Source organism: Acinetobacter baylyi DSM 14961 = CIP 107474, assembly GCF_000368685.1.
Lineage (GTDB): Bacteria > Pseudomonadota > Gammaproteobacteria > Pseudomonadales > Moraxellaceae > Acinetobacter > Acinetobacter baylyi.
The window spans coordinates 1-56,783 of record NZ_KB849630.1 but is presented as its reverse complement, the minus strand read 5'-3'; the positions used below and the strand labels follow the sequence as shown (position 1 = coordinate 56,783).

Below are 56,783 nucleotides of genomic sequence, written 5' to 3'. Positions count from 1 at the left end.
GACATCGAGGTGCCAAACACCGCCGTCGATATGAACTCTTGGGCGGTATCAGCCTGTTATCCCCAGAGTACCTTTTATCCGTTGAGCGATGGCCCTTCCATACAGAACCACCGGATCACTAAGACCTACTTTCGTACCTGCTCGACTTGTGGGTCTCGCAGTTAAGCGCGCTTTTGCCTTTATACTCTACGCGTGATTTCCGACCACGCTGAGCGCACCTTCGTACTCCTCCGTTACTCTTTAGGAGGAGACCGCCCCAGTCAAACTACCCACCAGACATGGTCCTCGCCCCGGATTACGGGGCAGAGTTAGAACCTCAACATTACCAGGGTGGTATTTCAAGGATGGCTCCAATGGAACTGGCGTCCCATCTTCATAGCCTCCCACCTATCCTACACAAGTAAGGTCAAAGTTCAATGTCAAGCTGCAGTAAAGGTTCACGGGGTCTTTCCGTCTAGCCGCGGGTACACCGCATCTTCACGGCGAATTCGATTTCACTGAGCCTCTGCTGGAGACAGCGCCGCCATCATTATGCCATTCGTGCAGGTCGGAACTTACCCGACAAGGAATTTCGCTACCTTAGGACCGTTATAGTTACGGCCGCCGTTTACTGGGGCTTCGATCAAGAGCTTCGCTTACGCTAACCCCATCAATTAACCTTCCAGCACCGGGCAGGCATCACACCCTATACGTCCACTTTCGTGTTTGCAGAGTGCTATGTTTTTAATAAACAGTTGCAGCGGCCTGGTTTCTGCGGCTGTCAATCGCTCAGGGAGCAAGTCCCATCACCATCAACAGCGTACCTTCTCCCGAAGTTACGGTACCATTTTGCCTAGTTCCTTCAGCAGAGTTCTCTCAAGCGCCTTGGTCTACTCGACCTGACCACCTGTGTCGGTTTCGGGTACGATTCCTGTGTAACTGTAGCTTAGAGACTTTTCTTGGAAGTATGGTATCAGCCACTTCGCTAGTAAACTAGCTTGCTATCGACTCTCAGCATAGAGCACCCCGGATTTGCCTAAGATGCATGCCTACTGTCTTCCACCTGGACAACCAACGCCAGGCTGACCTAACCTTCTCCGTCCTCTCATCGCATTACACAGAAGTATTGGAATATTAACCAATTTCCCATCGACTACGCCTTTCGGCCTCGCCTTAGGGGTCGACTCACCCAGCCCCGATTAACGTTGGACTGGAACCCTTGGTCTTTCGGCGAACGGGTTTTTCACCCGTTTTGTCGTTACTCACGTCAGCATTCGCACTTCTGATACCTCCAGCAGACTTCTCAATCCACCTTCATCGGCTTACAGAACGCTCCCCTACCACGTAACTTAAAGTTACATCCGCAGCTTCGGCACATAGTTTTAGCCCCGTTACATCTTCCGCGCAGGCCGACTCGACTAGTGAGCTATTACGCTTTCTTTAAAGGGTGGCTGCTTCTAAGCCAACCTCCTAGCTGTCTATGCCTTCCCACATCGTTTCCCACTTAACTATGATTTTGGGGCCTTAGCTGGCGGTCTGGATTGTTTTCCTCTTGACTACGGACGTTAGCACCCGCAGTCTGTCTCCCGGATAGTACTCATAGGTATTCGGAGTTTGCATCGGTTTGGTAAGTCGGGATGACCCCCTAGCCGAAACAGTGCTCTACCCCCTATGGTATTCGTCCGAGGCGCTACCTAAATAGCTTTCGGGGAGAACCAGCTATCACCAGGCTTGATTAGCCTTTCACCCCTATCCACAAGTCATCCCCTGGCTTTTCAACGACAGTGGGTTCGGTCCTCCAGTTAGTGTTACCCAACCTTCAACCTGCTCATGGATAGATCGCCTGGTTTCGGGTCTATACCCAGCAACTATACGCCCTATTAAGACTCGGTTTCCCTACGGCTCCCCTATGCGGTTAACCTTGCTACTGAATATAAGTCGCTGACCCATTATACAAAAGGTACGCAGTCACCGAACAAGTCGGCTCCCACTGCTTGTATGCATGCGGTTTCAGGATCTATTTCACTCCCCTCACAGGGGTTCTTTTCGCCTTTCCCTCACGGTACTGGTTCACTATCGGTCAGTCAGGAGTATTTAGCCTTGGAGGATGGTCCCCCCATATTCAGACAAGGTTTCACGTGCCTCGCCCTACTCGTCATCATTGTGTGTGCCCTTTCGTGTACGGGAATATCACCCTCTACGTTCGCACTTCCCAGAGCGTTCCACTAGAACACACACAACTTAATGGGCTGTTCCCCTTTCGCTCGCCGCTACTAAGGGAATCTCAATTGATTTCTTTTCCTAAGGGTACTGAGATGTTTCACTTCCCCTCGTTCGCCTTGCATGACTATGTATTCATCATGCAATACCTATCTTATGATAAGTGGGTTTCCCCATTCAGACATCTCCGGATCAAAGGATATTTGCCGCCTCCCCGGAGCTTTTCGCAGGCTATCACGTCTTTCATCGCCTCTGACTGCCAAGGCATCCACCACATGCACTTAATTACTTGACTATACAACCCCAAACAGTCGCTAATGCCTACAAGTAGCATTATCAACATTACAGTTTGAAGTACTGTGAATTGAATCACCGTACAGCTTCAATCTAAATTCATATACCAAAACGCTTGATTCAGTTAATTTGCTAGTTCTCATTCACATTCAAATTGCTTTGTTTGTGTTTGAGTGAACAATTTATTTCAGACTCAATATTTTCCAATCTGTTAATGAATTAATGTGTCTTCGTCAGATCACACTAAACTGTGATAAATCACAGAACTTAATAAAACAAGATCTCATGATCTTCTTTTTACTAAGTTCTATAATCTACACCTTAGCCGTACTCTTTAAAGTACGTGGTGGAGACTAGGAGAGTCGAACTCCTGACCTCCTGCGTGCAAAGCAGGCGCTCTACCAACTAAGCTAAGTCCCCAGCTTATATCATTTATGTATCTTTCAGTCGTAGACTTGGTGGGTCTGACAAGACTTGAACTTGTGACCCCACGCTTATCAAGCGTGTGCTCTAACCAACTGAGCTACAGACCCTCAGATACATCTTAGAAGAACAACTTGTTGTGGATTCTTACCAATCAATCAATCTTTCGTTAAGGAGGTGATCCAGCCGCAGGTTCCCCTACGGCTACCTTGTTACGACTTCACCCCAGTCATCGGCCACACCGTGGTAACCGCCCTCTTTGCAGTTAGGCTAGCTACTTCTGGTGCAACAAACTCCCATGGTGTGACGGGCGGTGTGTACAAGGCCCGGGAACGTATTCACCGCGGCATTCTGATCCGCGATTACTAGCGATTCCGACTTCATGGAGTCGAGTTGCAGACTCCAATCCGGACTACGATCGGCTTTTTGAGATTAGCATCCTATCGCTAGGTAGCAACCCTTTGTACCGACCATTGTAGCACGTGTGTAGCCCTGGCCGTAAGGGCCATGATGACTTGACGTCGTCCCCGCCTTCCTCCAGTTTGTCACTGGCAGTATCCTTAAAGTTCCCATCCGAAATGCTGGCAAGTAAGGAAAAGGGTTGCGCTCGTTGCGGGACTTAACCCAACATCTCACGACACGAGCTGACGACAGCCATGCAGCACCTGTATGTAGATTCCCGAAGGCACCAATCCATCTCTGGAAAGTTTCTACTATGTCAAGGCCAGGTAAGGTTCTTCGCGTTGCATCGAATTAAACCACATGCTCCACCGCTTGTGCGGGCCCCCGTCAATTCATTTGAGTTTTAGTCTTGCGACCGTACTCCCCAGGCGGTCTACTTATCGCGTTAGCTGCGCCACTAAAGCCTCAAAGGCCCCAACGGCTAGTAGACATCGTTTACGGCATGGACTACCAGGGTATCTAATCCTGTTTGCTCCCCATGCTTTCGCACCTCAGCGTCAGTGTTAGGCCAGATGGCTGCCTTCGCCATCGGTATTCCTCCAGATCTCTACGCATTTCACCGCTACACCTGGAATTCTACCATCCTCTCCCACACTCTAGCCAAACAGTATCGAATGCAATTCCCAAGTTAAGCTCGGGGATTTCACATTTGACTTAATTGGCCGCCTACGCGCGCTTTACGCCCAGTAAATCCGATTAACGCTTGCACCCTCTGTATTACCGCGGCTGCTGGCACAGAGTTAGCCGGTGCTTATTCTGCGAGTAACGTCCACTTATCCTGGGTATTAACCAGGTAAGCCTCCTCCTCGCTTAAAGTGCTTTACAACCATAAGGCCTTCTTCACACACGCGGCATGGCTGGATCAGGGTTCCCCCCATTGTCCAATATTCCCCACTGCTGCCTCCCGTAGGAGTCTGGGCCGTGTCTCAGTCCCAGTGTGGCGGATCATCCTCTCAGACCCGCTACAGATCGTCGCCTTGGTAGGCCTTTACCCCACCAACTAGCTAATCCGACTTAGGCTCATCTATTAGCGCAAGGTCATAAAGATCCCCTGCTTTCTCCCGTAGGACGTATGCGGTATTAGCATCCCTTTCGAGATGTTGTCCCCCACTAATAGGCAGATTCCTAAGTATTACTCACCCGTCCGCCGCTAAGGTTAGTACCGAAGTACTTTCCCCCGCTCGACTTGCATGTGTTAAGCCTGCCGCCAGCGTTCAATCTGAGCCATGATCAAACTCTTCAGTTAAAATCATTTTGTGCCTTTCTTAAAGAACAAGACACCAATTCTGGCTCATCAATTTTCTGACTTAAATTTCGCTCAAATAAACTTCGAGTAATTTAAACCAATCAATCAATGATAATATATCAATCAATCAACCAGTAAAAATCCACACAAGTTGTTCTTCTATTCTCTTAATGATCGATTTGCTCTTCGTCAGAGACAAATTCAACGCAAAACACTTTCTCCAACCTTAACCCTGTGAGCTAAGATGTTTTCGTGTATCGCGTCGGGATGAGCTCATTATAGGACATTTTTTTTGGCACGCAAGTCTTTTTAACCCGTTGTTTTAACGAGTGTTCTATTTTTGCGCACCAACATGGTGCTTTTTAAGGTAAAAATGATCACAAGGTTCTAATTATAAAAGAAAAATATGTCATTTTTATTTCTTGGTTATTTTGCTGTATTAATGCTCTTAATTTGTACACTTATAATTTTCACAGGTTGTTTAGGTACATTTTGATGCATACCATAGGTACTTGTAGGTACATTCGCAATTTTATCGACGACATCCATGCCTTTAATTACCTTGCCAAATACTGCATAACCTGCATCTGTACGTGAAGCATTTAAGAAGTTGTTATCTGCAACATTGATAAAAAACTGGCTGGTTGCTGAATCGGGATTACTGGTTCTTGCCATTGCCAATGTGCCGCGAGTATTTGCCAAGCCATTTGACGCCTCATTTTTGATAGGTGCAGCAGTCGCCTTCTCTTTCATATTGGTTTCAAAACCACCTCCTTGAATCATGAAATTTGGAATGACGCGATGAAAAATAGTGCCATTGTAGAAATTATTTTTGACATAGCTTTCAAAGTTTTTCGCTGAGATCGGTGCTTTATTGTTGTAAAGCTCAATTTCTATATTTCCCAGATTGGTTTTCATCTCAACCATGGTATTTGCTAAAGCATGTGCACTAATCAATAATCCACCCAGAACTATCGCGACTCGTTTAAGCATTCGTTATCCTGTTAACTTCTTTTATCATAAGTGACTTAACATAGCATAAACTGTCTACTCTCTTGTTTTAATTGTGTATTTGATACTATTTCTTCAAATAGTATCAAATTTCAACTGATCTTAATATCAGGCGTATTTATTCCAAAATTTACGGAATGATTTACTCATCTGAATCAGATTTGCTCTCGCCTTATGTGAAACTGGCGTCAAATTGATAAATCCATGGGTTTGATCAAGGTACTCTTCAAAATGAATTTTAACCCCTGCTTGACGTAGCTTATGGCTATAGATTTCGCCTTCATCATGTAATACATCATGTCCAGCCGTCACAATATATGCAGGCGCCAGTTTTTTGAAATTACCATAGGTAGGCGAAATAATTGGATCATCTAAATGTACAGCATGCTTTGTTGCATAGTAATCAGTCACATAGTCGACGTCATTTCCAGTCAGCACCAATCCATCTTTATATGCATAAAATGAGGGATGACGGCTTTTAAAATCAACTACTGGATAAATCAGGAATTGTGCATCTGGTGCGTAAACTTTTCCAATCGCACGCTGAGCCACAACGGTGCTGATATTTCCACCCGCACTATCACCTGCCACGGCAATCTGATTTTTTAGTATTTTAAAATGACGTTTGTTTTGATAAACCCAAGCTAAGGCATCTTCACAAGACTGAATTAGTCGTTGCGGTGAAACTTCTGGTGCCAATGGATAATCGATACTTAATACTTGAGCATTGGCGTATTTTGCAATGAGTCGACAAGCTTCATCATGTGTATCAACATTGCCCACCACAAATCCTCCACCATGATAGAACACAATCATAGGTAATTTTTTGTTTGGAGCAGGATGATAATGACGTGCAAAGATAGTTCCGCTTTGTAATGGTAAGCGGATATCTTCGACAAACGTGATGGCTGTGGGCTTGCGAAGAATGGACTCCATCTGAGTTTCAAAGGCTAAACGTGATTTTTCGACATCTGAGCCGATAAACCCAGTTTGACCTTGCTTGATTTGAACTGCCATCAAGCATTTGATAAAGCTATCTAACTGCGGGTACTGATAGGGATAACCTAAAACTTTCGCAATAGACTCTTGTACGAAGGAAGGAAGCTTATCCAAAGCACGTGCAGCAGGCCCATGACCTTTTTCTAAAACTTCCTGAATGGTTTGAACAAATGCAGTCAATTCTTCTCTCCTTTCATCGTCGTTGTCATTTGATTTCTCGATACAATTTATCTGTTCTTGAATCTATTGTTGTCTAAAGTACGCAATCAAGATGTCACATTATTGTGTTTATTTACGCTAATCGGATCATCCCTAAAAGTCATTGACTAAAAAACATGGATTGGAAGTCGCATTTTGCCATATACCATTATCATATTATTTTGCGAATAATTTGTGACATTGGATGATCCAAGTGTTTCCAATAAAATAAACCCCTAAATCATAAGGTGATTTAGGGGTTTATCCTCTGGTTTGCAAAACAACATCATGTCGTTTAAAAGTCAATCAAACCATTCCAGTACATCCTGTTCTGTATGCAATCATCATACTCTGATCATTTAAGCTAGAGCTAGGGTCATTCTCGACACAGACTGTAAGAGATTTCTTAGGCTCATGTCATCTTGAATAGGCGATTGCTTGAGTAGCAGCTCGAGTCAATCCGTAAAGTGAAGGTGGCATCCTTGATACTTTACCTTGGCTGCACTATTCAAGATGCAGGCGTCACTATTGCTTATTGAACAGTTGCAGTATCAGGGCTTGTCTGTGGTGCTTCAGGAGCTGCCTGTACAGGTTGAGTTTGAGTTGAAGCACCTGCTTCAGCTGCTACACCGCCTTGTACACCTACACCCGTTTGGGACTCAGGTGCAGATGTGGTATGTGCAGAACCAGAAGCATTGAGTCCAGCTTCAGAAGCACATCCAACAGCAGTGAATGCGAAACCAGCACAAACAACAGACATTAGAGCTAACTTTTTCATTGGGTCTTTCCTTTCATTATGACAAATAAAAAAATCACAAAGTCCAACTTTGCGCTGCCTATCATTCACAATTTTTTTTTGTTTCGCTCGCACAATTCGTTGGAGTTTTTAAGTCAAGCGGTACATATTCTGAAATTTTTTATTAATTTGCCTGCGATAGCTTAAAATAAAAGAGAAATGTTCTCATTGAGCCTAATATTTTAATCTTATGTGAGTTTTTATGGTCGAGTTGCTTCAAATCTGACTTTGAAGATTGAAGCTTCATTTATAAAAAGTATACAAAACTGAGAAATCAAGATAATGCCGCAAATTTGCCTGCCAGTATTACCTTTAGACTGACATAGATCACTTTTTACAGTATTAAGGCCATTTCATCTCGCCTTTAACCACTTTCGCACCCAATTCTAGGCTGCTTGTTTCGGCTAAATTAGGATATTGAGTTTGCATCTTTTGAATGAGCGTTGCTGAGTCATTTGTGACTTTAACTGTTTTTTCATATTGCTTTAAATAGTCAATCGAGAAATTAACTGCATCCAATCCTTCGGCTGCACCTGACTTCATATGCGCTGGCACCACAACTTTTGGATTTAAGGATTTGATATTTTCCAAAGTTTGAATAACTTCGTTACGATCTTTAGTGGTTGGTGTATCTGCCATCCATAAATGAATGCCTGATGATACAGGAATTCCACCAACAACAGCTTTAGCACTGGGAATCCATAAATACGTCAGTTCATCTTTGCCTTTAATTTCAATTTTTTCATTTTCAAAGTTTAGAGTTTTGGCAGTATACGCTTGAGGGATAATGATCTGACTTGGCGCATTCGCCCCCATCATAGGTGACCAATATTTTACTTTAAGTGCTTGTGTATCCTGAATGTGCTTTACCGTTTCTGGCGTTGCAATAATTTTGGCATCTGGAAAGTAGTGCTTAAAAACATCCAGACCAAAATAATAATCTGGATCACCATAACTCACAAAAATTGTGTTTAGGGTTTTACCGCTGTCTAAAATATTTGCTGCCAATCTTAACGCTTCTGATTTGGAAAATTGCGCATTTACCAATAGCACGTCTTTCTCACCTTCAATTAAAGTTGAGGTGACCCCAAAGTGATCTGGCTGTGCCAAGAAGCTTGTTACTTTTAAAGGTTGTGCCCAAAGATTCTGGGTGAGAAAGGTGCCAGCAAGAGTAATCAATGCCAAGGATTTTTTTAAGTGGTTCATCATTTTCTCCTATACATGAATGACACTTTAATTTGCATTTTTTGTTAAATAAATCACTTAATTCAAGATAAACTTTTGCATATATTGCAACAATTTCAGATCACAATAATGGATACATTAAAAGCCATTCAGGTTTTTGTGACGATTGCCCAGCAAGGTAGTCTGACCAAAGCAGCCGATCAATTAAATTATTCAAAAGCCATGGTTTCACGCTATCTGGACCATCTTGAACACGTTTACTCAGTGCGCCTGTTTCAGCGTAATACCAGAAAAATTTCCTTAACGCCTTATGGTGAAAAAGCCTTGCACTATTGCGAGAATATTTTACAACAACACAATCTACTTCACGATCTGGCAGCACATGAGCAGCAAAGTGGTGTCATTCGACTGACCTGTGGCTTGTTTTTATATCAACTCGGTTTAAATCGATGCCTGCGTGCGTTTAAAACTGAATATCCAGAAATTCAATTTGATCTATCACTGACAGAAAATGCATTAGATCTGATTGATGGCAACATTGATCTTGCACTGCGCATCACTCAAAAAGTTGCTGACGGACTGATTGCCCGTCCAATTTTTGATATTGCATCCACATTCTGCGCACATCCAGATTATCTTGCACAATACCCTACGCTGTCTCATCCAAGTCAACTGATGCAACACCAGTGTATTACCCATCAAAGTCATAGCCAGTACTGGACCATGACTGATAACGAGCAACAACCGCAGAATTATCCAATTAATAGTAGCTTTAAAAGTAATGACGTCAATGCACTTTATGATATGTGCTTACATGCTCAAGGTATTGCCATGCTACCCACCTTAATGGTTAAAGACGATTTAGCAGCAGGTCGTCTGATTCGAATACTGCCCGATTTTTCAGCCGTTGATTTACCCCTTTCGCTGGTATATGCCTCACGTGAGCACTTACCACAAATGACCCAACTACTGATTGCTTTTCTCATTGAACATTTGGGAAATGATTTAAATCCATCAATTTAAGACTTTTAATACTCAGCATGACTTGAATTTTTTGGGAATGCCCACACTGTTAAGGGTATTCACAAATGAACAAAATTCGTGGCAGTTCAGGATTTTTGCAGTTACAAACACTGACGCCAAAAAAGGACTGTACATGTTTAAAAACCCTTTTAAACGGAGATCATCAATGGCTAATGAGCAAAACGAACAGTCTCAAGACTTATCTTCAGAGCAAACCACGCAGGACCATGAGCAAACTCAAACTGAAGGTGTCGAACAGGGTGCTGAGATTAGCGTTGAAGATTTAAAAGCTCAGATCGGCAAACTCGAAGAAAGTTTGAAGCTTGAAAAAGCACGTACAGCAAATGCTGTCTATGAAGCTGAAAAAGTAAAAGAACGCGCAGAACGCGAAGCAGATACTGCCAAAAAATTTGCACTGGAAAAGTTTGCTAAAAGCTTACTTGACTCAGTCGATAATCTTGAGCGTGCCATTCAGGCCGCAGGTAAAGAAAAAACACCATTGCTTGAAGGTGTTGAGCTGACATTGAAATCACTCACGACCACACTCGAAAAATTTGATGTCGTGTCTGTAGATACGACCAACGGCTTTAATGCTGAGTTGCATCAAGCAGTAGGTATTGATCCAAATGCCAAATCAGGTGAGATCGGAAACGTTTTACAGAAAGGTTATACGCTTTCTGGTCGTTTGCTCCGCCCAGCAATGGTTACAGTCGGTCAATAAATGAATAAATCTGAGAGTTTTTTGAATTTTTTTTTGAAAAATACTTGAAAAAAATCAATTCACTCTCATATCGAATAACAAGCAAAAACATTGCAAAAAAATTTTGAGGAATACAACTAATGGCAAAAATTATCGGTATTGACTTAGGTACAACCAACTCATGTGTTGCAGTACTTGAAGGCGATAAAGTTAAAGTCATCGAAAATGCAGAAGGCACACGTACTACACCATCAATCGTTGCCTACAAAGACAGCGAAATTTTGGTAGGTCAGTCTGCAAAACGTCAGGCAGTAACCAACCCTAAAAATACATTATTCGCAATTAAGCGTTTGATTGGCCGTCGTTATGAAGATCAGGCTGTTCAAAAAGATATCGGTTTGGTGCCATACAAAATCATCAAAGCAGATAATGGTGATGCGTGGGTTGAAGTCAACGACAAAAAACTAGCGCCACAACAGGTTTCTGCTGAAATCTTGAAAAAGATGAAGAAAACAGCAGAAGACTACTTAGGTGAAACTGTTACAGAAGCCGTGATTACTGTACCTGCATACTTTAACGATGCGCAGCGTCAAGCAACTAAAGATGCTGGTCGTATTGCTGGTCTTGATGTTAAACGTATCATTAACGAACCAACTGCTGCGGCACTTGCATTTGGTATGGACAAGAAAGAAGGCGACCGCAAAGTAGCTGTTTATGACTTGGGCGGTGGTACATTTGACGTATCAATCATCGAAATTGCTGACCTTGATGGCGACCAACAAATCGAAGTGTTATCTACCAATGGTGATACTTTCCTAGGTGGTGAAGACTTTGATACTGCATTGATTGATTATTTAGTTGAAGAGTTTAAAAAAGAACAAAGCGTGAATCTGAAAAACGATCCGCTTGCACTTCAACGTTTGAAAGAAGCAGCTGAAAAAGCAAAAATTGAGCTTTCGTCATCTAGCTCAACAGAAATTAACTTGCCGTATATCACAGCAGATGCGACTGGTCCTAAACACTTGGTGATCAACGTTACTCGTGCAAAACTTGAAGGTTTGGTTGCTGATTTAGTTGCTCGTACCATTGAACCTTGCCGTATCGCGCTTAAAGATGCAGGTCTTTCGACTTCTGACATCTCTGACGTGATCTTGGTGGGTGGTCAGTCACGTATGCCAATGGTTCAGCAAAAAGTACAGGAATTCTTTGGTAAAGAGCCACGTAAAGACGTGAACCCTGACGAAGCAGTTGCGATTGGTGCTGCGATTCAAGGTGCAGTCTTGTCGGGTGACAAAACTGACGTACTTTTATTAGATGTCACACCGTTAACTTTAGGTATCGAAACAATGGGCGGCGTATTAACTCCGATCATTGAGAAAAACACCACGATTCCTGCGAAGAAATCACAAGTGTTCTCAACTGCTGCTGATAACCAGCCTGCTGTAGACATTTCGGTTTACCAAGGTGAACGTAAAATGGCTCAACAAAACAAATTGTTGGGTAACTTCCAGTTAGGCGATATTCCACCTGCGCCACGTGGTGTACCGCAAATTGAAGTATCGTTCGACATCAACGCAGATGGTATCTTAAAAGTATCTGCTAAAGATAAGAGCACAGGTAAAGAGCAATCGATCCAGATCAAAGCAAACTCAGGTTTGTCTGATGCTGAAATCGAAGCAATGATCAAAGATGCAGAAGCGAATGCTGAAGAAGATCGTAAGTTTGAAGAGTTAGCGAAAGCACGTAACGAAGCGGATGCGCTTGTTTCTAGCTCAAATAAAGCAGTCAAAGATCTTGGTGACAAAGTAACTGAAGATGAAAAAACTGCAATCACGACTGCGGTGTCTGAGCTTGAAGCAGCCACTAAAGAAAATGATGTTGAAGACATCAAAGCGAAAACTGAAGCTTTACAAAACATCTTGATGCCAATCACGCAACGTGCTTATGAACAAGCACAAGGTGCTGGCGGTGCACAAGGATTTGATCCAAATGCATTCCAAGGTGGTGATGCGGGTCAGCAACAAAAAGCGGACGATGGCGTTGTAGATGCAGAGTTTACCGAAGTAAAAGACGACAAAAAATAATTGATCGTTTTTTGAAAAAGCGTCCGATTTATCGGGCGCTTTTTTATGTACATTGATAATTGTTGCAGCGTTTTTACATGCTAATATCAGGGCATTCTTTCTAAACACTGAATAGCGTACAGCAGATTCATCAGCGATTGACGCTATACATTCTTGTTGAGAATTTTGACCAATCGCCATTAATAGACAACAATAAATGATACTTTGCTGAACCGCATGCTTTTTCATTCGATACAATAGGCCAATATCTGTATGTAGCCAATGTATTTAGCAATAATATTAGTTTATTTCACTTTGACGCCATGCGCGGCACATTAAAGCCTGCTGATGATACAGCCAAGCTATCCACACCGACAGATATAAAATTCTTTGAATAATCATGATCAGAGACAAGACTCTAAAATGGCCAAGAAGAATTCTAATTCTATCCAACACCCTAAGTTTTACACTAATCCACACAAGAAAATCTAACGCGGAGCAAATAGCAATGATTGTATCTAAAATTTTGCCATGCTACGGTATAAACAATATTGAAGGTTAGCGTAAATCAGGAGATATCAGTGAGTTATTATCATATTTTGATTGAAGTGAACGATCACATCAGCACAATTGAGCAAACACGTGATATCGAGATTTTTGATATTATTGAAATCAAGCCCTACCTGCATTCGATTTTACTGCCCTATTTCAACGAACAAATTATTGAATTAGAAGATGAAAATCTAGATTTTGAAGATATTTTACATCTTGAAGTCAAACAAACCCTACTACCAATTGAACACTTAATTGAAGAAGAGCAAAAACTATTGCCAAGTGACACTGATGTGACCATCACGGCTTATGAGATTTTTAATGATCGCGAACTGAGCCAAGATGTCACCACCGTAATCATGGATATCTTGGAAGCAGTCAAACTGGATCAACCTCCTATTGAATAAGCATGAAATCTTGCAGATGAAAAAGGTCTGACCCATGGATCAGACCTTTTCTCTATTATTGCATCATCTGTCTGGCTTGTTCCTGACGAAATGCACGCAAAATTTGTTGACCTGCACGACCTGTGGGATTTAGGCCCAATCGGGTTTGTTCTTGACGTATCGCTTGACGAGTTTTATCACCTATCAAACCATCAACAGCACCAATATCATAACCACGCTTGAGTAAAAATTGCTGGATTTCTCGACGTTCGGCACGTGACGTACCCGGATCATCCGTTGGCCAAGCCGTGACAAATGGGCCTGTTCCTCGCAAACGATCTGATAAATGTGCGATGGCCAAACCATAGCTTTCGGCAGCATTGTAGCTGTAAATAGCATCGAAATTTTTAAAGACCAAAAATGCAGGACCATTGGCACCTGCTGGCATCATTAAACCTGCTGATGTCGTGGCTGATAAATTCCCCTGAACCAGCGACGAACCATCTATACGGGTTATGCCGCTCTGCTCCCACGTGCTCAAAGGTTTTTTATTACGCCGACTTTCACCACTTACTGACATTCCTTGTGGAATTTTGACCTCAAAGCCCCATGGCATTCCTGTCTGCCAACCAGCCTGTTTTAAAAAGTTTGCCGTTGAGGCCAAAGCATCAGGCACACTTGAGACCAAATCACGACGGCCATCACCATCAAAATCTACCGCCAAACGCTCATAAGTCGATGGCATAAATTGTGTATGTCCAAATGCACCCGCCCACGAACCTTTTAATTGATCTTCATGTAAATCGCCACGCTGCAAAATACGCATGGTGGCAAAAAACTCCCCACGGAAATAACTTTGGCGACGACCTTCACAGCTTAGTGTGCCCAAAGCCTGCAATAACGGATACTTTCCAGAAATATCACCATAATTACTTTCTACACCCCATACCGCCACAATGGTTTCTACAGGCACGCCATAAGCTTGAGAAGCACGGTTCAGTACATCACGATATTGTGCCATCTTTTGGCGACCTGCTTGTACCCGTTCTTCATCGACCAGACCCGACAGATAATCCCAGATTGGTGTCGAAAATTCAGGTTGATAATTGAGCTTATCAATCACTGAATAATCTGGTGTCAGGTTTTGGGTATAACGATCGTATGTTGATTCATTTACACCAGAAGAAATTGCCTGTGAACGTAAATTGGCAATACAACGCTGAAAATTATCATTTTGTGGACTTATATTACTGGTGATGGCAGGTGTAGTCATTGGGGTGCCATTAGATGTTTTCTCATTCAGAATAAGCTCTGCGTGAGCAGGTACAATGAAGAAAAAATAAGAACCAAGTAAAAAAGGAACATGTCGCATTATTATCATCACCTAATTTTAAATTCAAAACTCAAGATATCGTTCTACCTTATCATTACGTTTATGAAATCAAAGAAGCAATTCGTAAATATGAATTCATATTTGAAAATTTAAATTCATATTTCTTGTGAATAAAGTTATCCACAGCCCACACAAATATATTTTTTGAATTTAAACAATCCATTTTTTTAAATTCAAAATTGAAATGCATTTAAATTTAAAATCAAACTTTTAAATTTAAACTTTTTGATCGTTAAAAACAGCAATCAAGTGTGGATAAGTTATTTATCACCCATTTAAATTCAAAATTTGTGCATCCATACTTTTAAATTTAAAAACAATTCACGATTTTGAATTTAAATATTCTCCTGCAATTTATTTTGAATTCAAATCCTATCCAATCACAGCAAAACACATACGCTAAAGTTTTTAAATTCAAAACCACATCTGAAAAAACTCTTGGAAAAGAAGGGCGGATATATTAGCGAAAAAAAGACAATAAAAAAGCGACCAGCTTGCTGATCGCCTGATTTATAGACCTTTCTAAAATTAGATGTTCATGTCTTGAGTCAATGCTAGAGGCTCTGGCAAAATGTCAGCCAACTGACGACATAGTGAAGTCAGTTCACTACGGTTCAAAGGCATCAATGTGATATGACCAAGCTTACGACCGTCACGCTCAGTCTTATTGTACAAATGCAAATGTGCACCATTGAGCGCTAAAACATCTTCTGATTTTGGATGCTTGCCTATAATGTTAATCATGACGGTTGGGCGTATAACCTCAGTAGAACCCAAAGGTAAACCGGCCACGGCACGAACATGGTTTTCAAACTGCGAACATACCGCACCCTCAATTGACCAATGTCCTGAGTTATGTACTCTTGGCGCCATTTCATTGGCAAACAAGCCTTGTTCTGTTACAAAAAGCTCTAAGGTCAATACACCCACATAATTCAAATGATTGAGCAGGCGGGTAATATAATCTTGTGCAACAGGTTGCAAATCTTCGCTATGCGGCGCAGGTACAATCGAATGCGATAAAATCCCATGATGATGATGATTTTCTGCCAACGGCCAAGTTTTAACTTCGCCATCTTGACCACGCACTGCAATAATCGAAACCTCTCTTGAGAATTTCACAAAGCTCTCTGCAATCAGCGATTTGGCAGGGCCAAGCTCTTGCCAAGCCTGATCAATTTGCTCCGCTTCACGCAGTACAAACTGACCTTTTCCATCATAACCGCCTGTTGCAGTTTTCAGAACAATTGGAAGACCGAGTATGTGTACAGCCTCTTTCAAGGATTCCAGGCTATCAACTGCCTGAAACGGCGCAACTGGAATATCAAGATGCCGAAAAAGTTCTTTTTCCAGCAAACGATTTTGCGCAGTTGCCAAAGCTTGACGCGGCGGAAAGATCGCTTTTTGCTGTGCAAGGACATCAACATCTGCCAATGGCGTATTTTCAAATTCAAGACTAAAAACCTCAGCACTTTGAATAAATGCCTGAAGCGCTTCTGCATCATTCTGGCCTGAAAATACCTGACCTAAAATAGCCGCAGGACAGTCTGTATTTGCTTCAAAAAAAGTACATTGAATATTCAGTGGCAACGCAGCTTGTGCCATCATGCGTCCAAGCTGACCGCCACCAAAAATTCCAATCTTATTGATTTGTTTCATCATCATATTTTCACTCAGCACCTTTGGCTATCGCCTAGAGTCTTGCGCGTCAGGCAAAAGCTTAAAGCGACGCTTTAAGTCTGCTTATTCTCACGCTTGGCCTGGAATATTATTGCTAGCAACCTTGTCGGTTTGGGCCGCACGAAAATCTACAACATTTTTTGCAATCTCTGGACGGGTCAAGCCAAGAATCTGGGCTGCCATAATCGCAGCATTGGTTGCACCCGCAGGGCCTATCGCCAATGTACCCACTGCAATACCTGCAGGCATTTGTACAATTGAAAGCAAAGAATCCACACCATTTAAAATTGATGATTTCACAGGAACACCTAAAACGGGTAAATCGGTTTTGGCAGCACACATCCCTGGTAAATGCGCGGCACCACCTGCACCTGCAATGATCACCTGAATACCACGGTCACGCGCAGTTTCTGCGTATTCAAATAAACGGTCTGGTGTCCGGTGTGCGGAAACAACTTCAGCTTCAAAAGGTACACCAAGTTGTTTCAACATATTGGCAGTATGTTCTAGAGTTGCCCAATCCGATTGAGAACCCATAATAATTCCGACTAAGGGTTGAGCATCTTTCGCTGCGACCGCGTTCATTGGCATTTCCAAAGAGTAAATAAAAGAAAAGACGGGATATCTCGGCTTACGCCAAGAAGTACATGAATGATTGCAACATTATAGCGTCTTTTTTCGGCGTCTCCAAAATTCTTGGAAAATTCTGACAGCACATTGTCAGCATTTACTGACAAGGTTTCAGGAAATTTTTGACAAGGCATCATCTTAGGCTGGATCTAAGATGCATACATCAGGGAACACGACGTTCTGGAACGCAAAACAATCATCATAAGTTCTCGCATCAGGAGCATGAGGTACGACAGGCGTTATACCTAAACAGCAAGATACAAAAAGCTCGACAGGATGTCGGGCTTTTTTTTGATTTTTATTTACTACTGGCTCCGAAATACAAAATAAACACATCCCATCAAACACGCCATGGCCCATAAATAATCGAGTTTAAAAGGTTGTTTAAACATAAACAGCATAAATGGGGTAAATACCAGTAAAGTCACGACTTCCTGCGTAATCTTCATTTGCCCCAGACTCCAGCCTTGCTGATCCAGATAACGTGTGGCAGGAATCATAAAACTGTATTCAAGTAATGCAATGATCCAGCCAAACAAAATGGCTTGCCATAAAGGGGCATGATGTAAAAACTTAAGATGCCCATACCATGCCATGGTCATAAAGCAATTCGAGATAATTAAACATCCAAGCGCAATAAATGTCGGATTCAAATCAATATCCTTTAAAAGAATAAGCCATAATGAGCATAAAAGTTAGATGCAGAATAGTATAAAGAGGAATTATAGAAAAAATCTGATCCATAAAAAATTAATCTCAAGCATTCACCGAAATGCAACAGCAAAGCCAGTTTCTCGCATGAGTTTTCACTATCTTTTCTAAAAGAGCCTTGTTATCGTTGCTATCAATTTAATTTGATCTGATACCAGCACATACATATAGAAAAGCTGGTGCAGGGTAGTGGAGTAGACAAGTTATGCATCTGCATATTTTAGGTATTTGTGGCACCTTTATGGGCTCTTTGGCACTGTTGGCACGTGATTTAGGGCATAAGGTTACTGGTTCAGATGCGAATGTCTATCCACCGATGTCGACTCAACTCGAAAATGCAGGCATTCAACTGATGCAAGGCTACGACCGAAGCCATTTACAGCCTCATCCAGATCTGGTGATTGTGGGCAATGCCATGAAACGCGGGATTGATGCGGTTGAATATATGCTCAATGAAGGCTTGCCGTATATTTCTGGTCCGCAATTTCTGGCCGATCATGTATTGCAGGGTAAACATGTATTGGGTGTAGCAGGTACACATGGCAAAACTACCACCACCACCATGCTGGCATGGGTGCTGGATCAGGCTGGTCTCAATCCTGGCTTTCTGATTGGTGGTGTACCACTGGGTTTTAGCGAAAGTGCGCGGTTGGGCGACGGAAAATATTTTTGTGTAGAAGCAGACGAATACGATTCTGCATTTTTTGATAAACGCTCCAAATTTGTTCATTATCATCCTAAAACAGCCATCTTAAATAACCTTGAATTTGATCACGCCGATATCTTTGATGATCTGGCCGCCATTCAAAAACAGTTTCACCATTTGGTTCGCACCATTCCGAGTGAAGGCTGCATTATTACGCCAGTGACTGAAACCAATATCGATGATGTGCTGGCAATGGGATGCTGGACACCTGTTGTACGTACCAGTCTTAAAGCCAACGATGCACAAATCAGTGCCGAACAGCTTTGCAGCGATGGCAGTCATTTTAAAGTGCTCGAACACGGTGTAGTTCAGGGTGAAGTCAAATGGAATATGACAGGGCAGCATAGCGTTGCGAATGCCTTGGCGACCATTGCAGCCGCACAGCATGTAGGTGTCACTATCGAACAAGCCTGTGAAGCTTTGTCAAATTTTGGTGGGGTTAAACGTCGTATGGAGCTACTCGATACCGTACGTGGTGTGGAAGTCTATGATGACTTTGCACATCATCCGACTGCGATTGAAACCACACTGGAGGGGGCTCGCAAACGTCTGGGTGAACGTCGTTTATGGGCAATTATCGAACCACGTTCCAATACCATGCGTATGGGCAGTCACAAAGAGGGGCTCGCACATTCAGCACGTTTGGCCGATGAAGTGATCTGGTATCAACCAGAAGGTCTCGACTGGGATTTACAGCCTGTGATTGACGCAGCCACCAATCATGCACAAGTCAGTCGCTCTCTGGAGGATATTATCCACCGAATTACACAAGAAGCAGCTGATGGCGATGCTGTCGTGATTATGTCAAATGGTGGTTTTGGTGGTTTACACCAGAAGTTGCTGACTGCATTACAAGCTTAAAATTAAGCGCAAAACCAAGTTGGAGTACATCTGGTAGATGATCCAGCTTGGTTTTAGCATTCGAAGTGATTACTTTCCATTCAAATATTACAAAACTGTCATAATTTCCAATTCCGCTCAGAACTGATTTCTTTATCATGCTTGCTTCATTTTCTGAACAATGGAGTGGGAATGCCGATTGAAACCCTCAATCTAGCCTTGTTTAGCGCCTTGAATGCATCTACCGATGCCAAACCCGTCATGATTCATCTGGCCATTTTTGTCGCCAATGATCTGCTATATATCTTGCTGGGTTTACTGGTTTTTTTGTGGTGCTATGGCGATTTACAACTCAAAGAACGTGCATTTAAAGCCGTCGCTCTCACTGCCGTTTCATTGTTGCTCGGTTATTTAATTTCAATGATTTATCCTCATCCACGTCCCTTTGTGATGGAGGTGGGAAGAACCTTGATTGAGCATCAGCCAACTGCATCTTTTCCGAGTAACCATATGCTCATTTTTAGCACCATTGCCTTATCTTACTGCTTTGCAGGACGTAAACTGGCTGGTGGTATTTTACTGGGGCTTGCCTTTGCAGTGGCTTGGTCAAGGATTTATGTGGGGGTGCACTTTCCGCTAGATATGCTGGGCGCCTTTATACTGGCCTTGTTTGTCAATTTGATTGGATTTTATCTCTGGCAGCATTATCACCAAGTCTTTATGCAGATTGCACTGAATATTTATCGATGGGTGGGTAAGCCATTGTTAGATCGGGGCCTGATCAAATAGTATAGGGCAGTGTATATCACTTGCGATTTAAAATCATTTATGGCATCCTAGCCAGACATTTGGATGCTTTTTATCCAAAAATAAATTTAGTTTGACAAGGGGAGTAGCCTCCTCCAAACGCCAAGAGAATTTCTCAACGCGTGTCAGATATCGTCAATACACTTTGAAAAAAGTCGGTATCTGAGCACTGAAGACCATTTCAGTGTAGGCAAGACCTTGATCATGTTGACTCAGATGTTTTATTTCATCTGGCAACTGGTCGAGGTTTTTTTATGACTGATTGCCAGAGAAGGAGAGAAAAATGGACTCTATTGGCAATCCTTGGCTGTATCTGATGTTTTTTAGCATCGTCTTTGTGATGCTGCTTATCGACTTTCTTGGGTTTAAACAAAAAAAATCTGACGATGTTCCCATTAGGCAGGCACTGATTTGGAGTATTGCTTGGGTCACAGTCGCTATGCTGTTTGCAGGAGGCTTATGGCTGTACTTGCAACATACAGCAACGCTGGCAATCGCCAACCAAAAAACCATGGAATATCTGGCAGGTTACTTACTGGAAAAATCGCTGGCGATTGACAACGTGTTTGTCTGGCTGATGATTTTCGCGGCATTTGCAGTACCTGCAGGCTTACAACGTAAAATCCTGCTGTATGGGGTATTAGGTGCAATTGTTCTACGCAGTATTTTTATTTTCATCGGCGCATGGTTTGTACAGGAATTTTCATGGGTTCTATATATTTTTGGTGCCTTCTTGGTCTACACAGGCTTTAAATTCCTGAAAGGACAGGGTGAAGAAGACCCTAATATCGAAGACATGAAATTACTCAAGTGGTTACGTAGCCGCATGCGGATCACTCAAAGTTTTCACGGCGACCGTTTTTTTGTAAAAGAAAATGGTGTGTTATGGGCAACGCCGTTATTTATTGTGCTAATTCTGGTTGAGTTCTCTGATGTAATCTTTGCAGTAGATTCGATTCCTGCAATTTTTGCGGTCACCACCGATCCGTTTATTGTCCTTACCGCAAACTTAATGGCAATTTTGGGTTTACGTGCCATGTTCTTCTTATTGGCAGGTGCTGCATCCAAAATGCATTACTTACCGTATGGTCTAGGGATCATCTTGGTATTTATCGGTTTCAAAATGCTGATGCTGGATGTATTTCATATGCCAATCTGGGTCTCACTCGGCTTTATTGTGATTGTTTTGGGCATCACCGCATGGTTGTCAGTGCGTCATCATCAAAAACAGCTTTCAGAATAAGTTTAAACGGCATCAATCAGACCTTTTATCCTGCAGATAAAAGGTCTCTTATTCTGGGGTATTCATGATCTTGAGTTTGGGCCAACGTTCGATCCAGTTTTTCTGCCGAATACGATCTAAAAATAACGGTTTAGATACTAATTTCGAATTCCAGCGTAGTTTTAATTCAAACAAATCCTCTAAACCGAAGGGCGCAATAATTTCAAGCTGATCATCATGGTTTAAACGAACTGCGATCGCAGTCGCCGTTTCAGGCCAAGTTGCAAGTGCATCAATCAAGGACAAATAAGGTGATATTTTTTTACCTTGTTCTGTGACATACCAATGATGCACAGTGGCCTGATTCACCACATCCCAAACATTATCTGGAAATAATTGATGTAATGCAGCCTGAATGTCTTTCTCACTTATATGTTTTAAATCTGGATCATAAAAAACAACATCGATTTCCATGTGCCTTATATCATATTGCTGTTGGTGTAATGTAGACCAAACCAATTGTCTAATGATGCCAGCCGCCAGATAAGCCTCTGGGTGAATTGAATAGAGTGCTTTTAAACGCTGATACAGTGCCTGATTGGAGAATACCATGTACTGCAAAGCCAGATGAGAGTGTACAAATACTTTGCTCAAATCCAATTCGTTGGTTATTCCAGATTTGTAATAATCATCTCTTGTCATGGCATATAGTCGGTCTAAATCTTGATAAATACGGTACAATCAATCGAAAAAATTACAAGTTGTAGGTTTGAGTATGTCTTTTCCCATTCAGAAGACCGTGATCCGTGGTCGCTTTTTAGATATTCAGTCACTGGTTTCTCAGGCAGATCAAATTTCACAACAGGTTCGTTATTTTGAAGATGGTCTGATGATTGTCGAACAAGGCAAGATTCGTCAATTTGGTCATTGGGATGAGTTAAATCAGCATTTAAGCGATACCGATATCATTGAACATTATCCTGAACAACTGATTATTCCTGGCTTTATCGACACACACATTCATTATCCACAAACAGAAATGGTCGGTGCTTATGGTGAGCAACTGCTCAGCTGGCTAAATACTTATACTTTCCCAACCGAATTACAGTTTAAAAACCCTCACTATGCCAAAGGCATTGCCGATTTCTTTGTGCAAGAATTACTGAAAAATGGTACAACCACTGCTTTGGTATTTTGTACTGTTCATCCCGAATCTGTAGATGCTTTGTTTGAAGCAGCAGAAGCGCTTCAAATGCGTTTGATTGCAGGTAAGGTGCTCATGGATCGTCATGCACCTGAAGGACTGTGTGATACCGCAGAACGTGCCTATGAAGAATCCAAGACACTCATTGAAAAGTGGCATGGTAAGGGCAGAGCACTATATGCTATTACGCCTCGATTTGCGCCCACTTCAACACCAGAGCAACTGGAAAAAGCAGGACAACTAAAACAGGAATACCCCGATGTCTATGTACATACGCATTTAAGTGAAAACAAAGATGAGATTGCGTGGGTTAAAGATTTGTTTCCACAGCAAAAAGGCTATCTGGATGTTTATCATCACCACGGACTCACTGGCAAACGTTCAGTGTTTGCGCATTGTGTTCATCTAGAAGAAGATGAATGGCAATGTATGCACCAGACCGATTCTGCTATCGCGTTTTGTCCAACCTCCAATCTGTTTTTAGGAAGTGGTTTATTTCCATTGAAAAAGACTTGGGAAAAACAGGTAAAAGTAGGATTGGGTACCGACATTGGGGCAGGGACATCGTTTAGTCTGTTACAAACCGTGAATGAAGCCTACAAGGTTCAACAGCTTCAAGGTGATAAGCTGTCTGCCTATGAGTCGTTCTATCATGCCACGCTAGGTGCTGCCAAAGCGCTGGATCTGGACGATAAACTGGGTAATTTTAATATCGGTAAAGAAGCGGATTTTGTCGTGCTGGATCTCAAAGCAACCCTGTTGCAACGATTACGTCAAAGCAAGTCAAAATCTCTGGAAGATGCACTATTTGCGCTATTTACCATGGGGGATGATCGTAATGTCGAAGCCACTTATGTCTATGGACAAAAAGTCTATCAGAAGGACTAAGCGTCAAGGTGTGTTGAAGCTTACGCTTTTACTGGTAGGATGTGCCTTTTTACTTAAGTCAGATCGTTCTAGGGCAGCGCTACGTAACCCTATTGATAACAAATGATGCATCTTACGCATTTTTGTTTTAAACTTTAGCCATCGATTTATGATTTTGAGGTGTTGCTGGTCAACACCTTTTTTATTTGAAAACTTTCTCGTGTTTTAGGTTTTTGCACATGACCATAGAAATGAGCGTAATGATCTCTACTGAAGAGATTCAAGCTAAAGTCAAACAGCTCGGTGAACAGATTAATGCTCACTATGCCAATAGCCATAAAGACCTCGTATTGATCGGTCTATTACGTAGTTCATTTATTTTCATGGCAGATTTATGTCGCGCAATTGCGAAACCGCATGAGCTCGATTTTATGACAGTCTCTAGTTACGGTGCAGGTACTGTTTCTAGCCGTGACGTTAAAATCTTGAAAGATCTAGACGGCGAAATTCGTGGCAAGGATGTACTGGTGGTAGAGGATATTATTGATTCGGGTAATACTCTCAGCAAAGTCCTAGAAATTTTGCAAACGCGTGGCCCCAACTCAATTGAACTCTGTACTTTAGTCAGTAAACCTTCACGCCGTGAAATCGAGCTTGAGGTAAAATTTTTAGGCTTTGAAGTAGAAGATCGCTTTATTGTCGGTTATGGTCTCGACTACAACCAGAAATATCGCCATTTACCCTTTATTGGTGAAATTGGACTCTGATCAAAATGGTGCATATGCACCATTTTTTGTGTCTATATATTTACATTATGCACAAAAACAATACAGGATGTATCGGAGTATGCCTTTTTCATTACGTCAAGGCAGGTCATGCTAAAGCTACAAGTTGATATAAAACCAAGAGAAATCAAGAATAAGGAGAACATCTATGTGGTCATTGATTGTGGCTATCGTGATTGGTTTTATTGCAGGTCTTATTGCACGTGCGATTCATCCAGGAAATGACAAAGCAGGTTTTATCGTTACCACACTACTGGGTATTGCAGGTTCATTACTCGCCACCTATGGTGGACGCTTTTTGGGACTTTATCCCGAAAATTCCAGTGCAGGCTTCATCGCTTCTGTAATTGGTGCCATCATCATCTTGTTTATTTACAACCTGATCAGTAATAAAACGCGTTAAGCCGCCAGAAATTAAATGAATAGCACCTGACTGAGGTGCTATTTTTTATGGTACATCTTTCAGGATCTGTTCAATCTGTGTAGATGTTTGCACTCCTGTCACTTTCAAACCTTGACTAAAAAACAGTGTAGGTGTGCCCTGAATTTTTAAACGTTGTCCAAGTGCCAGATTGCGCTGGATTGGATTAGCACATTCACTACTGGCCTGCGGCTGAATGTTTTGATTGATTAAATTTTTCCAAGCATAACTGCGGTTAGGTGAACACCAGATTTGCTGTGCTGGAATGAACGATTCTGATTTTAGTGGATATAAAAACGTATAGATGGTGACATTATTCAGACGGTCTAACTCACGTTCTAATTGTTTGCAGTAAGGGCAGTGTGGATCGGAAAATACCGCAATCTGTCGTTTTCCATTACCTTTGACTGTTTTAATGGCGTCTTGTAAAGGCAAATCACTCCAACGAAAGCTGTTTTGCTGAACCACCAAATCTTTGGTGAGATTACGCTGATCTTTCAAGCGAATCATGGAACCAACAAATAGATGTTCAGCATCTTCACCCAAATAAACGATCTGATTATCCAATGTGCCGCTGTAAATACCGCTCATAGGTGTCTTTTGCAGATTCTCAATTTTGACATTGGGATAATGTGCTTTTAGTTGCTGTTGAACCTGTTCGAGATTGGCATGTGCAAGACTGGCCACTCCAACCAGAATACCCATTAAAAGCTGCTTTTTCATATTTTGCATAACAACGCAAAGCTGATCAAAAAAACCTAGTGTAGAAGAATTCATCACCTGCTGTGTTGTATTTTTTATTAAAAAACTCCTGCAGGTTCCACGTGAAACATCTGAAAAATAAACCACCCATAAAAAAACAGCGTCATGCTATACGCTGTTTTTATTCAATTGATCAGAAACTAAATCCGTCCTGCTTCCAAAAAGGGAATTCGGATTGGATCAAACTGTACACGCGGATCTTGATCAAAGGTTATAAATCCATGCATACCGATCAGCAAATCCCCTTTATAAAACTGATTAAGCTGTTGTCTTGGATCTTTGTGCGACAAGGTAAAGGTAATAGCATTGATACCGCGCTGCTTTGAAAGCTGAAATGCATCTCGTAGCATTCGCTCATGTAATGCAAGTTGTTCAGGTTCACACAATAAAGAATGCAGAATATGATACTTAAATGAATCACCCTTTTTAGGCAACTGAATACGACCATTTAATGTGGCCCAGAGATTATACACAGGCCTGAAGAACTGAATCTTTTTACTGTAATCAAGTACTTTGCTTTGTTTAAAACTGCTTTGGTTCCAAAGCGCAAACATTCCCACCAGTTGATCCTGATAAAAATAAAGTTGAAAGTCGTGGAGTGCTAGACCATGAAAATAAGCGTTGTGCTGCTCAAGCTCATGAAAATCATAAGCAGGCACAAAATTAAAGCGTGTTGCCATTCGCTTTACAAAATCGTTCATTAGAGGAATATATTTTTCTTCTGCTACACAACGATCAACCTGTTTTAGATCCAAGTCCGATGCGCTGTTTTGAAGATGGGAAGGAAATGCTGAATGTTTAAAACCTGTCAGGGTTAAAGTTTCGATTAATCCTTCATCATAATAATCAAAATCAAGACGTCCAGTTTGAATGGCACGTCGGGCAGCATGGTTATCATCAAAGATAATTATTTGAGAAAAATTTGGACTTTGAAGTGTTTCACGTAGATTCGGCATGAGATATTTTAAAAGTGATTTACCGCGTACCTGAGGATCAAGACGTAAATCTCCCGTATAACGTAATGGCGTAATGCTTCCATTCACATAACAGGGTCTAAAACCTGAGCTGTAGCAACCTACCAATTTTCCTCGAGTCTTATCTTCTATAACTGCACCTTGAATGTGTGTGTATATTACTTTACCCGCTTGAAAATAACTTGGTTCACGCTGAAAACTCAACATTAAACCACGCGTGGTCATGGGAAAGCTGACAAGACGACGTAGCTCTTGATCATCCGACTCATTGATATGGCGAACTACGATCGAATCCTGATTTTGTTTTGATGACTGTTCTGCAATATTCATTTGATCGGATCCTTAAGGTTTGAGCGCGGAATCATGCGTATTTATTGGAAACAGAGCCGAGAGTCGTCCCATTTGATCCAGCAGTTGATAGGTCAAAACTACTTCATCTTGTTGGTTGCTAATTTTTTGAGTTTGTACATCAAGTAGACTCTGTTCTGCATTGAGTACATCTGTGGTGGTTTTGGTTCCAAATTCCTGCTCACGCTTCATAAACTGAAGAGCGATTGAAGCTGCATTGATGGCCTGTTCTAGCGCACGCTTATTTTGACGCACCGCCTGAATTTGAAAGTAAGTCGCCTGTGCCTGTTGTGTTAATGCCTGCTGTAACGCATTGATTTTTTGTGTCGCAAGCTCTAACTCAACATTGGCTTTTTGGCGATTGGCCTTATTGAGACCATTGTCATAAATGGGCACATCAACCTTTAAACCCACCAGATAGCCCTTACTTTCACCATCCTTAATTTCATGTTGTGTTCCAACACGCCCAGTCAGTCCAATTGAGGGTCTCAACTCAAGTTTACTCAAACGATATTGCTTTTCTGCCACTTGCTGTTCAAATCGGGCCTGCTGTAATGAGGGATGCTGTTCTATTGCATAGATAACATCGTCGACATTGCCAGGAATGGCGGGTAAATCTTGGGGTGTATCCAGCACTTGTGCTGTCAGACCTGTTAGCTGATAAAAACGGGTCTGACTGATGCTTAACTGCGACTCTGCCCGTACACTGTCTGCCTGCGATTGAGCAAGCTGGGCCTGAATCTGAGCCAAATCGGCACGGGTGATCACGCCTGCATTTAAACGCTTCTGTGCATCTGAAAGTGACTGTTGTAGATTCGCCTGCACTTTATTTTTTAGTTTTAAAACTGCTTGTTGTCTAAGTACATCGGTGTATGCCTGTACGGTTTGCAATACAGTTGCAGACTGTTGATTGGCGAATGCCTGTGACTGTGCAGCCACCTGCATGTGTGCCATTTCAATTCCAATACGCTCACGGCCTGCAGTATATAAAGGATAATCAAACTTGAGCATCAGACTACGGGTATTTCGAAAGCGCTCATCAATTGAAAATAAAGGACTATAAGTTGGCGGATTGTTAATCTGTCCAACACCAAGCTGTCCTTCAACACTGACATTCAGTCCGTATCGGTGTTGCGCCTGCTGTAATTCAGCCTCGGCACGCCCAACTTGTAGATCATTAATTTTAAGCTGCGGTTCATAAGTCAAGGCATGTTGAACCGCCTCATCCAATGTCATGCCCCAAAGCGCTGGTGCTACCAATAAGCCAACCAGACTAAACCAATGTAATTGTTTCATGAAAGCTTCCACAGTGCTTGGTTATACAGACTCAGCACAAGACAATTGTTCAAGGCTCGATAAGGTCACTTTTTTTAATGGCTCAGGCTTGATATTGCCCTCAATCATACCTTCACGCACCACGACCTGTTTATAACCTTCCCAGCCATTATCAACATAAAAGATTTGTGGCTGATCAAGCTGCCCCAGATCACGTGCCAGTTCATAATGGAAATGCTCACGCAATGCCTGATCAATCTCATCGACAGACAGTGGCGACGTTGCCTCTCCCTCCACCAGTACAGCATAAAAGGGCTTGGCTTGTTGTTGGGTATCTACTGCAAATAATGAAATTGCCTGAATATGCTGCTGATTAAGCCTAGTTAATAACTTGTGCGCAACTTCTGGAGAAAGTTTTTCTCCCACCAAATCTACGCCAAAACGCCGTCCCTGAAATTCAAAGCAAGGCACTTGCCCATAAAATCCAGTCACGCGTAAACAATCATCCAGACAATAGCGCAATAAGCCATTTCCAGAGGTCAGAACAGGGCTGACCAGATCGTTGAGCTTAAGTTGCCAAGAAGGAATAATGTCACCTTGGTGTTCGCCTGCCAGATATTCAAACTCGTAAAAATGGCTATGATAGGCCAGTGGATACAGGTCATCGTATGGAATTGTCACTACGCCTTCAGTGGCCCAAAGTCCCTTTCCTTCAAACTGTGCAAAAGGTAGTTCGGACTGTAGGAGTTGTGCCCATTGTTTCGAGCCTGCGGTATCCCAGCTTGAAACCAGACTCAGTTTTGGCCATAACTGTTGATAATCCAGCGTATCTTTTTTCATGAGCTGCCTGAGCAAGCTAGCACGGGCAGAATTATACGGTGCTTTAACACCTTTGAGTGATGCTGCACGTGTCTGCCATTGACCTGTTTCAAGTACTAATGCGATTTCATGAGACTGTTCGGTAAGTTTTTCAAGTAATTGCAAAGCAAAGGTCGGGCTCCACACCGATATCATTGCTAAATCCTGATCTGCAACCAGATAACAAAGTGTTGCAAACAGGGCATCATCTGCGTGTGCTGCAAATGAAACATCACTGGGTACCGTCTGGGTAAATTTGGAAAGCAAGCGCTTACCAACTCCAAGCAAAGCACTGTCATCATTCAGATTTTCATTTTTCAACACTTCACGCTGGCTTTCAGGCAACCATGAAACCGACCAATAATGCGTTCCCTGACCGAGTGTACTGCATTTACGGTACATACTGGATAACCACGGCGCAATAGCAGCATCGAGTTCATCCAGAAAAGCCTGCGTATAAGGAATAAATTTGATTTGTTCACTCGACCCGCTGGTCGGTTGGTATCTCACCAGTTTACTGTTGGATAATGTACTTTGCTGTGCGCGACATTCATGAATTCTGTCACGCCAATGGGTATATCGCGTCACGGGAAACTGCTGACGAAACTGTTCGTAATCGGTTACACCTGCCGCTTGAGCAAGTGTAGATATTTTCAAAATCTGCTGTAACTTTTCACGTTGTACCTGTTGCAGCGCATTTTTTTGCTTTTGAAAGCGCTGGTCTGTCTGCCGACAAAACAGCTTAAGCACACGGTGCGACAGCGGTGTCATCAATAATGATTTCATCATCAAGACGCCCCTTCTGGTGTATCCAAAGGTGGACGATTTTTAACAGGATGCTTGCCCTTACTCGCAGGTTTTGTTACGTAACGAAATGGAAATCGTATAAAATCTTGCCAGGCCAAACGTCCAATACAAGGTAACTCAGTGCCATGCACCCAAGTCGGATTTTGTTGTTCAAAGAATGAAATTTTGGCGTTTTCTGCCCGCATTTGTTCTGTAATTGGTGCAACATCAGCTTTGAGTGGTTGATAATCACTACCAAAATTTAACAATCCAGTCTGCTGATCAAAGTATTCAGCAAAATGGGTTTTGCAATAGTGTTCCACAATGGGTTTAAGATGGGAATGATGGCCTTCATGGTGCGGATAATAGGCGTAGTAATTATTGGCAAGCAGCAAATAGGTTTTATAACCTTTGGAAATCAGAAGCCAATATAATTCATTAAATGGATAGCGCAAACGCAGTTTAACCAATAACTTGAACATGGTTGATTGTAGGGTTCGGCATCCCCAAAATTCTTTTTTAACTACCGTATCACCGCTAAATACAAAGGTATAGTTCTTTTCATTTATTGAAAAATGGTGTATAGCAACCGTTGAAAAGCCAACAATTTCATCTTTTTTAGGATGTAAAATCAGGATGGCACCGTGTTTTTTTTCAAAATCTTCTAAAAAAATAGAGATACGCGTATTGGCATAATATTGCGCATAAATCTCATACATTTGTTGCAGATAATGTTGAGGAATATCTTCACGTCTCACATAACGTCCACGTGGTATTACCTGACGTTTATTTTTAAGTATTCCTTGTGGCCGTACCAATTCAATTGACGACATTTTAAAACCCCTATTGTTTTCATCATGAATAAACATTTTTTGTTACAGATGGATTCAATCTTTTAGAGAGTAAGTCGATTGAAAACATCGTGTTTTAAAGACATCCAATGTCTTAAGATTAAGTCCGCTTTCACTGCTCTACAGTATTTAAAAGGATACCTTTTTCCCCCTATCCATAAAAAATGTAAGAAAAGCAACCACTAGCATGATGATTGCCAGTAATTTCAATAGATCATTAAAACTTGCAGCAAGCGCCTGATAATGCACTTGTCTGTAAATCACTTGCATGGCCAGCTGTTCCGAAAGATCGCCCAGCTCTGCATACTGTGCTTTTAATTGCGCCAGTCGTTCGACAAAAATCCAGTTTGCAGGCGTAAGCTGGCTATTCAGTTCAGTGGCATGCCATGCCGTAAGCCAGTCAATACGTGAGTTAATCAGCGCCAGACCAACTGCACCACCAATGTTACGCATCAAGTTATAGATACCACTGGCATCGGCAATTTTGTGTTCTGGTAAGGTGCTCATCGCTAAATGTGAAATCACAATCAGACAAATCATCAAACCAATGCCACGATATACTTGTGGCCAAAACATAAAATCGTAATCACTCTGAATGGTTAGGTGCGCATTCAGCCATACACCAAAGGCAGCCATTAACATGCCAATAAAAACCGTTTTGCGTGCATCAAAATTAGGAATAAGCCAGGCCAGTACAGGCGCAAAGAAAAACATCACAATGCCTGTCACCATCATGATATGCCCAATCTGACTACTGTTCATCTCACGAACCTGACCTAAGAACACTGGAATCATATAGCCCAAACCGTATAAGGCCATACCAATCACAAATGTAATCATACAACTTAAAGTAAAGTTCTTGTTTTTAAATACACTCAAATCAAGCAAGGGTTTGGGTTGAACATAACTGCGATAGAAGAAAATCATGGCACCCAACAGACTAACCAGAAATGCGATACGTACACCAAAATCGGCGAACCAGTCATAGCGTCCCCCTTCATCTAGAAAGTATTCCAGTCCGCCCAGAAACATTGCCATCCCAATTAGGCTTAGCCAATCCAGTTCCTTAAGTAGTTTGTAATTGGCCTGATCAATCGCCTGACTGGCATAAATGACGACGGAAATAATGATGCCTGGGATAATATTGATCAGAAACATCCAGTGCCATGAAAAACTGGTCGTTAGCCAGCCACCCACAGTTGGACCAATGGCTGGCCCCAAAGTACTAATCATGCCAAACAATACCAATGGAACAGCACGCTTGGCTTCTGGAAACAACAAGAATAGGGCGGTCATTGAGGTCGGTATCATACCTCCGCCCATAAAACCCTGAAAAGCACGAAACACCAGTAAACTTTCCAGATTCCATGCCAGTGCACAGAGCAGGGAGCTAATGGTAAATCCTGTGGCACAGAGTGCATAATATATTCGGGTAGACAAAATTCTGGAAAGCACACTCGACATCGGAATCGCAATAATTTCTGCAATTAGATATACCGTTTGCACCCAAGTCACTTCATAACGACTGGCGCTCATGCCTGCCTGAATTTCATTTAAGGAACTGGCAACAATCTGGATATCCAGAATTGCCATGAAATTCCCAAAAATCATGGCAATAAAGATCAGCCAGGCAACACGCGGAGAAAATTGCCATTCTATGGAAGCGGAAGACATAGTCATCTCAGTTCATCCCTCCTATGCTGTATGTCGTCAGCTTGATTGACTTCTTAAATCAACTTTTGCCTCGACCGACATCCCTGGTTTAATCAAATCAATTTGAGGATGGGGAAGGATTGAGATACGAACTGGGATACGTTGTACCACCTTGTTGAAGTTGCCCGTCGCATTATCTGGCGGCATCATCGAGAATGTTGCGCCTGATGCAGGTGCAAAACTTTCGACTTTGCCACGATAGGTAAGACTCGGATACGCATCAAGCACCAAACTTACCGTCTGGCCAACACGCATTTTTTCAATCTGGGTTTCTTTGAAATTGGCTTCCACATAGAGACTATTTTTGGGAATAATCGCCATAAGACGCGTTTGCGGTGAGACTCTGGAACCCAATCTGACTGCCAAGCTTCCAATTTTTCCAGCAACAGGTGCCTGAATCTCAGATGCACCTAAATCGACATCGTACAGTTTGACAGTTGCTTTGGCGTTATCAAGATCGGCATAGAGCTGTGCGCGACCTGCTTGTACACCCGAAAACTGGGCTTGTGCTGCCTGAATTGCCGCTTGTGCTTTGTTAAGTTGTGCCTGTGCACTGAGATATTCAGCTTGAGTAGCCTCAAAGCGTTGTCGCGTAATCACGCCCTCTTTCAGCAATTGCTGATAGCGGCGATAATCTGAACTAAGACGACTGACATCGGCTTGTGCTGCATCACGAGCGCTTTGAGCTTCCAGAATCGTAGACTGTGCCGATTTCTCATTTTCCGACTGCACCGATAAACCTGCTTGCTTGAGTGCCAGCATGGCTTTGGCCTGATCTGCACGTGCCTGTAGATCCCGATTATCGAGTATTACCAGCGGTTGATCTTTTTCGACATATTGATTTTCTTTGGCCAGTAACTCAATCACTTCACCTGACACTTTGGGCATAATCCAGGTTAAATCTGACTTAACATAGGCATTTTCAGTAGATTCATAAAAACGATAAACGAACCAGTAATATAAAATTCCCAGTAAAATCCCTAAAAACAGAAGTATAAGAACAATCCAGGCCACTTTTTTGCGACGCGTATAATTGGGTTCTTGGCGATCATCCGTTTGAGACAGCTCATCCATTGTGTCCGACCTTTTAACACTTAATTTAATTACTTGTTTTTATGCATTGAAACATCAGGATTTATTCAATATTGACCCCTGAGGTTGACCCAGTCAGATGAAAACCGTTTTGCAAAATACTTACATGCCCCACATCAGAAACAGATCTCATTAAAACGAGTTTGATTCATTTATCGTCTGATTTTCATCTAAATATTACTGAATTGACATTTATGACGTAACATAATGAATAAATTGTCAAAAATCATAATATTCAACCTTCTGGGTTACAAACAATAGTGTGAATTGTGAAAGGTGTCAATTACAGGAAAAATTAAGTTTTTTGTGAAGGCATTACTCGCTTATTATAATTTTCCTGATAGCGAACTATTATCATTTAGTTTATTCAGTGACTTAGATAAAAAAAGCATTTGTAATCAAACAAATGCCTTTTTATATTTCTCAATCACTCAGCACTATTTTCCGATACAAAATGATCCAAAAATTTTGCCAAGTAAGTCATCTGCACTAAATTCGCCCGTAATTTCAGATAAAGCGTTTTGTGCAAGTCGCAATGATTCAGCCACCAATTCACCCGCATGGAAAACAACCAGTTGCTCACGTGCCTCATGCAGATGCAGCTGAGTGCGTTTCATTGCATCGAGATGACGTGTACGTGCAATAAAGGTATCTTCTTCAGGCTGAAAGCCCGCATGCGCTGTAATCGCATCGATCAAAGCCTGAACGCCCATGTCCATTTTGGCAGATACTGTCACATGTCTAAAATTCTGATATTGAGCCAGCTCAGGATGACCAGTCATCAAATCACATTTGTTACCAATCAAAATGAGGCGTCGGGGTTCCAGATGCTCAGCAAAATATTCCTGAGCCAAAGCCAGTGGATCTGCACCCTCACTTAAGTCATACACCAGTAGTAATAAATCCGCTTGTTCAATTTCCTTGATGGCACGTCGAATGCCTTCTTTCTCGACAATATCACCTGTTTCACGTAAACCCGCGGTATCGGTCAAGGTAATGGGTAAACCGTTTAAGCTAATTCTTTCATGCAAAACATCACGCGTGGTTCCCGCAATATCGGTCACAATCGCGCGCTCATTGCCTGCCAGAGCATTGAGTAAACTAGACTTACCTGCATTGGGTTTACCAGCAATCACCACTTGTAAGCCTTCACGCAATAACTGTCCCTGACGTGCAGAAGTCTGAACCTGTTGCACCGAGTCACGTACGTCATCCAGCAAAGCCAGAATTTTACCATCTGCCAGAAAATCAATCTCTTCTTCAGGAAAATCAATTGCCGCTTCTACATGCAAGCGTAAATGGATCAGTTTTTCCAGAACCTGATTAATTCTGAGCGAAAAAGCACCTTGCAAGGAACGTACAGCCGAACGTGCAGCGGCTTGTGATGTCGCATCAATCAGATCAGCAATCGCTTCTGCTTGTACCAGATCCAGCTTTCCATTTTCAAAGGCACGCATGGAAAACTCACCCGCCTTGGCCGCTTTAGCACCAAGCTCGAACAATCGCTCCAGCAAAGCATTCTGAATGACAGGCCCGCCATGTCCCTGCAACTCAACCACATCTTCACCTGTAAATGAGTTCGGATTTGGAAAATACAGCACCAGCCCCTCATCCATCACCAGCCCTTCAGCATCATAAAACTGGCGAAAACCTGCCATTCGTGCAGCTGGAAGTGTTTTTGCAGTCAAATGTTCAGCAATCAGAGATGCTTTTGGGCCTGACAACCGGATGACCCCCACACCCCCACGTCCTGGAGGCGTTGCAATTGCAGCAATGGTGGTTTGATATTGCATATAGAAACCTAAAAACAGAAAAATACAGATCAAATAAAAATCCGCCTAAGCGTAACATCTTAAGCGGATTGATTCAGCTCTCAAGTATCAAACGATTATGAGGTCGTTTCCACTTTATTTTCACGAGCTTTTGCAACACTTTTATTAATAAACCATTGTTGTGTAATGGTAATGGTGTTGTTGACAATCCAGTACAGTACCAGACCTGCAGGGAAGAACAGCATAAATACCGTAAAAATAATCGGCATAATGCGGAAAACTTTCGCTTGCATTGGATCTGCTGGTTGCGGGTTCAGCATTTGCTGGATGAACATGGTTGCGCCCATCAACAGCGGAAGGATGAACCACGGATCCATTGCAGATAAATCCTGAATCCACAACATCCAAGGCGCATGGCGTAATTCCACACTTTCCATCAATACCCAGTAAAGTGCCAGAAAGATCGGCATTTGAAGTAGCAATGGTAAGCAACCCGATAGCGGATTGACTTGCTCACGCTTGTACAACGCCATCATCTCTTGAGAAAAACGCATACGGTCTTCGCCAAACTCTTCTTTCATGCGTTGCATTTCAGGTGCAATCACACGCATCTTGGCCATTGAGCGATAGCTCTTTGAAGACAGCGGCCACAAGATCAGCTTCACCAATACCGTCAACAAGATAATTGACCAGCCCCAGTTTCCAACAATGTTATGGAAAAATTGCAAGCCAATGAACAGTAACTTGGCAATTGGCCATAACCAGCCATAATCGACGGTCTGATTCAAGCCCACAGCCAGATCTTTTAATTCAGACTGGATTTTTGGACCAGAATAGAACGTAGCATCAACGGTCATGGTCTTGCCCGCTGGTACGTTAATGGTTGGAGAGGTAAAGCCAATGATATTCATGTTATCGGCAGATTTACGTGATTCAAGCTTCGCCGTATAGGCCTGATCTCCAAAGTGTCCTGGAATCCATGCACTCACAAAGTAGTGCTGAACCATTGCCACCCAACCACCTTTTGCTTCAACATTTAGCTTTTCATCAGAGAAATTGGCAAACTTCAGCTTGTTGTAATGCTCTTCAGGTGTGCCCCAAGCACCGCCCAAGAACGTACCCAAAGTAAAGATACCCTGATCTGACTTGCCTGGATCTTCAGAATTATCGCGTTTAATCTGACCAAACATCTGACCTTGCCAGTTTTGCGGGCTACGGTTAACCACCTGATAGCTCACCACAATTGGATAATCGCCTTGTTTGAAGGTAAAACGCTTGATAATTTCAACACCATCAGTCGTTTTATAAACCATCGGAACGGTTAAAGTTTTTACTAGCTTTCCGTCTTTATCCTTGGTTTCTTTGGCGTCTGTTAAAGTATAAGCCGATTTTTCAACATCAAATACAGGACGACCACCTCGACTACTATCTGGACCATTGAGACCAATTAAACCAGATTGCGCGACATAGGTACGTTTGGCATCACTTTCAAGCATCACAAACGGTTGATCGCTATTTTTGCTCTGATCGTGATTGAGTAATTCAATACGCACAATATCACCACCTTTAGGATTGATCCAAAGATGATAAAGGTCAGTTTGTATTGAAATAAGCTGTTGACTTGCAGCGGTTGATGTTGCTGCAGGTGTTTGTTGAGCAGCAATATTTGCCTGAGGCACATCAGATGATGCTGCCGCAGTACTTTGGCTGTTTGGCAAATCAGCAGATACGTCATGTGATACAACAGCAGCAGCTTGTGGCTGAACAGCTGTATTTGCATGACCATAATCTTTTTGCCAAGCCAAAATGAGCAAATATGCCGTGACAAACATGGCCCCGAGAATTGCAAACCTGGCCCATTGTTGCATATCTATTACCCCAAGTGGTTAGAGTGATTTAGGTTCAGTAAACGTTCACGAAAGGGTACAGTAACGTGAAGCATTTGAGAATCTATTTGCTGAAACGAAATAAAACGAATTGCTTTAGGAGGCACAGGATCATAACCAGAACCACCCCATGGATGACAGCGACAGACACGATGAATTGCCAGCCAAGTTCCTTTCATAGCGCCATGCGTATGAATAGCTTCCAGAGAATACTGTGAACAGGTTGGAATATATCGACAACGAGGTCCAAGCATTGGACTAATCGCAATTTGATAGAAACGAATCAACCAATGAAGTATGCGTACCATTGGTTCATCTCTAATGCAAAGAAGGAGAAACAGCTACTTTTTGATATTTTTTAGCTTGACGTTGTAATTTTTGCCAAGCAAATTCAAGCTGCTGATGCAAATCAGCATTAGATACCGCTTCAATACCTATCTTAGGCATCACCACAATATCCAGCAAACCTAATTGCTGTTGATGCAAGCGAAAACTTTCGCGAGCAAGTCGTTTTATTCTGTTTCTTTCGTGCGCACGACGAACTTTTTTCTTGGCAACAATTACCCCTAGACGGCTCTGGAGCTGTTCACTGGGTTTTGCAAGAAATAAGAAATGGGGTTGATGCACTTTAAAAAGCGCACCATCAAACACACCTTGGTAATCTGCAGCACAGCGTAAGCGTACTTCTGTGCTGAAACTATAAAGTGTCATCACCCAATCGTGTCAACTAACCGTAATTAAACAGTTAAGCTGTGACGACCTTTAGCACGACGGCGAGCCAAAACCTGACGACCAGCTTTAGTAGCCATGCGAGCACGGAAACCATGAACGCGTTTACGTTTTAATTCCGAAGGCTGGAAAGTACGTTTCATGTCGAAACTCCCAAATTGATCTATCTATAAAGGTTCGCGATTGTATTGCGCAATCTTTACGCTGTCAATGAAAAACAGGAATCTTTACATTTATTTGACTTTAATTGTTTTAAATGAAATCAACCAAAATTGAAGCAATTCATTTTAAACAAAAGTTATACACAAACTAATTCTTTCAATTTACAATCATTTTTTGTATATTCACAACTTATTCTCAATCTTATCAACAGCTTTATGTTGAATGATACGCTGAATCATGGGATTTGAATTTAAATTCATATCTCGCTAAATTATCCACAAGCTACTCAGGCTTATTAATTAAATTCAAATTTTAAAATTTAAATTTATTCTTATTAGGGACGCTTTTTTCTGTGGAATAGTCATTTTTAAATTTAAAAACCATAGATTTATATTGTGGATAACTGTGTTTTTATTTGTTTTATGCTTTGTGGATAACTTTGAGTGATATTTTATCCACAGCATGTGTGAAATCTTATCCACAAGTGGTGTGAATTTAAATTTATTGTGCGAGCGCTTCCTTTTTAAGCAAAATCAAGTGAATCTTTCATGACAGATGTGGATAACTTGGTTAGAATGGCGACCCCTTTCATCTGAGGGGGATGTTGTGGACTATTTTTGAATTTAAAACGGACAGGGGATTCACATGCTTTGGACAGACTGCTTAACTCGCTTGCGACAAGAGCTATCTGATAACGTCTTTGCGATGTGGATTCGTCCTTTAGTAGCTGAAGAGACGACAGATAGTCTACGCCTGTATGCGCCGAACCCTTACTGGACGCGTTATATTCAGGAACATCATCTTGAGTTGATCTCTATTCTGGTTGAACAACTTTCTGAAGGGCGGATTCGCCAGGTCGAAATTTTGGTTGACTCGCGTCCTGGTGCAATTTTATCCCCAGCAGAACAGCCAGCGACAACCACTGCTGCTCTGTCAAGTACACCAGTTGTACCTCAGCGCGTTAAAAAAGAAGTTGTCGAACCAGCAGCTACGCAAAGTAATAAAATTTTAAATTCAAAAAAACGTTTACTTAACCCACTGTTTACCTTCTCATTGTTTGTCGAGGGCCGTTCTAACCAGATGGCTGCTGAGACTTGCCGAAAAGTTTTAACTCAACTTGGTGCCTCCCAGCACAATCCTTTGTTTTTATATGGCCCGACAGGTTTAGGTAAAACTCACTTGATGCAGGCTGTGGGTAACGCATTACTTCAAGCCAAACCAAATGCACGTGTGATGTATATGACGGCAGAAAGTTTTGTACAGGATTTTGTGAGCTCGTTACAAAAAGGCAAGGTTGAAGAGTTTAAGAAAAACTGTCGTTCACTTGATCTACTTTTGGTCGATGACATTCACTTGCTGGCGGGTAAAGAAGCCAGTCTGGTCGAATTTTTCTATACCTTTAACGCCCTATTGGATGAATCTAAACAGATTATTTTAACTTCAGACCGTTATCCAAAAGAATTAACCGAGCTGGATCCGCGTCTGGTGTCACGTTTTTCTTGGGGATTATCTGTTGGTGTTGAGCCACCAGATATTGAAACGCGTATCGAGATTTTGCTTAAAAAAGCAGAAAATAGCGGTGTGGATTTACCTCGTAATTGTGCATTGTTTATTGCCCAGCAAGTGGTGGCCAATGTACGTGAACTGGAAGGTGCACTCAATAAAGTCGTAGCAATTGCACGTTTTAAAGGTTCACAGATCGATTTGGATGTGGTGCGTGAATCCCTTAAAGATGTATTGGCGATTCGTGCGCGAACCATTAGTGTGGAAAATATTCAGCGTGTGGTCAGCGAATATTTTCGTATTCCGCTCAAAGAGTTGATTGGACCGAAGCGGACACGTATCTATGCGCGTCCACGCCAGCTGGCGATGGGATTGGCACGTGAACTGACAGGCGATAGTTTCCCTGAAATTGGGATGGCTTTTGGCGGACGCGATCACAGTACAGTGATGCACGCCTGTGAAAAAGTACAGAGCTTAAAACAAGAAGATCCAATTTTTAATGAGGATTATAAAAACCTGTTGCGCTTATTACAGAGTTAATAGGTTACTCTTAAGTATATGTGTGTACTTTTAAGTTATTGTGATCGCAAGATTTAATGTGTGTTGCGATGCCTGGCTTAAGGTAAAAATTCACAGCTTAGTTAGTAAACCGTTTGCGTTAGTTCCGAGATATGAGCTGATGCTCCATCGATCATATTGATAAAATTTTCGTCCTGTCTTTTACATTAAATTAGGTTAGAATACTTCAAGTTTTTTTGAGTTTAAGGGTTAAAACGTGCGACTAAAAATAGCCAAAGAAAGTTTACTCAATGTTCTCTCCCATGTGGTGGGTGCAGTAGAGCGTCGCCATACGTTGAATATTCTTTCAAATGTTAAAATTCAGGCTAATGCGCAGGCTTTGACCATTACTGGATCTGATCTTGAAGTTGAACTGGTCGCAAGTACGACATTAGCAGAAGGGGCATGCATTGAAGCTGGAGAGACCACAGTACCTGCACGAAAACTGGTCGATATCTGTAAATCTCTTCCTTCTGCTGCCTTGATTGATCTACAAATTACCGAAGATCAGCGCTGTATCCTGAAGTCTGGAAATAGCCGTTTTGTGCTGGGCACTTTACCAGCAGAAGACTATCCGCTATTGACCACTGAGAGCAGTCAAGGTACTCAGGTTCAAGTGACTCAGCGCGAGTTGAAGCGTTTGTTTGAAAAAACATCTTTTGCTATGGCAGTTCAGGATGTGCGTTTTTATTTGACGGGCACATTACTAGAAATTGATCAAAATCAGTTACGTGCAGTCACGACTGATGGGCATCGTTTGGCACTGTGTGAAGTTCAGGCATCATCCACCGCCATGCAGGCAGTACAAGCAATTGTGCCACGTAAAGCTGTGGGTGAATTACAGCGTTTGTTAAGTATCGAAGATGATCAGCTAAGTTTGCTGATTGGTCGTGAACTATTGAATGTGACCATTAACATTGCCAATCGTGATAAGGAACAACATCCAATTACCGTGCGCTTTACCACCAAATTAATTGATGGAAAGTTTCCTGATTATCGCCGTGTCATTCCACGTGGTGGCGATAAACACGTACAAATTGCGCATGACGTGTTCAAGCAGTCACTACAGCGTGTCGCGATTTTGAGTAATGAGAAATTACGCGGCGTATTCCTGAATTTTAATCCTGATGTGTTACAGCTTCGTGCCAATAACCCAGAGCAGGATGAGGCAATTGAAGATATTGCAATTCAATATCAGGATGCATCGCTTGAAATGTCCTTTAATGCGCAGTATTTGCTAGATGTCTTAAGTGTACTGGATGGTGATGATGTCAGCATGAGTATGACTGAGGCCAATCAGTCGGTTTTGGTTCAAGATGCGGCACATCCTGATCAGACCTATGTGGTCATGCCAATGCGTGTGTGATGTATTGACTAAATTATGCAAATTACGCGTTTAAACATTGAACGTGTGCGCAATTTAAAAGCGGTTGCACTCTCTGGATTGCAGCCGTTTAATATTTTTTATGGCGCCAACGGTTCAGGTAAAACTTCTATTCTAGAAGCGGTCCATCTTCTGGCGACTGGACGTTCGTTTAGAACCCATATGCCCAAGCATTACATTCAGCAGAATGCACAGGATGCCATCATTTTTGCCCAGTCTTTGTCTGAAAAAATTGGCATGCAAAAGCTGTTATCAGGGGAGCAATTAATTAAGGTCAATGGCGATACTGTCGCCACTCAGGGACAATTGGCCAAACTGTTACCCTTACAACATTTAGACCCACAGAGCACAGATATTATTGATCATGGTGCAAAACCGCGGCGACAGTTGCTCGATTGGTTAATGTTCCACGTGGAACCTGAGTTTTATTTTGCGTGGCAATATTATTCACGGGCGCTCAAGCAGCGTAATATGTTGCTCAAAACCAAACGTCAGCTTAGTTTGGCAGAGCTGGAACCGTGGAACAAAATGCTAAGTGAATACGGGGAAATGCTACACTCACAGCGACTGGTGACCGTAGAGCGCTGGAAAGATTTTTTTCAACAAGATTTGGCGCAGCTATTGCCTGATCTTCAGATTGAACTGGAATACAGCCCAGGTTTTCATAGCGAAGTAGGATTATGGCAAGACCTTTTGAATTATCACAATAAAGATGTTGAACGACGTTATACAGAGTACGGTCCACACCGCGCAGACTTGCGCCTAAAAACTGCATTGGGTGATGCCGATGATGTATTGTCACGTGGGCAAAAGAAATTACTGATGATGGCATTAAAACTGTCACAGATTGCAATGTTACATGCGAGTAATAAGGAAACTGTGGTATTATTAGATGATCTGACAGCAGAATTAGATAGTAACGCGCAACGACGTTTAATTGAACGATTGAGCCAATTGGGTAGTCAAGTTTTTATTACCACTTTAGATCATCAGGCTGTAACTCAACATTTAGATGGTCTGTCTATTTCTTATCAATTATACAATGTTGATCATGGTCAAGTTCATGCTGTTTGACGTTGATTTTTTACCCATCTTTGGATAGACCTATTTTTGCTAGGGAGAAACCATGAGTTCAGAATCGCAATCTGCCTCTCCAACAGAACAAACAATTGAAAAGGCGTATGATTCCTCTAGTATCAAGGTATTACGTGGGCTGGATGCTGTTCGTAAACGTCCAGGCATGTATATTGGTGATACTGACGATGGGACTGGCTTGCACCATATGGTGTTTGAAGTCGTCGATAATGCGATTGATGAAGCTTTAGCCGGACACTGTGATGAGATTATTGTCACCATTCATGAAGATGAATCGGTGAGCGTCTCTGATAATGGTCGTGGTATCCCAACTGATATCCATCCTGAAGAGGGTGTTTCTGCCGCAGAAGTGATTCTAACCATTCTGCATGCTGGCGGTAAGTTTGATGATAATAGTTATAAGGTTTCTGGCGGTCTGCATGGTGTAGGTGTGTCAGTGGTCAATGCCTTGTCCAGCAAGCTACAGTTAACCATTCATCGTGCTGGTCAGATCCATGAACAGGAATATCAGCACGGCGATCCTCAGTATCCGCTAAAAGTGGTCGGTGAGACATCTACCACGGGTACTACTGTACGTTTCTGGCCAAGTGGGGATACTTTTAGCCAGACTATTTTTAATGTTGATATTCTGGCACGCCGTTTACGTGAGCTGTCTTTTCTAAATGCAGGCGTTAAAATAGTCCTGCGTGATGAACGTGTGAACTTTGAGCATATTTATGCCTATGAAGGCGGCCTGTCAGAGTTTGTAAAATACATCAATGAAGGCAAAAATCACCTCAATGACATTTTCCATTTTACCGCTGATTCTGACAATGGCATTGCCGTTGAAGTGGCGTTGCAATGGAATGACAGCTATCAGGAAAATGTACGCTGCTTTACCAACAATATTCCACAAAAAGATGGTGGAACACACCTTGCGGGCTTCCGTGCAGCTTTGACACGTGGTTTAAATAGTTATCTTGAGAATGAAAATATTCTTAAGAAAGAAAAAGTTAACGTGAGTGGTGATGATGCACGTGAAGGTTTGACCGCTATTATTTCGGTCAAGGTGCCTGATCCAAAATTCTCGTCTCAAACCAAAGAAAAATTGGTTTCAAGTGAAGTCAAACCTGCGGTTGAACAGGCGATGAACAAGGAGTTTTCGGCTTATCTGCTGGAAAATCCGCAAGCAGCAAAATCGATTGCTGGAAAAATTATTGATGCCGCACGTGCGCGTGATGCCGCACGTAAAGCACGTGAAATGACGCGTCGTAAGAGTGCACTCGATATTGCGGGCTTACCGGGTAAACTTGCAGATTGTCAGGAAAAAGATCCAGCGTTGTCTGAGTTGTATCTGGTCGAGGGTGACTCTGCGGGTGGTAGTGCTAAGCAAGGTCGTAACCGTAAGATGCAGGCGATCTTGCCGCTGAAAGGTAAAATCCTGAACGTGGAACGTGCGCGTTTTGACAAGATGATTTCCAGTCAGGAAGTGGGAACATTGATCACCGCGCTGGGCTGTGGTATTGGTCGTGAAGAATATAATCCCGATAAGCTTCGTTACCACAAAATCATCATTATGACCGATGCGGATGTCGATGGTTCACACATTCGAACCTTACTATTGACTTTCTTCTTCCGTCAAATGCCAGAACTGGTTGAGCGTGGTCATATTTATATCGCCCAGCCACCATTGTACAAGTTGAAAAAAGGTAAGCAGGAACAGTACATCAAAGATAATGATGCACTTGAAACCTTCCTGATTTCAAATGCCATTGATGATCTGGCATTGCATATCAGTGCAGAAGCACCTGCCATTACAGGTGAAGCACTGGCTAAAGTCATTGATGACTACAAGATTTCGCAAAAAAGTTTGCAGCGTTTGACCCAGCGTTATCCTGCAACTTTGCTTGATGGCTTGCTCGAAGTTGAGCCATTTAAAGCCGATCTTAGCCATGATCGTCCCTATGTAGAGCAGTGGGCCGAGCAACTGGGTCAAGTGATTGCAAAATTACAGCCAAGCTTACGACCTGAGGTGAGTTTAGAAAGCTTTGAACGTGAATCACCAACAGGGGAAACTTCGATTCATTGTTGGCCGCGTATTACGGTCTATGTGCATAATTTACCACACCATTACCTATTGGATGCTGGTTTGCTCAACTCTGCTGAATATGCACGATTACTCAAAAACTCCAAGAGCTGGTTTAAATTGCTTGAAGAAGGTGCTTACTTGCAAAAAGGTGAACGTCGTATTCAGGTGAGCAATTTCCATCAGGTTTGGCAGCAAATCTTGCAGGACTCACGTCGTGGCATGATGATTCAGCGCTATAAAGGTTTAGGTGAGATGAACGCCGAGCAGCTTTGGGAAACTACGATGGATCCTGATAACCGTCATATGCTGCAAGTCACCATTGATGATGCGATTGAAGCTGATCGTATGTTTAGTTGCCTCATGGGCGATGACGTCGAGCCACGTCGTGCATTTATTGAGGAAAATGCGTTGAATGCAGATATTGATGCTTAATATCTGATTGATTAAAACACCATAAAAAAATCAGGCACACAGTGCCTGATTTTTTTGACCATTTAATTTCCATAGGGGTCATGTGACTTCCTGTCTAGGGCAAAGCCTGAATTAGACTATTGCCATTGCTGGAAAACCTGTTCTGCGGTCTTGTTCAAGACCACTTGGTTGCCCTGAATCTGTTGTACCCATTGTGTTGGAATATAGTGATGCTGGCCTTGAGCAGCCTGATCATTTTTGGCAAGCTTGATTTTGTCTTGACCATCGAGATGGTCAACTGTACCAACGTGTTGACGATCTGAACCGATAACTTCGGCATGATGTTGAATATCTTGTAAATTAATATTTGCCATGAGATAAACCCTCTCTTCTATTGATTTATTGTTGGATTGATTGTGTTAATCAATCAGGCGAACTGTTTTGGTCATTTAATGACCTTTTAAAAACAGTAGTCATTGTTTGCCTAGTCATCAGGTTATGGCTTTTTTTAGGCTTACTGTGCTGTGCTTGTGTAAGGCTTTATGGCATTTTGATCAAAACATGAGGGTTTAGGCTAAAAAGATGTTAACTTATATTTCTTATATAAAATAAATAGTTAGATTAAATTAAATCAATAAGTTGTGTAAAAAGAATGAGCTAGGGGTTTTGAAAAGTGATTAAAAAATATAAAGCTGTAACAGCGGGCAATTAAATGTTTCGGGCTGTAAATCCTGCAATAGATTACAGCCCAGGATTGTAAATTAATCAAATAAACTTTCGAGCTCTTCGAGTTGCATCATCAATTCAAGCATTTGTTCTTCCGCCTGCTCCAGTTCCTGTTTTGAATCGCTTTGTTCATTCATGAGTTTTAACAAATCATTTTTACGATCGGCATCGTAAAGTGAGCTATCACCGAGTAAGGTTTCGATTTCCGCTAAACGTTTTTGTAAGCGCTCAACCTGACTTTCACATTTTTCAATATTTTTACGAATCGGACGCGTTTGTTCGCGACGTTTCGCGGCTTCTTTGCGTTGGGCTTCTTTGTCCAGTTTAGAGATGACAGGTTGCGCTTCAACTTTAGATTGAATAGGCGCGGTAGGCTGTTGTCCTTGCTTCATCATGTCATTACGTGCCTGACGTAACCAGTTCGCATAATCATGTAGATCACCATCAAAATCGCGACTGCTGCCATTATGAACCAGAATCAGCTCATCGCAGACGCTGGCGATCAATTGACGCTCATGTGATACCAAAACCACGGCACCTTCAAAGTCCTGTAATGCCATGGTTAGCGCATGACGCATATCTAAATCTAGATGGTTGGTCGGTTCATCTAAAATTAAAACATTGGGACGTTGCCAGACAATCAATGCCAGTGCCAGTCGAGCACGTTCGCCACCCGAAAAACTCTCGCTCGGCGTATCCATGCGTTCGCCGCTAAAACCAAAGCTGCCCAGAAAAGCACGTAGTGTTGCTTCGCTGATTTTTTTATCTGCAATACGTGACAGTTGTAGCATTGGACTGGCTGATCCATCCAAAGCATCCATTTGATGCTGGGCAAAGTAACCGATATTGAGCAGCTCTGAGGCATAACGTGTGCCACGCAATAGCGCCAAATCACCCACCAGAGATTTAATCAGTGTCGATTTACCCGCGCCGTTCATTCCGAGCAGACCAATCCGGCTGGTCGGGGTAATTTGCAAATTGACATTGGTCACAATCAATTTGTCGCCATAACCAATGTCGGCGTGTTCAAGTGCCAACAGCGGCGAGCTCATTTTGCTTGGTTCACGAAAGCTAAAGGTGAAAGGCGTATCGACATGTGCAGGTGCCAGTTCTTGCATGCGTTCTAATTGTTTAATACGGCTTTGTGCTTGACGAGCCTTAGTGGCTTGTGCCTTAAAACGATCAATATATTTTTGTAAGTGCGCGCGCGTCTCTTGCTGTTTTTCAAACGCTTGCTGTTGCTGCGCCAAACGTTCTGCACGTGTGGTTTCGAAGGTTGAATAATTACCTGTATAAAGTGTTAACTGCTGATTTTCGATATGTAAAATATGATCAGTAATGGCATCAAGAAAATCACGGTCATGCGAAATCAGAACCAGTGTTCCTTCATAGGCTTTCAACCAGTCTTCAAGCCACAAAATCGCGTCCAAGTCCAAATGGTTGGTTGGTTCGTCGAGTAAGAGTAAATCTGAGCGACTCATCAGGGTACGCGCCAGATTCAACCGCATCCGCCAACCGCCAGAGAAGCTGGCAACATCATATTGCGATTGATATTCAAAAAAACCTAAACCTGCCATAAGCTGGGATGCTTTAGCCGCTGCTGCATAACCGTTAATTTCATCAAAACGACTATAAAGGTGAGCCAACTCGTTGTCGCTAAGCTGTTCTGGATGTTCAAGCTGATGCTGAATGGTCCAGTACTCTTCATCGCCAGACAAGACGAAATCAATCGCTTTCATATTCAGCGCTTTAATTTCTTGTGCCATGTGTGCCACAGTCCAGACATTCGGACGACTCAAGCTACCACTATCCGATTCAATTCCACCCAGAAGTGCAGAAAATAGGGTCGATTTACCAGCACCATTGACACCAGTTAAACCAATTTTCCAGCCTGGATGCAATTGCATCGATGCTTTTTGAAAGAGGACTCGTCCGCCACGGCGAACTGAAAATTGGTCGAGTTGAATCATGGAGAAATTGACGCTATGCAGAGAACAGTAGCGCTATTCTAAAGATATACGAACACGAAGACAAAAATTTAAGTATCAAGTCAGCCTGAGAATAAGTGATCACTTCTAAATGTGACTGGGTAGTCTAATCACTAAATGAATCAAATAAATGAATATTTTATTTTTATATAAATAAATCAAATATTTAGATATTTATTATTTTTAATTAAAGCTAGTTTTTTCAAAAAAATGTGTCTAACTCTACGCTTTTGTATCAAAAAGATTCATTTTGCGACAAAAAAGTGGAGTAAAAGCTCTATTTTTTTTTAAATAACCTCTTTAATATTTGCATTGAAAGGATACTCCTGAACTAAAAAAAGTCGATCAAAGGAATACATAAGATGAAGAAATTCGCACTCATGCTCACTGCTGCATCTGTTTGTGGTTTATCTGCAACTGCACAAGCCGCCAAAGTAGATGTCTGTGTTTTCGATTTACTGGGTAAATCGGGTGAGTCTTATAAGATGATGGAAGAATGGGCACTGGCAGCCAAAGGCTGGGGTGCAGACATTAATCTGGTACCGCGTCAGGACGAAGCGGTTGCGGATAATGACTTCAAAGCAGGTAAATGTGATGCGGTTGCTATGACTGCAATGCGTGCGCGTCCATATAACAAATTTGCAGGTTCAATCGATTCATTGGGCGGCGTTCCCAATAACCAGATTGCACAACGTGCAATCAGCTATGTACTAGATGCCCGCAATGCAGCAAAAATGACCACCAATCTGGGTGGTAAAAAATATGAAGTTGCGGGTATTTCGCCACTAGGTTCAGCATTTATTTTTGTACGTGATAAAAATATTAACTCAATTGAGAAAGCTGCGGGTAAAAAGTTTGCCGTGCTTGGGTATGATGATGCACAGAAAATCATGGTACAGCGCGTAGGTGCGCAAGCCGTATTATCTGATATTTCTAACTTTGCAGCCAAATTTAACAATGGACAAGTGGATATTGTAGGTGCACCAGCCTATGCTTACAAACCATTAGAATTGCATAAAGGTTTAGGCGCAAATGGGGTCATGTGGAACTTCCCTGTATTGCAGGTTACTGCAGATCTTGTGATTCGCCCAGATCAGTTCCCTCAGGGTTTTGGTCAAAAGTCACGTGACTGGTTTGTGAAACGCTTACCGAAAAACTTCGCGATGATTAACCGTTTGGAAGCTGAAATTCCAGCCAAATACAAAATGAACTTGACTGCCGAAGACAAACTTAAGTATCAAAAATTGCTAAGAGATGGTCGTATAGATCTAACCAAGCGTGGTATTTATGATCCAGAAATGATGTCTGTACTCAAAAAAGCGCGTTGTTCAGTTGATAAAGCCAACTTTGAATGTGCAATGCCTGGTGAATAATATTGATTTTTAAGGAAAAGTCCGGATAAATGCCGGACTTTTTTATTGAATAAAATCCTGTCAGTTGTGCCATTGTTTCAATCAATAGACACGCTAAGCTAAACGGTGATAGTACTTGCAAAGTAGCTGCTACCAAGGTGTGAAATATTATCCACATACTTCATCTTCAAAATGCAATCATCGCAATTGAATAAGAAGCAGTGCTTCAGATAAGTCTTCAATAAAAACAACGATACCCATCAAAGGATATGATAATGAACTGGACACAAAAAATCATGGCCACCATTACACTGGGTGTACTGGCAGGAACGGTACATGCCAAACAAACCGTCTGTGTATTTGATCTGGTCGGAAAAAATGGTGATGTCTACAACCTGATGAAAGACTATCAGCTCGCTGCAAAAAGTTGGGGGGCAGATATCGAGCTTAAAGTGGGTCAAAACGAAGCTGTGATTGCAGAGGATTTCAAAGCGGGTAAGTGTGATGGCATCAGTGTGACAGGCATGAGGGGACGTCAATTTAACTCCTTTACTGGCTCCTTAGATGCGATTGGTGCGATTACAGATCTTAAGCTTGCAGTAAAAGTCATGCAGGGGCTTGCCAGTCCAGGATTTGCCAAATATATGGTGAATGGGCAATACGAGGTCGCAGGGGTGATTCCTGTAGGAGACGCCTACTTATTGGTGAATGATCGTAGTATTAATACCGTAGCCAAGGCCGCAGGTAAAAAAATTGCGGTGCTGGATTATGATGAAGCACAGAAAATCATGGTACAGCAAATTGGTGCACAAGCGGTAAGTGCTGATGTCACCAACTTTGGAGCCAAATTTAATAATCATCAAGTCGATATTATTGGCGCACCTGCCGCTGCGTTTAAACCACTTGAACTGCATAAGGGTTTAGGCACTAAGGGGGCAATTGTAGATTATCCAATTTTACAGGTAACAGGTAATATTATTATTCGTCAGGATAAATTTCCTGAAGGTTTTGGACAAAAATCACGAGATTGGGTCAAGGGCCAGTTACCCCGCGCCTTCAATATTTTGGGCAAAATGAAAGCAGATATTCCGCAGAAATACTGGATGGAAGTCCCTGCTGCTGATAAACCAGGCTATCAAAAAATGATGCGTGAGTCGCGAATTAATCTGACTAAACGGGGTATTTACGATAAACGCATGATGAAACTTCTTTGGCAATTCCGTTGTAAGGAAGATCGCACCAATTTTGAATGTGGTTTACAGGATGAAAATTACAAATAATTCTGACCACCAGACTCAGAATAAAGTTTAAACTTGAAAGACAGTCCCCATATCGAATATGTTATACTGTTTCATGGTTTTAAGATGATATCTGAATCTAGTCTGAGGAATACCTGTCATGAATGCCCAAGCTCTTGTTATTACAGATAATGCTGCAAAAAAAGTGCGCCAACTCCGCGATAGCGAAGGCAATCAGGATTTGATGCTGCGTGTTTATGTGACAGGCGGTGGGTGTTCTGGCTTTTCTTATGGCTTTAATTTTGCTGATAGTCCCAACGAAGATGATGCCGAGTTTGTAAATGGTGATGTCAAAATGTTAGTAGATTCACTGAGCTATCAGTATCTGGTAGGTTCGGTGGTCGATTATATTGAAGGACTGGAAGGTTCTCGCTTTATAATCCAAAATCCAAATGCGACTACAACTTGCGGTTGTGGTTCATCATTTTCGATCTAAAGATCGCTGGATTCAGAGCAATAAAAAAATCCCCGAAAGGGGATTTTTTTATTGGCCAGAATTAAACGCTGGTGATGGTTCCCAAAATACGAAAACCTGCTGCGCCTGTCACCGATGGCAAATTAGCACTCTGTTGTTGCATAAAACGCATGGCGAGCCATGCAAACGCGGTTGCTTCAACCCATGTTGGAGAGAGTCCCAAAACACTGGTACTTTGAACAGACCAGTGATGTTTGCGCAGGCGCCAACGAAGTTGTTCCAAAAGATGCGAATTATAAGCCCCACCACCACACACATAAACTTCGCCTGTATCCAGCTCTGAACGATAAATCGCTTTTTTGATGGCACGGGTGGTGAGTTTAAGTAAGGTCGCTTGAACATTTTCTGGTGTGTCTTCTAGCTCATCATATTCGAGTTCATCATTACGCCAGTCTGCGAGCTGATCATCCAGCCAGTCTAGATTAAAATCTTCACGTCCTGTACTTTTTGGTGGTTTTTTTGAGAAAAATTCATGGGCTTGTAGGCGTTCAAGCAAGGCTCTGATCGGTTGGCCATAAGCAGCCCAATTGCCATTTTCATCATAAGGATGTCCGGTGTAACGTTCACACCATGCATCCATTAAAATATTGGCAGGGCCAGTGTCGAAGCCATAAACGCCGTCGGGATTACCTGCGGGCAATAAGCTGACATTGGCAATACCACCCAGATTCAAAATCACACGATGAATAGTCGAATGTTGAAAAATCGCTTGATGAAATGCAGGAACCAGTGGCGCACCTTGTCCACCTGCCGCCATATCACGACGTCTAAAATCTGAAATGACGGGAATACCAGTGAGTTCGGTAATGATATGAGGATCACCGATTTGCAAGGTAAAACCATGCTCTGGACGGTGACGAATGGTTTGCCCATGTGAACCAATGGCCTTAATTACATGTCGATCTAGATGATTTTGTTCAATCAGCATATTGATCCCATGACCAATCAGTTTTGCCAATCCAACATCTGCTTTACCCATGCGGTCAATTTCATTATCGCCAGGCAGCGTCAATGCCATGAGTTCATCTCTTAGCGCTGGCTCAAACGGAAGTGTTAAGGTCGCGTGAATATGGAGAGGATCAAAAGAAGCAGCAACAAAATCGACGCCATCCATGCTGGTGCCCGTCATTACCCCAATATAGATTGCTGTCATGAGCAACTTCGCCTGCAATATGCTGAAAAAGTGTTAGTATATCGCACAAATTGAATAACTGATGTGTTTAGGTTTTGTGATGTCAAATTTCTTGCCTGCTGAAGAACAGCTTGCCCTCATTCAACGAGGCACTCATGAAATTATTTCTGAAGAGGATCTTTTAAAGAAACTTAAGGAAAATCGCCCACTGCGAATCAAAGCAGGGTTCGATCCAACTGCACCAGATTTGCATTTGGGTCATACGGTTCTGATTAATAAATTAAAAGCATTTCAAGATCTGGGCCACGAAGTCACGTTCTTGATTGGCGATTATACTGCCATGATTGGCGACCCAACTGGAAAAAGTGCGACGCGTCCGCCACTGACTCGTGAGCAGGTCGAGGCCAATGCCAAAACCTATCAAGAACAGGTCTTTAAAATTCTTGATCCAAATAAAACCAAGGTTCGCTTTAACTCGGAGTGGTTTAATCAGCGCACTGCAGCAGATCTGATCCAGTTGGCCAGCCAGCAAACTGTTTCACGCATGCTGGAACGTGACGATTTCACCAAACGCTATAACAATCATCAGCCGATTGCCATTCATGAATTTTTATATCCTTTGGTGCAGGGCTATGACTCAATTGCACTTGAAGCCGATGTAGAGCTGGGTGGAACCGATCAGACCTTTAACTTACTCATGGGGCGTACTCTGCAAGGACGCTACGGTCAAGAATCGCAAGTGTGTATTACGGTGCCGATTCTAGAAGGTTTGGACGGTGTCAACAAAATGTCTAAATCACTGGGTAACTATATTGGGGTATTTGATGCGCCGGGTGCGATGTATCAAAAAGTCCTTTCCATGCCAGATACCTTAATCGAGCGCTATTTTGAACTACTCAGCTTTAAATCACTTGACGAGATTCAGGGTTTACTCGATGAAATGGCCAATGGCCGTAACCCGCAAGATTTGAAAAAAATCTTGGCGCTTGAACTGGTGGAGCGTTTCCACGATGCAGACGCTGCTGCCAATGCCCACAAAGGTGCAGGCAATATCATCACAGAAGGTGAAATTCCTGAAGGCACACCAGAAGTGACGATTTCACGTGGCGAATTTGGTGGAGAAATCTTTATCGCTTCGATTGTGCGTTTGGCTGGACTCACCAAAAATGCTGCACAGGCCAAAGACGCTGTTTCACGTGGAGCCGTTAAAGTCGATTGGCAGGTGGTGGATGCCAATTTCTCGGTGAAAGAAAATAAAACCTATCTGATTCAGGCAGGTAAAAAAGCCATTGCCCAAGTCACCTTTACTGATTAATCAAACAATAAAAAAGCAGATCACGTGATCTGCTTTTTTATATCTAATCAGCGGTCTTTATTTTCCATGATAAACCTCATATTTTTTTAGAAAAAATAATCAACTCCGAGTTTCGTCATCGCAGTGTAAAATTTAACTCGTATTTTGAGTCATAATCGGCTACAAATAATATAAATCAAGTGTGATCGAGATTCATCATGTTGCCTATGATCCAAATAATAGGCTCCTGCTATATAGCAAGAGTGATGAATATGTGTGACGATTGAAATTGTTTATACTTATGCTATGTAAAAAAATAAAGATGTCATGTAGCGAAATGGTGATCATGGCTACCGTTCATAATCAAATTAAGTTAAATAAAGATAAATGACAAACCAACAAAACCAGATCGTGTTGATGTTGTCATTATTGTAGTTACCCATTACATCCTATATTTACTATGAGGAGAGCTGCTAAAAAGAGAAACGCAAATTCGATTGAGTTATCTGAAAACATGTACCCCGATAAATTGAAATCGCATCATTCATAGTTTATGAGCACAATAAAAAAACACCAAGAGGAGCAATCAGCATGGGCTTTGATCAACAACACCTCAACTGGCTAATTACTTTCTTATTCAATACTGAACCAGACTCAATCGAACAGCAAGACTATCATTTAGCACATTATTATCTGGATAAACTCGACATTGCCGAGCATTATCAATTATTTAGTATGATTTTGGCACGTTTACCTTATCGTGCAAAACTGTTTTTTATTGGAGAAAGCTTTCGTGGAAAGCAGCAAATGATCCGTGAAGTGATCGATGTGCGTTGTCCTTACTAAAGCTAAAGCTGTATCCAATCAAAAGTCCAGGTCTTAACTTGGTCTGGACTTTTATCCTGCTTTCAAAGTGTTTAGTTTATCTGTAATAACATATATTTATTATAATTATTTATTTTTTTTAAAATGAAAATGTAGCATTGGTTTATAATTTGCATGCTTTGGATTCTTGGTTCAGAAGACCATGAGGTCATCTAGATAGAAGATGAATGACATGAATATCCAAATAGTGTGACGATGAATGATGCTTTCTAAAAAATTAACAACCTTACAAATTTCTCTTTTCAACATTTCGAATATGTTAACTCCAATTGCGCTGATGTTCGCTATATCCATGGGGATGAGTGGGTGTAAAGAACACCATGATTCTGGGTCATCAACTACAGTTATCCCGCCAGAAAACAGTGCGTCCGATGATTCAAGTTTGAAGATTATTCATATCAATGACCATCATTCGCATCTGGATGAAGAGCGCATGGAGTTTGATCTGAATACAGGCAGTACTTCAGGCACTTATAGTGTAAGTCGTGGTGGTTTTGCACGTGTGTCAGCGCTTTTTAATCAGCTTGCCATGGGACATGGAGCAATTTTAAAACTGCACGCTGGGGATGCAACCACTGGTGACCTGTATTACAACCTCACAAAAGGCAAGGCAGATGCTGATGTAATGAATATGATTTGCTTTGATGCATTTACATTGGGAAATCATGAATTTGATAATAAAGATCAAGGACTAAAATACTTCATTGATGCATTGGATCAAGGCGATTGTCCAACACGTACTGCGATTTTATCTGCAAATGTGGAATTTGGACCGTCATCTCCATTGTATCAAAGCACCCGTATTCAAAAATCAACAGTGATTGAAACTCAAGGTCAAAAGATTGGTCTTGTAGGACTCACCATCGCACAGAAAACCAAAAATGCTTCTCAGCCTAATCCCGATACCCTGTTTAAAGATGAACTAGAAAGTGCACAGCAGCAAATAGACCTATTACGTCAAGCAGGCATTAATAAGATCATCCTACAAAGTCATGTGGGTTATGAAATGGATAAATATCTTGCGACACAATTACATGGTGTAGATGTGATTGTAGGAGGTGATTCACATACGCTGTTAGGTTCACAGAATCTTGAGAAAGTTGGAATGACGCCAGAAGCACCTTATCCGACCACCCTCCAAAATAAGGATGGTGATCCAGTGTGTATAGTTCAGGCGTGGCAGTACAGTTACGTGGTCGGCGAGCTGGATATAACATTTGACTCTCAGGGCCGCGTTAAAAACTGTCAAGGTACACCGCATATTTTGATTGGAGATGATTTTAAACCTAAACTCACGTCTGCACCTGCCTTAACCCATGATCAGCAGTTAAACATAGCCAAGCAGTTACATCTGCTTGCCCCTGAAATTACAGTGATTGAACCAGATAGTAGAACATCACAAATTCTAAGCCCCTATCGTGATATGAAAGAAAAATTTCGACAAACGATTGTGGCGACGGCTCAGGAAATTTTATGTTTACGCCGTGTACCAGGAACACAACGTGATATTAACCGTTCCAGTTTAGGCAATGTATGTAATCAGGATGAACGGGTGAATCGTTACGGTGGAGATATTCAGCAGCTGGTTGCAGAAGCCTTTTTACAGCAAGGAAAAACTTACTTCTCTGCACAACTATCAATTTTAAATGGGGGCGGCGTACGTACCGATGTAGAACAAGGACCGATCAGTGTAGAAAAAGTTTATCAGGTCCTGCCTTATAACAGTACGCTGGTACAGTTAAATATGCAGGGGAATGAGATCAAGGCCACTCTTGAAGATGCAGTTGATGCGGTTATTACGCTGAATAATACAGGCAGTTATCCTTATACAGCAGGATTACGCTGGTCAGTCGACTTTAATCAACCAAAAGGTCAACGCATTAGCAACATTGAATTGAAAGATTCATCTGGAGAATATAGCTTACTCATGATGGATCAGACTTATCGTGTAGTAACACTTGATTTTCTCGCCAATGGTTCAGATTATTATCATACCCTTGCAACCATTCGTAATGAGCGACGTATCGATGTAGGTTTGGATTATGCAGAAGCCTTTATGAAATATCTTGAAGCAGATGGCTTATCCCAACCGAGAGCATTATTTCGTTTACCTGTTTCCAATTACAGTACGCAATACTTTATTGATCGGCCTCTGTGAAACTTTAAAACTCACAAAAAATAGCGTGAAGTCTAAAATTTAAGCATAACTGAATGGGCAGATGACTAAAATCGTCTGCTTATTCGCCATAAAATCAAGATTCGCTGTAAAAAAGAACAACCGTAGCAAATAAAGTAAAAAAGGGGTTGCGTGTGTGTGATTATGGTGTAGAATGCACATCCATCGGCGGTGATGCAGATAAAAACTTGTTGAGAAACAAGGATTTGGCTAGATTGGTTAGATTCTTGGATTGGTTGATAAGTTTTAAAAATATCGAAATTACCTGTTGACTTTGAAGAGATTTAGAGTAACATAGCCGACCTAGCTTGATGATGACGAATCGTCGAGAAGATCATTAAGAGAATAGAAGAACAACTTGTGTGGATTTTTACTGGTTGATTGATTGATATATTATCATTGATTGATTGGTTTAAATTACTCGAAG

At 42.1% G+C, this 56,783-nt stretch carries 44 protein-coding genes, 2 tRNA genes, 2 rRNA genes and 1 pseudogene; 21 read left to right on the top strand and 28 right to left on the bottom strand.

Going from position 1 to position 56,783, the window contains the following annotated elements; all coding sequences use genetic code 11:
* The 8 genes from F952_RS15655 to F952_RS15620 all read right to left on the bottom strand — a co-directional run.
* Positions 1-2,494: ribosomal RNA gene (locus tag F952_RS15655) — 23S ribosomal RNA — on the bottom strand; the annotation flags it as partial.
* Positions 2,495-2,837: 343 nt separating this feature from the next.
* Positions 2,838-2,913, bottom strand: a tRNA-Ala gene (locus F952_RS15650).
* A 36-nt stretch (positions 2,914-2,949) separates the two neighbouring features.
* Positions 2,950-3,026: transfer RNA gene (locus F952_RS15645), tRNA-Ile, on the bottom strand.
* Between the two features lie 60 nt (positions 3,027-3,086).
* A 16S ribosomal RNA gene (locus F952_RS15640) occupies positions 3,087-4,624 on the bottom strand.
* 426 nt (positions 4,625-5,050) lie between these two features.
* Positions 5,051-5,617 carry a peptidylprolyl isomerase gene (locus F952_RS15635; RefSeq protein ID WP_004930172.1) on the bottom strand — a complete coding sequence of 189 codons (567 nt, stop codon included), beginning with the start codon at positions 5,615-5,617 and terminating at the stop codon, positions 5,051-5,053.
* A 126-nt stretch (positions 5,618-5,743) separates the two neighbouring features.
* Positions 5,744-6,814 carry an alpha/beta hydrolase gene (locus tag F952_RS15630; RefSeq protein ID WP_004930167.1) on the bottom strand — a complete coding sequence of 357 codons (1,071 nt, stop codon included), beginning with the start codon at positions 6,812-6,814 and terminating at the stop codon, positions 5,744-5,746.
* Positions 6,815-7,364: 550 nt separating this feature from the next.
* Positions 7,365-7,610: a hypothetical protein gene (locus tag F952_RS15625; RefSeq protein WP_004930164.1), complete on the bottom strand. Its 246-nt coding sequence runs from the start codon at positions 7,608-7,610 to the stop codon at positions 7,365-7,367.
* A 360-nt stretch (positions 7,611-7,970) separates the two neighbouring features.
* On the bottom strand, positions 7,971-8,834 hold the full coding sequence (locus F952_RS15620) for an MBL fold metallo-hydrolase (protein WP_004930161.1): 864 nt from the start codon (positions 8,832-8,834) through the stop codon (positions 7,971-7,973).
* A gap of 108 nt (positions 8,835-8,942) precedes the next feature.
* On the opposite strand from F952_RS15620, the gene F952_RS15615 reads away from it, so the two are divergent.
* The 5 genes and pseudogenes from F952_RS15615 (at position 8,943) to F952_RS15600 (ending at position 13,558) form a co-directional block, all read left to right on the top strand.
* A complete protein-coding gene (locus F952_RS15615; RefSeq protein ID WP_004930157.1) occupies positions 8,943-9,836 on the top strand; it encodes a LysR family transcriptional regulator in 894 nt (297 codons plus the stop codon).
* A gap of 166 nt (positions 9,837-10,002) precedes the next feature.
* A complete protein-coding gene (gene grpE, locus F952_RS15610; protein WP_004930153.1) occupies positions 10,003-10,557 on the top strand; it encodes a nucleotide exchange factor GrpE in 555 nt (184 codons plus the stop codon).
* Between the two features lie 119 nt (positions 10,558-10,676).
* Complete coding sequence (dnaK, locus tag F952_RS15605) at positions 10,677-12,620, top strand: molecular chaperone DnaK (RefSeq protein ID WP_004930151.1); 1,944 nt, start codon at positions 10,677-10,679, stop codon at positions 12,618-12,620.
* Between the two features lie 209 nt (positions 12,621-12,829).
* Positions 12,830-12,997 (top strand): annotated as a pseudogene (locus tag F952_RS16905) (beta-propeller fold lactonase family protein); the annotation flags it as partial.
* A gap of 183 nt (positions 12,998-13,180) precedes the next feature.
* A complete protein-coding gene (locus tag F952_RS15600; protein ID WP_004930142.1) occupies positions 13,181-13,558 on the top strand; it encodes a hypothetical protein in 378 nt (125 codons plus the stop codon).
* Between the two features lie 55 nt (positions 13,559-13,613).
* Here F952_RS15600 and F952_RS15595 read toward each other — a convergent pair whose 3' ends face one another.
* The 4 genes from F952_RS15595 to F952_RS15575 all read right to left on the bottom strand — a co-directional run bounded on the left by F952_RS15595 (position 13,614) and on the right by F952_RS15575 (position 17,914).
* Positions 13,614-14,909, bottom strand: a complete 1,296-nt coding sequence (locus F952_RS15595) for a lytic murein transglycosylase (protein ID WP_004930139.1) — start codon at positions 14,907-14,909, stop codon at positions 13,614-13,616.
* 549 nt (positions 14,910-15,458) lie between these two features.
* On the bottom strand, positions 15,459-16,589 hold the full coding sequence (locus tag F952_RS15590; protein ID WP_081398987.1) for a 5-(carboxyamino)imidazole ribonucleotide synthase: 1,131 nt from the start codon (positions 16,587-16,589) through the stop codon (positions 15,459-15,461).
* Between the two features lie 90 nt (positions 16,590-16,679).
* Complete coding sequence (gene purE / locus F952_RS15585; protein WP_004930129.1) at positions 16,680-17,195, bottom strand: 5-(carboxyamino)imidazole ribonucleotide mutase; 516 nt, start codon at positions 17,193-17,195, stop codon at positions 16,680-16,682.
* 350 nt (positions 17,196-17,545) lie between these two features.
* Positions 17,546-17,914 (bottom strand): DMT family protein, encoded by a 369-nt coding sequence (locus F952_RS15575; protein ID WP_370458632.1) that lies wholly within the window; start codon positions 17,912-17,914, stop codon positions 17,546-17,548.
* Positions 17,915-18,156: 242 nt separating this feature from the next.
* Between F952_RS15575 and mpl the strand changes: the two genes are divergently transcribed.
* From mpl to F952_RS15560, 3 genes are all read left to right on the top strand, one after another.
* Entirely contained in the window at positions 18,157-19,518 is a 1,362-nt protein-coding gene (gene mpl / locus F952_RS15570) for a UDP-N-acetylmuramate:L-alanyl-gamma-D-glutamyl-meso-diaminopimelate ligase (RefSeq protein WP_004930123.1), read from the top strand.
* Positions 19,519-19,689: 171 nt separating this feature from the next.
* Positions 19,690-20,286, top strand: coding sequence for an undecaprenyl-diphosphatase (locus F952_RS15565; RefSeq protein ID WP_004930118.1), 597 nt, complete (start codon positions 19,690-19,692; stop codon positions 20,284-20,286).
* Between the two features lie 301 nt (positions 20,287-20,587).
* The gene (locus F952_RS15560; RefSeq protein WP_004930116.1) at positions 20,588-21,547 is read left to right on the top strand and encodes a TerC family protein; all 960 of its coding nucleotides are present in this window, start codon (positions 20,588-20,590) and stop codon (positions 21,545-21,547) included.
* A 48-nt stretch (positions 21,548-21,595) separates the two neighbouring features.
* On the opposite strand, the gene F952_RS15555 is transcribed toward F952_RS15560, so the two are convergent.
* Positions 21,596-22,228, bottom strand: a complete 633-nt coding sequence (locus F952_RS15555) for a nucleotidyltransferase family protein (RefSeq protein ID WP_004930114.1) — start codon at positions 22,226-22,228, stop codon at positions 21,596-21,598.
* A gap of 73 nt (positions 22,229-22,301) precedes the next feature.
* Here F952_RS15555 and guaD point away from each other — a divergent pair, with 73 nt between their 5' ends.
* From guaD to F952_RS15540, 3 genes are all read left to right on the top strand, one after another.
* Positions 22,302-23,618, top strand: a complete 1,317-nt coding sequence (gene guaD, locus F952_RS15550; protein ID WP_004930112.1) for a guanine deaminase — start codon at positions 22,302-22,304, stop codon at positions 23,616-23,618.
* A gap of 218 nt (positions 23,619-23,836) precedes the next feature.
* Positions 23,837-24,364: a hypoxanthine phosphoribosyltransferase gene (gene hpt / locus F952_RS15545; protein WP_004930107.1), complete on the top strand. Its 528-nt coding sequence runs from the start codon at positions 23,837-23,839 to the stop codon at positions 24,362-24,364.
* Between the two features lie 166 nt (positions 24,365-24,530).
* Entirely contained in the window at positions 24,531-24,785 is a 255-nt protein-coding gene (locus F952_RS15540; RefSeq protein ID WP_004930104.1) for a GlsB/YeaQ/YmgE family stress response membrane protein, read from the top strand.
* Positions 24,786-24,830: 45 nt separating this feature from the next.
* Here F952_RS15540 and F952_RS15535 read toward each other — a convergent pair whose 3' ends face one another.
* The 12 genes from F952_RS15535 to rpmH form a co-directional block, all read right to left on the bottom strand.
* Positions 24,831-25,526, bottom strand: a complete 696-nt coding sequence (locus tag F952_RS15535; RefSeq protein ID WP_026056857.1) for a DsbC family protein — start codon at positions 25,524-25,526, stop codon at positions 24,831-24,833.
* Between the two features lie 179 nt (positions 25,527-25,705).
* Positions 25,706-26,869: a GNAT family protein gene (locus tag F952_RS15530; protein ID WP_004930097.1), complete on the bottom strand. Its 1,164-nt coding sequence runs from the start codon at positions 26,867-26,869 to the stop codon at positions 25,706-25,708.
* Between the two features lie 12 nt (positions 26,870-26,881).
* Positions 26,882-28,183: a TolC family protein gene (locus F952_RS15525; protein ID WP_004930094.1), complete on the bottom strand. Its 1,302-nt coding sequence runs from the start codon at positions 28,181-28,183 to the stop codon at positions 26,882-26,884.
* A 21-nt stretch (positions 28,184-28,204) separates the two neighbouring features.
* Positions 28,205-29,809, bottom strand: a complete 1,605-nt coding sequence (locus F952_RS15520; RefSeq protein WP_004930091.1) for a GH3 auxin-responsive promoter family protein — start codon at positions 29,807-29,809, stop codon at positions 28,205-28,207.
* Positions 29,809-30,639 (bottom strand): hypothetical protein, encoded by an 831-nt coding sequence (locus F952_RS15515; protein ID WP_004930088.1) that lies wholly within the window; start codon positions 30,637-30,639, stop codon positions 29,809-29,811. The genes F952_RS15520 and F952_RS15515 overlap by 1 nt, the downstream gene beginning before the upstream one ends.
* A 147-nt stretch (positions 30,640-30,786) precedes the next feature.
* The gene (locus F952_RS15510; protein WP_004930085.1) at positions 30,787-32,337 is read right to left on the bottom strand and encodes a DHA2 family efflux MFS transporter permease subunit; all 1,551 of its coding nucleotides are present in this window, start codon (positions 32,335-32,337) and stop codon (positions 30,787-30,789) included.
* Between the two features lie 30 nt (positions 32,338-32,367).
* The gene (locus tag F952_RS15505; RefSeq protein WP_004930081.1) at positions 32,368-33,444 is read right to left on the bottom strand and encodes an HlyD family secretion protein; all 1,077 of its coding nucleotides are present in this window, start codon (positions 33,442-33,444) and stop codon (positions 32,368-32,370) included.
* Between the two features lie 455 nt (positions 33,445-33,899).
* On the bottom strand, positions 33,900-35,255 hold the full coding sequence (gene mnmE, locus F952_RS15500) for a tRNA uridine-5-carboxymethylaminomethyl(34) synthesis GTPase MnmE (protein WP_004930080.1): 1,356 nt from the start codon (positions 35,253-35,255) through the stop codon (positions 33,900-33,902).
* A 95-nt stretch (positions 35,256-35,350) separates the two neighbouring features.
* A complete protein-coding gene (yidC, locus tag F952_RS15495; RefSeq protein ID WP_004930076.1) occupies positions 35,351-37,102 on the bottom strand; it encodes a membrane protein insertase YidC in 1,752 nt (583 codons plus the stop codon).
* Between the two features lie 5 nt (positions 37,103-37,107).
* The gene (gene yidD / locus F952_RS15490; RefSeq protein WP_004930074.1) at positions 37,108-37,428 is read right to left on the bottom strand and encodes a membrane protein insertion efficiency factor YidD; all 321 of its coding nucleotides are present in this window, start codon (positions 37,426-37,428) and stop codon (positions 37,108-37,110) included.
* Between the two features lie 10 nt (positions 37,429-37,438).
* On the bottom strand, positions 37,439-37,834 hold the full coding sequence (gene rnpA / locus F952_RS15485; RefSeq protein ID WP_011182867.1) for a ribonuclease P protein component: 396 nt from the start codon (positions 37,832-37,834) through the stop codon (positions 37,439-37,441).
* Positions 37,835-37,857: 23 nt separating this feature from the next.
* Entirely contained in the window at positions 37,858-37,992 is a 135-nt protein-coding gene (rpmH, locus tag F952_RS15480; protein ID WP_000831329.1) for a 50S ribosomal protein L34, read from the bottom strand.
* Between the two features lie 664 nt (positions 37,993-38,656).
* On the opposite strand from rpmH, the gene dnaA reads away from it, so the two are divergent.
* The 4 genes from dnaA to gyrB all read left to right on the top strand — a co-directional run bounded on the left by dnaA (position 38,657) and on the right by gyrB (position 45,051).
* Entirely contained in the window at positions 38,657-40,054 is a 1,398-nt protein-coding gene (dnaA, locus tag F952_RS15475; RefSeq protein ID WP_004930068.1) for a chromosomal replication initiator protein DnaA, read from the top strand.
* Between the two features lie 235 nt (positions 40,055-40,289).
* Positions 40,290-41,438, top strand: a complete 1,149-nt coding sequence (gene dnaN / locus F952_RS15470; RefSeq protein ID WP_004930066.1) for a DNA polymerase III subunit beta — start codon at positions 40,290-40,292, stop codon at positions 41,436-41,438.
* A 15-nt stretch (positions 41,439-41,453) separates the two neighbouring features.
* Positions 41,454-42,530: a DNA replication/repair protein RecF gene (gene recF / locus F952_RS15465; protein WP_004930061.1), complete on the top strand. Its 1,077-nt coding sequence runs from the start codon at positions 41,454-41,456 to the stop codon at positions 42,528-42,530.
* A gap of 52 nt (positions 42,531-42,582) precedes the next feature.
* Positions 42,583-45,051: a DNA topoisomerase (ATP-hydrolyzing) subunit B gene (gene gyrB, locus F952_RS15460; protein ID WP_004930060.1), complete on the top strand. Its 2,469-nt coding sequence runs from the start codon at positions 42,583-42,585 to the stop codon at positions 45,049-45,051.
* A 116-nt stretch (positions 45,052-45,167) separates the two neighbouring features.
* On the opposite strand, the gene F952_RS15455 is transcribed toward gyrB, so the two are convergent.
* Together F952_RS15455 and F952_RS15450 are read right to left on the bottom strand one after the other, a co-directional pair.
* A complete protein-coding gene (locus F952_RS15455) occupies positions 45,168-45,404 on the bottom strand; it encodes a DUF2171 domain-containing protein (RefSeq protein ID WP_004930057.1) in 237 nt (78 codons plus the stop codon).
* Between the two features lie 387 nt (positions 45,405-45,791).
* The gene (locus F952_RS15450) at positions 45,792-47,726 is read right to left on the bottom strand and encodes an ATP-binding cassette domain-containing protein (protein ID WP_004930055.1); all 1,935 of its coding nucleotides are present in this window, start codon (positions 47,724-47,726) and stop codon (positions 45,792-45,794) included.
* Between the two features lie 380 nt (positions 47,727-48,106).
* On the opposite strand from F952_RS15450, the gene F952_RS15445 reads away from it, so the two are divergent.
* The 3 genes from F952_RS15445 (at position 48,107) to erpA (ending at position 50,830) form a co-directional block, all read left to right on the top strand.
* Complete coding sequence (locus F952_RS15445) at positions 48,107-49,117, top strand: putative solute-binding protein (protein WP_004930052.1); 1,011 nt, start codon at positions 48,107-48,109, stop codon at positions 49,115-49,117.
* 254 nt (positions 49,118-49,371) lie between these two features.
* Entirely contained in the window at positions 49,372-50,376 is a 1,005-nt protein-coding gene (locus F952_RS15440) for a putative solute-binding protein (protein WP_004930050.1), read from the top strand.
* 118 nt (positions 50,377-50,494) lie between these two features.
* Positions 50,495-50,830, top strand: coding sequence for an iron-sulfur cluster insertion protein ErpA (erpA, locus tag F952_RS15435; RefSeq protein ID WP_004930046.1), 336 nt, complete (start codon positions 50,495-50,497; stop codon positions 50,828-50,830).
* A gap of 61 nt (positions 50,831-50,891) precedes the next feature.
* On the opposite strand, the gene F952_RS15430 is transcribed toward erpA, so the two are convergent.
* Positions 50,892-52,022, bottom strand: coding sequence for an anhydro-N-acetylmuramic acid kinase (locus F952_RS15430; protein WP_004930042.1), 1,131 nt, complete (start codon positions 52,020-52,022; stop codon positions 50,892-50,894).
* A 61-nt stretch (positions 52,023-52,083) separates the two neighbouring features.
* Between F952_RS15430 and tyrS the strand changes: the two genes are divergently transcribed.
* The 3 genes from tyrS (at position 52,084) to F952_RS15415 (ending at position 56,338) form a co-directional block, all read left to right on the top strand.
* Positions 52,084-53,316 (top strand): tyrosine--tRNA ligase, encoded by a 1,233-nt coding sequence (tyrS, locus tag F952_RS15425; protein ID WP_017385059.1) that lies wholly within the window; start codon positions 52,084-52,086, stop codon positions 53,314-53,316.
* 570 nt (positions 53,317-53,886) lie between these two features.
* On the top strand, positions 53,887-54,141 hold the full coding sequence (locus F952_RS15420) for a hypothetical protein (protein WP_004930036.1): 255 nt from the start codon (positions 53,887-53,889) through the stop codon (positions 54,139-54,141).
* 295 nt (positions 54,142-54,436) lie between these two features.
* Complete coding sequence (locus F952_RS15415) at positions 54,437-56,338, top strand: bifunctional metallophosphatase/5'-nucleotidase (RefSeq protein ID WP_227499412.1); 1,902 nt, start codon at positions 54,437-54,439, stop codon at positions 56,336-56,338.
* The last annotated feature ends 445 nt before the right edge of the window (positions 56,339-56,783 follow it).

Excerpts from the sequence above, each read along its gene's own strand:
- F952_RS15615 (WP_004930157.1), top strand. The coding sequence starts at position 8,943 with ATGGATACATTAAAAGCCATTCAGGTTTTTGTGACGATTGCCCAGCAA.
- yidD (WP_004930074.1), bottom strand. The coding sequence starts at position 37,428 with ATGGTACGCATACTTCATTGGTTGATTCGTTTCTATCAAATTGCGATT.
- F952_RS15515 (WP_004930088.1), bottom strand. The coding sequence starts at position 30,639 with ATGTCGTCAATTGAATTGGTACGGCCACAAGGAATACTTAAAAATAAA.
- grpE (WP_004930153.1), top strand. The coding sequence starts at position 10,003 with ATGGCTAATGAGCAAAACGAACAGTCTCAAGACTTATCTTCAGAGCAA.
- mnmE (WP_004930080.1), bottom strand. The coding sequence starts at position 35,255 with ATGCAATATCAAACCACCATTGCTGCAATTGCAACGCCTCCAGGACGT.
- recF (WP_004930061.1), top strand. The coding sequence starts at position 41,454 with ATGCAAATTACGCGTTTAAACATTGAACGTGTGCGCAATTTAAAAGCG.
- F952_RS15450 (WP_004930055.1), bottom strand. The coding sequence starts at position 47,726 with ATGATTCAACTCGACCAATTTTCAGTTCGCCGTGGCGGACGAGTCCTC.
- yidC (WP_004930076.1), bottom strand. The coding sequence starts at position 37,102 with ATGCAACAATGGGCCAGGTTTGCAATTCTCGGGGCCATGTTTGTCACG.
- F952_RS15505 (WP_004930081.1), bottom strand. The coding sequence starts at position 33,444 with ATGGATGAGCTGTCTCAAACGGATGATCGCCAAGAACCCAATTATACG.
- F952_RS15415 (WP_227499412.1), top strand. The coding sequence starts at position 54,437 with ATGTTAACTCCAATTGCGCTGATGTTCGCTATATCCATGGGGATGAGT.
- F952_RS15565 (WP_004930118.1), top strand. The coding sequence starts at position 19,690 with ATGCCGATTGAAACCCTCAATCTAGCCTTGTTTAGCGCCTTGAATGCA.
- F952_RS15535 (WP_026056857.1), bottom strand. The coding sequence starts at position 25,526 with ATGAAAAAGCAGCTTTTAATGGGTATTCTGGTTGGAGTGGCCAGTCTT.
- F952_RS15595 (WP_004930139.1), bottom strand. The coding sequence starts at position 14,909 with ATGCGACATGTTCCTTTTTTACTTGGTTCTTATTTTTTCTTCATTGTA.
- F952_RS15590 (WP_081398987.1), bottom strand. The coding sequence starts at position 16,589 with ATGAAACAAATCAATAAGATTGGAATTTTTGGTGGCGGTCAGCTTGGA.
- F952_RS15635 (WP_004930172.1), bottom strand. The coding sequence starts at position 5,617 with ATGCTTAAACGAGTCGCGATAGTTCTGGGTGGATTATTGATTAGTGCA.
- dnaK (WP_004930151.1), top strand. The coding sequence starts at position 10,677 with ATGGCAAAAATTATCGGTATTGACTTAGGTACAACCAACTCATGTGTT.
- F952_RS15510 (WP_004930085.1), bottom strand. The coding sequence starts at position 32,337 with ATGACTATGTCTTCCGCTTCCATAGAATGGCAATTTTCTCCGCGTGTT.
- erpA (WP_004930046.1), top strand. The coding sequence starts at position 50,495 with ATGAATGCCCAAGCTCTTGTTATTACAGATAATGCTGCAAAAAAAGTG.
- gyrB (WP_004930060.1), top strand. The coding sequence starts at position 42,583 with ATGAGTTCAGAATCGCAATCTGCCTCTCCAACAGAACAAACAATTGAA.
- F952_RS15525 (WP_004930094.1), bottom strand. The coding sequence starts at position 28,183 with ATGAAACAATTACATTGGTTTAGTCTGGTTGGCTTATTGGTAGCACCA.
- F952_RS15625 (WP_004930164.1), bottom strand. The coding sequence starts at position 7,610 with ATGAAAAAGTTAGCTCTAATGTCTGTTGTTTGTGCTGGTTTCGCATTC.
- tyrS (WP_017385059.1), top strand. The coding sequence starts at position 52,084 with ATGTGTTTAGGTTTTGTGATGTCAAATTTCTTGCCTGCTGAAGAACAG.
- hpt (WP_004930107.1), top strand. The coding sequence starts at position 23,837 with ATGACCATAGAAATGAGCGTAATGATCTCTACTGAAGAGATTCAAGCT.
- F952_RS15555 (WP_004930114.1), bottom strand. The coding sequence starts at position 22,228 with ATGACAAGAGATGATTATTACAAATCTGGAATAACCAACGAATTGGAT.
- F952_RS15540 (WP_004930104.1), top strand. The coding sequence starts at position 24,531 with ATGTGGTCATTGATTGTGGCTATCGTGATTGGTTTTATTGCAGGTCTT.
- F952_RS15420 (WP_004930036.1), top strand. The coding sequence starts at position 53,887 with ATGGGCTTTGATCAACAACACCTCAACTGGCTAATTACTTTCTTATTC.
- mpl (WP_004930123.1), top strand. The coding sequence starts at position 18,157 with ATGCATCTGCATATTTTAGGTATTTGTGGCACCTTTATGGGCTCTTTG.
- dnaA (WP_004930068.1), top strand. The coding sequence starts at position 38,657 with ATGCTTTGGACAGACTGCTTAACTCGCTTGCGACAAGAGCTATCTGAT.
- F952_RS15620 (WP_004930161.1), bottom strand. The coding sequence starts at position 8,834 with ATGAACCACTTAAAAAAATCCTTGGCATTGATTACTCTTGCTGGCACC.
- rpmH (WP_000831329.1), bottom strand. The coding sequence starts at position 37,992 with ATGAAACGTACTTTCCAGCCTTCGGAATTAAAACGTAAACGCGTTCAT.
- guaD (WP_004930112.1), top strand. The coding sequence starts at position 22,302 with ATGTCTTTTCCCATTCAGAAGACCGTGATCCGTGGTCGCTTTTTAGAT.
- purE (WP_004930129.1), bottom strand. The coding sequence starts at position 17,195 with ATGAACGCGGTCGCAGCGAAAGATGCTCAACCCTTAGTCGGAATTATT.
- F952_RS15430 (WP_004930042.1), bottom strand. The coding sequence starts at position 52,022 with ATGACAGCAATCTATATTGGGGTAATGACGGGCACCAGCATGGATGGC.
- F952_RS15560 (WP_004930116.1), top strand. The coding sequence starts at position 20,588 with ATGGACTCTATTGGCAATCCTTGGCTGTATCTGATGTTTTTTAGCATC.
- F952_RS15455 (WP_004930057.1), bottom strand. The coding sequence starts at position 45,404 with ATGGCAAATATTAATTTACAAGATATTCAACATCATGCCGAAGTTATC.
- F952_RS15520 (WP_004930091.1), bottom strand. The coding sequence starts at position 29,809 with ATGATGAAATCATTATTGATGACACCGCTGTCGCACCGTGTGCTTAAG.
- F952_RS15440 (WP_004930050.1), top strand. The coding sequence starts at position 49,372 with ATGAACTGGACACAAAAAATCATGGCCACCATTACACTGGGTGTACTG.
- F952_RS15445 (WP_004930052.1), top strand. The coding sequence starts at position 48,107 with ATGAAGAAATTCGCACTCATGCTCACTGCTGCATCTGTTTGTGGTTTA.
- F952_RS15530 (WP_004930097.1), bottom strand. The coding sequence starts at position 26,869 with ATGAATATTGCAGAACAGTCATCAAAACAAAATCAGGATTCGATCGTA.